The sequence below is a fragment of the Methylobacterium phyllostachyos genome (genome assembly GCF_900103445.1).
Classification (GTDB): Bacteria; Pseudomonadota; Alphaproteobacteria; order Rhizobiales; family Beijerinckiaceae; genus Methylobacterium; species Methylobacterium phyllostachyos.
This window is the reverse complement of the sequence record NZ_FNHS01000016.1, coordinates 56533-112250: the sequence shown is the minus strand read 5'-3', so window position 1 is coordinate 112250 and position 55718 is coordinate 56533. Positions and strand designations below refer to the sequence as shown.

The 55718-nt window shown below is 70.1% G+C and carries 52 protein-coding genes, 1 tRNA gene and 1 pseudogene (2 of these 54 only partly in view); 21 read left to right on the top strand and 33 right to left on the bottom strand.

Annotation, left to right across the window (positions count from 1 at the left end):
• Window positions 1-622, bottom strand: partial view of a methionine--tRNA ligase gene (gene metG, locus BLQ49_RS23455; RefSeq protein ID WP_091720482.1) — the beginning only. 956 nt of this gene lie to the left of the window's left edge; only the first 622 of its 1578 coding nucleotides appear in the window; its start codon is at window positions 620-622; its stop codon lies beyond the left edge, outside the window.
• 837 nt (window positions 623-1459) lie between these two features.
• On the opposite strand from metG, the gene BLQ49_RS23445 reads away from it, so the two are divergent.
• The 3 genes from BLQ49_RS23445 to BLQ49_RS23435 all read left to right on the top strand — a co-directional run bounded on the left by BLQ49_RS23445 (window position 1460) and on the right by BLQ49_RS23435 (window position 4124).
• A complete protein-coding gene (locus BLQ49_RS23445; protein ID WP_091720438.1) occupies window positions 1460-1987 on the top strand; it encodes a P-loop nucleotide/nucleoside kinase family protein in 528 nt (175 codons plus the stop codon).
• A gap of 884 nt (window positions 1988-2871) precedes the next feature.
• Window positions 2872-3423 (top strand): sigma-70 family RNA polymerase sigma factor, encoded by a 552-nt coding sequence (locus BLQ49_RS23440; protein ID WP_091720436.1) that lies wholly within the window; start codon window positions 2872-2874, stop codon window positions 3421-3423.
• Between the two features lie 29 nt (window positions 3424-3452).
• Window positions 3453-4124: an anti-sigma factor gene (locus tag BLQ49_RS23435; protein WP_091720479.1), complete on the top strand. Its 672-nt coding sequence runs from the start codon at window positions 3453-3455 to the stop codon at window positions 4122-4124.
• 58 nt (window positions 4125-4182) lie between these two features.
• On the opposite strand, the gene BLQ49_RS23430 is transcribed toward BLQ49_RS23435, so the two are convergent.
• The 7 genes from BLQ49_RS23430 to BLQ49_RS23400 all read right to left on the bottom strand — a co-directional run bounded on the left by BLQ49_RS23430 (window position 4183) and on the right by BLQ49_RS23400 (window position 11025).
• Window positions 4183-4752, bottom strand: a complete 570-nt coding sequence (locus BLQ49_RS23430; RefSeq protein WP_091720433.1) for a fasciclin domain-containing protein — start codon at window positions 4750-4752, stop codon at window positions 4183-4185.
• A 114-nt stretch (window positions 4753-4866) separates the two neighbouring features.
• Window positions 4867-5919, bottom strand: a complete 1053-nt coding sequence (locus BLQ49_RS23425; RefSeq protein WP_091720431.1) for a DNA polymerase III subunit delta' — start codon at window positions 5917-5919, stop codon at window positions 4867-4869.
• A gap of 93 nt (window positions 5920-6012) precedes the next feature.
• Window positions 6013-6696: a dTMP kinase gene (gene tmk / locus BLQ49_RS23420; protein ID WP_091720428.1), complete on the bottom strand. Its 684-nt coding sequence runs from the start codon at window positions 6694-6696 to the stop codon at window positions 6013-6015.
• Window positions 6697-6733: 37 nt separating this feature from the next.
• Window positions 6734-7966 (bottom strand): D-alanyl-D-alanine carboxypeptidase family protein, encoded by a 1233-nt coding sequence (locus BLQ49_RS23415; protein ID WP_091720426.1) that lies wholly within the window; start codon window positions 7964-7966, stop codon window positions 6734-6736.
• Between the two features lie 148 nt (window positions 7967-8114).
• Window positions 8115-9515, bottom strand: a complete 1401-nt coding sequence (locus BLQ49_RS23410; RefSeq protein WP_091720475.1) for a septal ring lytic transglycosylase RlpA family protein — start codon at window positions 9513-9515, stop codon at window positions 8115-8117.
• 540 nt (window positions 9516-10055) lie between these two features.
• Window positions 10056-10394, bottom strand: a complete 339-nt coding sequence (locus tag BLQ49_RS23405; protein WP_091720423.1) for a ribbon-helix-helix domain-containing protein — start codon at window positions 10392-10394, stop codon at window positions 10056-10058.
• Window positions 10378-11025, bottom strand: coding sequence for a ParA family protein (locus BLQ49_RS23400; protein WP_091720421.1), 648 nt, complete (start codon window positions 11023-11025; stop codon window positions 10378-10380). Before BLQ49_RS23400 ends, BLQ49_RS23405 begins: the two co-directional genes overlap by 17 nt.
• 370 nt (window positions 11026-11395) lie before the next feature.
• Between BLQ49_RS23400 and BLQ49_RS23395 the strand changes: the two genes are divergently transcribed.
• Together BLQ49_RS23395 and BLQ49_RS23390 are read left to right on the top strand one after the other, a co-directional pair.
• Window positions 11396-11956, top strand: a complete 561-nt coding sequence (locus BLQ49_RS23395; protein ID WP_091720418.1) for a PAS domain-containing protein — start codon at window positions 11396-11398, stop codon at window positions 11954-11956.
• A gap of 129 nt (window positions 11957-12085) precedes the next feature.
• Window positions 12086-13723: an acyl-CoA synthetase gene (locus BLQ49_RS23390; protein ID WP_091720415.1), complete on the top strand. Its 1638-nt coding sequence runs from the start codon at window positions 12086-12088 to the stop codon at window positions 13721-13723.
• Between the two features lie 140 nt (window positions 13724-13863).
• On the opposite strand, the gene BLQ49_RS29845 is transcribed toward BLQ49_RS23390, so the two are convergent.
• Window positions 13864-14028 (bottom strand): hypothetical protein, encoded by a 165-nt coding sequence (locus tag BLQ49_RS29845; protein WP_167627768.1) that lies wholly within the window; start codon window positions 14026-14028, stop codon window positions 13864-13866.
• A gap of 253 nt (window positions 14029-14281) precedes the next feature.
• Between BLQ49_RS29845 and BLQ49_RS23385 the strand changes: the two genes are divergently transcribed.
• The 3 genes and pseudogenes from BLQ49_RS23385 to BLQ49_RS29175 all read left to right on the top strand — a co-directional run.
• On the top strand, window positions 14282-15598 hold the full coding sequence (locus tag BLQ49_RS23385) for an alpha/beta hydrolase (protein WP_208859105.1): 1317 nt from the start codon (window positions 14282-14284) through the stop codon (window positions 15596-15598).
• 377 nt (window positions 15599-15975) lie between these two features.
• The gene (locus tag BLQ49_RS23380) at window positions 15976-18270 is read left to right on the top strand and encodes a TonB-dependent siderophore receptor (RefSeq protein ID WP_091720412.1); all 2295 of its coding nucleotides are present in this window, start codon (window positions 15976-15978) and stop codon (window positions 18268-18270) included.
• Window positions 18271-18455: 185 nt separating this feature from the next.
• Window positions 18456-18566 (top strand): annotated as a pseudogene (locus tag BLQ49_RS29175) (transposase); the annotation flags it as partial.
• A gap of 247 nt (window positions 18567-18813) precedes the next feature.
• On the opposite strand, the gene BLQ49_RS23370 reads toward BLQ49_RS29175, so the two are convergent.
• Genes BLQ49_RS23370 through BLQ49_RS23360 form a run of 3 tightly spaced genes read right to left on the bottom strand, consistent with a single transcriptional unit; the run spans window position 18814 to window position 20066 of the window.
• Window positions 18814-19167, bottom strand: coding sequence for an EscF/YscF/HrpA family type III secretion system needle major subunit (locus tag BLQ49_RS23370; protein ID WP_091720406.1), 354 nt, complete (start codon window positions 19165-19167; stop codon window positions 18814-18816).
• Window positions 19168-19200: 33 nt separating this feature from the next.
• Window positions 19201-19434 carry a hypothetical protein gene (locus BLQ49_RS23365; protein ID WP_091720403.1) on the bottom strand — a complete coding sequence of 78 codons (234 nt, stop codon included), beginning with the start codon at window positions 19432-19434 and terminating at the stop codon, window positions 19201-19203.
• Complete coding sequence (locus BLQ49_RS23360) at window positions 19434-20066, bottom strand: Crp/Fnr family transcriptional regulator (RefSeq protein ID WP_280141002.1); 633 nt, start codon at window positions 20064-20066, stop codon at window positions 19434-19436. Before BLQ49_RS23360 ends, BLQ49_RS23365 begins: the two co-directional genes overlap by 1 nt.
• Between BLQ49_RS23360 and BLQ49_RS23355 the strand changes: the two genes are divergently transcribed.
• Window positions 20051-20413, top strand: coding sequence for a type II secretion system protein GspD (locus BLQ49_RS23355; RefSeq protein ID WP_167627767.1), 363 nt, complete (start codon window positions 20051-20053; stop codon window positions 20411-20413). The genes BLQ49_RS23360 and BLQ49_RS23355 overlap by 16 nt on opposite strands.
• A 197-nt stretch (window positions 20414-20610) precedes the next feature.
• Here the strand turns inward: BLQ49_RS23355 and BLQ49_RS23350 are convergent, their stop codons facing one another.
• The 9 genes from BLQ49_RS23350 to BLQ49_RS23310 form a co-directional block, all read right to left on the bottom strand.
• Window positions 20611-22149, bottom strand: coding sequence for a PhnE/PtxC family ABC transporter permease (locus BLQ49_RS23350; RefSeq protein WP_091720395.1), 1539 nt, complete (start codon window positions 22147-22149; stop codon window positions 20611-20613).
• Window positions 22149-22829: an ATP-binding cassette domain-containing protein gene (locus tag BLQ49_RS23345; RefSeq protein WP_244507733.1), complete on the bottom strand. Its 681-nt coding sequence runs from the start codon at window positions 22827-22829 to the stop codon at window positions 22149-22151. The genes BLQ49_RS23350 and BLQ49_RS23345 overlap by 1 nt, the downstream gene beginning before the upstream one ends.
• Window positions 22830-22834: 5 nt before the next feature.
• Window positions 22835-23725 carry a putative selenate ABC transporter substrate-binding protein gene (locus tag BLQ49_RS23340; protein WP_091720466.1) on the bottom strand — a complete coding sequence of 297 codons (891 nt, stop codon included), beginning with the start codon at window positions 23723-23725 and terminating at the stop codon, window positions 22835-22837.
• A gap of 297 nt (window positions 23726-24022) precedes the next feature.
• The gene (locus BLQ49_RS23335) at window positions 24023-24253 is read right to left on the bottom strand and encodes a hypothetical protein (protein ID WP_091720393.1); all 231 of its coding nucleotides are present in this window, start codon (window positions 24251-24253) and stop codon (window positions 24023-24025) included.
• A gap of 93 nt (window positions 24254-24346) precedes the next feature.
• Window positions 24347-25729 carry an adenylate/guanylate cyclase domain-containing protein gene (locus tag BLQ49_RS23330; protein WP_091720390.1) on the bottom strand — a complete coding sequence of 461 codons (1383 nt, stop codon included), beginning with the start codon at window positions 25727-25729 and terminating at the stop codon, window positions 24347-24349.
• A complete protein-coding gene (gene hflX, locus BLQ49_RS23325) occupies window positions 25729-27141 on the bottom strand; it encodes a GTPase HflX (protein WP_091720387.1) in 1413 nt (470 codons plus the stop codon). The genes BLQ49_RS23330 and hflX overlap by 1 nt, the downstream gene beginning before the upstream one ends.
• A 192-nt stretch (window positions 27142-27333) precedes the next feature.
• Complete coding sequence (hfq, locus tag BLQ49_RS23320; RefSeq protein ID WP_007563033.1) at window positions 27334-27585, bottom strand: RNA chaperone Hfq; 252 nt, start codon at window positions 27583-27585, stop codon at window positions 27334-27336.
• Between the two features lie 336 nt (window positions 27586-27921).
• Window positions 27922-29286 (bottom strand): nitrogen assimilation response regulator NtrX, encoded by a 1365-nt coding sequence (gene ntrX, locus BLQ49_RS23315; RefSeq protein ID WP_091720384.1) that lies wholly within the window; start codon window positions 29284-29286, stop codon window positions 27922-27924.
• Window positions 29283-31646 (bottom strand): sensor histidine kinase NtrY-like, encoded by a 2364-nt coding sequence (locus BLQ49_RS23310; RefSeq protein WP_091720382.1) that lies wholly within the window; start codon window positions 31644-31646, stop codon window positions 29283-29285. The genes ntrX and BLQ49_RS23310 overlap by 4 nt, the downstream gene beginning before the upstream one ends.
• A 208-nt stretch (window positions 31647-31854) precedes the next feature.
• Between BLQ49_RS23310 and BLQ49_RS23305 the strand changes: the two genes are divergently transcribed.
• From BLQ49_RS23305 to BLQ49_RS23295, 3 genes are all read left to right on the top strand, one after another.
• Window positions 31855-32919, top strand: coding sequence for an oxidoreductase (locus BLQ49_RS23305; RefSeq protein WP_091720379.1), 1065 nt, complete (start codon window positions 31855-31857; stop codon window positions 32917-32919).
• A 123-nt stretch (window positions 32920-33042) separates the two neighbouring features.
• A tRNA-Sec gene (locus tag BLQ49_RS23300) sits at window positions 33043-33135 on the top strand.
• A 208-nt stretch (window positions 33136-33343) separates the two neighbouring features.
• Entirely contained in the window at window positions 33344-33565 is a 222-nt protein-coding gene (locus tag BLQ49_RS23295; RefSeq protein WP_091720375.1) for a hypothetical protein, read from the top strand.
• A 111-nt stretch (window positions 33566-33676) separates the two neighbouring features.
• Here BLQ49_RS23295 and BLQ49_RS23290 read toward each other — a convergent pair whose 3' ends face one another.
• Complete coding sequence (locus BLQ49_RS23290) at window positions 33677-34066, bottom strand: hypothetical protein (RefSeq protein WP_091720373.1); 390 nt, start codon at window positions 34064-34066, stop codon at window positions 33677-33679.
• Window positions 34067-34235: 169 nt separating this feature from the next.
• Here BLQ49_RS23290 and BLQ49_RS23285 point away from each other — a divergent pair, with 169 nt between their 5' ends.
• The 3 genes from BLQ49_RS23285 to BLQ49_RS23275 all read left to right on the top strand — a co-directional run bounded on the left by BLQ49_RS23285 (window position 34236) and on the right by BLQ49_RS23275 (window position 36707).
• The gene (locus tag BLQ49_RS23285) at window positions 34236-34472 is read left to right on the top strand and encodes a DUF4170 domain-containing protein (protein WP_091720464.1); all 237 of its coding nucleotides are present in this window, start codon (window positions 34236-34238) and stop codon (window positions 34470-34472) included.
• A gap of 176 nt (window positions 34473-34648) precedes the next feature.
• Window positions 34649-35593 carry a ribose-phosphate pyrophosphokinase gene (locus BLQ49_RS23280; protein ID WP_091720370.1) on the top strand — a complete coding sequence of 315 codons (945 nt, stop codon included), beginning with the start codon at window positions 34649-34651 and terminating at the stop codon, window positions 35591-35593.
• Window positions 35594-35819: 226 nt separating this feature from the next.
• Window positions 35820-36707 carry a hypothetical protein gene (locus BLQ49_RS23275; protein ID WP_091720367.1) on the top strand — a complete coding sequence of 296 codons (888 nt, stop codon included), beginning with the start codon at window positions 35820-35822 and terminating at the stop codon, window positions 36705-36707.
• Between the two features lie 69 nt (window positions 36708-36776).
• On the opposite strand, the gene BLQ49_RS23270 is transcribed toward BLQ49_RS23275, so the two are convergent.
• Window positions 36777-38453, bottom strand: a complete 1677-nt coding sequence (locus BLQ49_RS23270; protein WP_091720364.1) for a methyl-accepting chemotaxis protein — start codon at window positions 38451-38453, stop codon at window positions 36777-36779.
• Window positions 38454-38624: 171 nt separating this feature from the next.
• Between BLQ49_RS23270 and BLQ49_RS23265 the strand changes: the two genes are divergently transcribed.
• Complete coding sequence (locus BLQ49_RS23265; protein ID WP_091720361.1) at window positions 38625-39683, top strand: ABC transporter substrate-binding protein; 1059 nt, start codon at window positions 38625-38627, stop codon at window positions 39681-39683.
• A gap of 305 nt (window positions 39684-39988) precedes the next feature.
• Window positions 39989-40981 carry an ABC transporter substrate-binding protein gene (locus BLQ49_RS23260; RefSeq protein ID WP_167627766.1) on the top strand — a complete coding sequence of 331 codons (993 nt, stop codon included), beginning with the start codon at window positions 39989-39991 and terminating at the stop codon, window positions 40979-40981.
• 18 nt (window positions 40982-40999) lie between these two features.
• On the opposite strand, the gene BLQ49_RS23255 is transcribed toward BLQ49_RS23260, so the two are convergent.
• Both BLQ49_RS23255 and BLQ49_RS23250 read right to left on the bottom strand, forming a co-directional pair.
• The gene (locus tag BLQ49_RS23255) at window positions 41000-42574 is read right to left on the bottom strand and encodes a DHA2 family efflux MFS transporter permease subunit (protein ID WP_091720355.1); all 1575 of its coding nucleotides are present in this window, start codon (window positions 42572-42574) and stop codon (window positions 41000-41002) included.
• Window positions 42571-43764: an HlyD family secretion protein gene (locus tag BLQ49_RS23250; RefSeq protein ID WP_091720352.1), complete on the bottom strand. Its 1194-nt coding sequence runs from the start codon at window positions 43762-43764 to the stop codon at window positions 42571-42573. Before BLQ49_RS23250 ends, BLQ49_RS23255 begins: the two co-directional genes overlap by 4 nt.
• A gap of 77 nt (window positions 43765-43841) precedes the next feature.
• On the opposite strand from BLQ49_RS23250, the gene BLQ49_RS23245 reads away from it, so the two are divergent.
• Window positions 43842-44516: a TetR/AcrR family transcriptional regulator gene (locus BLQ49_RS23245; protein WP_091720349.1), complete on the top strand. Its 675-nt coding sequence runs from the start codon at window positions 43842-43844 to the stop codon at window positions 44514-44516.
• 449 nt (window positions 44517-44965) lie between these two features.
• Window positions 44966-45676, top strand: coding sequence for a DUF1013 domain-containing protein (locus BLQ49_RS23240; protein WP_091720346.1), 711 nt, complete (start codon window positions 44966-44968; stop codon window positions 45674-45676).
• A gap of 13 nt (window positions 45677-45689) precedes the next feature.
• On the opposite strand, the gene BLQ49_RS23235 is transcribed toward BLQ49_RS23240, so the two are convergent.
• Both BLQ49_RS23235 and BLQ49_RS23230 read right to left on the bottom strand, forming a co-directional pair.
• Window positions 45690-46715 carry a histone deacetylase family protein gene (locus BLQ49_RS23235; RefSeq protein ID WP_091720343.1) on the bottom strand — a complete coding sequence of 342 codons (1026 nt, stop codon included), beginning with the start codon at window positions 46713-46715 and terminating at the stop codon, window positions 45690-45692.
• Window positions 46716-46798: 83 nt separating this feature from the next.
• Window positions 46799-48265: an HD domain-containing phosphohydrolase gene (locus BLQ49_RS23230; protein WP_244507731.1), complete on the bottom strand. Its 1467-nt coding sequence runs from the start codon at window positions 48263-48265 to the stop codon at window positions 46799-46801.
• A gap of 477 nt (window positions 48266-48742) precedes the next feature.
• Here BLQ49_RS23230 and BLQ49_RS23225 point away from each other — a divergent pair, with 477 nt between their 5' ends.
• Window positions 48743-49627, top strand: coding sequence for a LysR family transcriptional regulator (locus BLQ49_RS23225; RefSeq protein WP_091720458.1), 885 nt, complete (start codon window positions 48743-48745; stop codon window positions 49625-49627).
• Between the two features lie 123 nt (window positions 49628-49750).
• Here BLQ49_RS23225 and BLQ49_RS23220 read toward each other — a convergent pair whose 3' ends face one another.
• Window positions 49751-50788: a fumarylacetoacetate hydrolase family protein gene (locus BLQ49_RS23220; RefSeq protein ID WP_091720340.1), complete on the bottom strand. Its 1038-nt coding sequence runs from the start codon at window positions 50786-50788 to the stop codon at window positions 49751-49753.
• Window positions 50789-51185: 397 nt separating this feature from the next.
• Between BLQ49_RS23220 and BLQ49_RS23215 the strand changes: the two genes are divergently transcribed.
• Window positions 51186-51572 carry a hypothetical protein gene (locus tag BLQ49_RS23215; protein ID WP_091720337.1) on the top strand — a complete coding sequence of 129 codons (387 nt, stop codon included), beginning with the start codon at window positions 51186-51188 and terminating at the stop codon, window positions 51570-51572.
• Between the two features lie 67 nt (window positions 51573-51639).
• Here BLQ49_RS23215 and BLQ49_RS23210 read toward each other — a convergent pair whose 3' ends face one another.
• From BLQ49_RS23210 to urtB, 5 genes are all read right to left on the bottom strand, one after another.
• Complete coding sequence (locus BLQ49_RS23210) at window positions 51640-51843, bottom strand: hypothetical protein (RefSeq protein ID WP_091720334.1); 204 nt, start codon at window positions 51841-51843, stop codon at window positions 51640-51642.
• A 281-nt stretch (window positions 51844-52124) separates the two neighbouring features.
• On the bottom strand, window positions 52125-52820 hold the full coding sequence (gene urtE / locus BLQ49_RS23205) for an urea ABC transporter ATP-binding subunit UrtE (protein ID WP_091720332.1): 696 nt from the start codon (window positions 52818-52820) through the stop codon (window positions 52125-52127).
• A gap of 184 nt (window positions 52821-53004) precedes the next feature.
• On the bottom strand, window positions 53005-53802 hold the full coding sequence (urtD, locus tag BLQ49_RS23200; RefSeq protein ID WP_091720329.1) for an urea ABC transporter ATP-binding protein UrtD: 798 nt from the start codon (window positions 53800-53802) through the stop codon (window positions 53005-53007).
• Window positions 53799-54953, bottom strand: coding sequence for an urea ABC transporter permease subunit UrtC (gene urtC, locus BLQ49_RS23195; protein WP_091720327.1), 1155 nt, complete (start codon window positions 54951-54953; stop codon window positions 53799-53801). Before urtC ends, urtD begins: the two co-directional genes overlap by 4 nt.
• A gap of 163 nt (window positions 54954-55116) precedes the next feature.
• Window positions 55117-55718, bottom strand: the final stretch of a protein-coding gene (gene urtB, locus BLQ49_RS23190) for an urea ABC transporter permease subunit UrtB (protein WP_091720324.1). It continues 970 nt past the right edge of the window; 602 of the gene's 1572 nt are visible here — the last part of the coding sequence; its start codon lies off the right edge, out of view; its stop codon occupies window positions 55117-55119.

Below are 55718 nucleotides of genomic sequence, written 5' to 3'. Positions count from 1 at the left end.
GCACGAAGCTCGCCACCTCGTTCTTCCGGGTTTCCGGCCCGATGAAGCCGGGCTGCTCCTCGTAGAGCTTCAGCAGCCTGTCCTGGTAGGCGGACAAACGAAACAGAAAATTCTCCTCCTCCATCCACACGACCGGCGTGTCGGTGGCGAGGCTGCGGCGGCTGCCGTCCTCCAGGAGGCGGGTCTCGGATTCGTCGTAATAGGCCTCGTCGCGGACCGAGTACCAGCCGGCATATTTGTCGAGGTAGATGTCGCCCTTGGCCTCCATCCGCCGCCAGATCTCCTGGGCGGCTTCGTAATGGCCGGGCTCGGTGGTGCGGATGAAGCGGTCGTAGGCGCAGTCCATCCGGTCGGCCATGGCCTGGAACCGGGCGGCCGTGCCGTCGACGTAAGCGCGCGGCGTGGTGCCGGCCCGGGTCGCGGCCTGCTGGATCTTGAGGCCGTGCTCGTCCGTCCCGGTGGAGAACAGCACGTCGTAGCCGTCGAGCCGGTGGAAGCGCGCGATCGCGTCGGCAGCGATCACCTCGTAGGCGTGGCCGATATGAGGCGCGCCGTTGGGATAGGAGATCGCGGTCGAGAGGCCAAAAGTCTTGTGGGGCTGCGCCGGGGCGTTGGACGTCACGTCTGTGGTGTTCCGGATCATCGCGAAAAGCTGCCCGCGTTGTCGCGCGGCAGCGGCCGGGACGCAACCGGTGCAAGGCCCGCCCGGCACGACCCGGATGCGGCCCCATCCGGACATGCGCGATCGTCCCCGCGCGCCTGTGGCGCCGGGGGCATGGCTGAAGAAACGAACACGCGGGACGCGGGACGCCGCGGGGACCCAGGTGTCGGCCGGATACACGCGGGATCCGATCCCCGCGGCGCCCGCGGCATCGACCGGGCATGGTCCCCGGCCGGTGCCGTCTTTCTCGTCGCGGTGTCTTTGCGACGGCCCGGTCCTGCGACGCGCCGGCAGACGGTCTCGGACGCGGTGCCAAGCACCGCCGGAACCCGCAAAGCGCTGTGGCCTTCCAGCCGTGCCCGCCTCGTAGTGGGCGGGTCCGCAGGTCACGTGGGGTCGGCCCAGAAGCGGGTCGGCGCGGGGGCATTTCCTCAGCCCCGCCGGGTGGTCCCGTTGTTTCTCACGCCCGCATCCGAGGTACGGCCCCGTACCGGTTCCGCCGCCCGGGGCGATGGCGGCTGAAAGCCACCGACGCGGGCACCGCCCCATCCGCAGACCCGACCGGTCAGCCACCGGGCAGGCCCCCGAAGGACGCCGCTGGATCACCCCAAAGGGTCACCCCAGCAGCGCCGCGGACAGGTAGCGGCTAATGAGCACAAAATAGGAACATTGTCAAGGGATGGGAGTGGTCCGGCGGAGTTTACCCCTAAGCTGCCATTCCGCTTCCGACCCCAAGCGGTAGTTCACGACCGAGGCGGCTGCACCTATAAGCGGACGTAGCAGAGCCCTGGAGGCCGCATGCTAGTCGTCCTTGGCGGACTACCCGGCACAGGTAAGACGACCCTGGGGAAGGCCCTCGCGTCCAAGCGTTCCGCTGTCTACGTCCGCGTGGACGAGATCGAGCATGCGCTGACCCGCCATGCGAAGCTTGGCCCCGATATCGGTGCGGCAGGCTACGTAGTTGCCTTTGCCGTGGCCGCATCGAACCTCAGGCTCGGCAGCCTCGTGATCGCCGACAGCGTCAATCCTGTCCCAGAGAGCCGACAGGGTTGGCGGGACGTGGCTCACGGGGAGGCTGTGCCCCTCATGAAGATCGAGATCATCTGTAGCAATGGGACGGAGCATCGACGCCGCGTCGAGGCCAGAACCGCAGACATAGCTGGGTTTAAGCTTCCCTCGTGGTCGTCAGTCACAGAACGCGACTACGTGCCGTGGACCTCGCCCAGGCTGGTGGTGGATACGGCACTTCTCACGCCGGACGAAGCGGTTGCCGCGATCGAGGCTGCGATCAACGGGTTATCCGGAAAAGCGTGCCCGACCTCCTGAGCAGGTGATCCACCTTCCACTTTGATACAGGATGAATGATCAGGCTGAACAGGAGCACGGAAGCGAACGTATGACGCGTCCAACCCTGAAAGCCTTGCTGATCGGTGCCGGAGCGGCAGTCGGCTCGTTATGCATCGGCTGCGGTATGATCATAGGCGGTCTTCACGCGCTTCCGCCTGCCAGCCAGTCGATGGCCGCCTTTATCTTCTGGCCCATCCTCATACCCATCCTCGTCGGCAGCGCTGCGCTAGGTCTGTGCCTCTCGCATCGCTCTTATCGACACGCTGCGTCCGATCGCGGGTGATCGGTTTGCCATTCCCAACAAATGCGACCGCCGGTTTTCTCTCGGGAGCGTTCGCGAACGCGGCGACGTCCGCACTCATGACTTGCCATCCAAAAGCGGATCGGCGGAAATCCACCCAGAGCCGAACATGCCAGTCTGCCGACGCATGACCCCTTTCGGGAACGCCCGGATCAGTTGCACAGGCGGCTTGGGTCGATCCCAACTCGCCCCTACCCCACCTCCGCCAGATCCTCGAACAGCGACAGCACTACCGGCCGCCGGTCGAGGTTGGAGATGGCAGCCTTCCGGGCGGCGCGGCCGAATCGCTTGGCGACCTCAACGGGGTCGCCGAGCGCGCATGCTGTGATCGCATGCGTTCTTCACGCCGCATCAATGCCTGGACGCTGCGCGGGACATCCGGTGCGGATGGTTTCGCAGCGATCCGCTCTACACCGGCAGACCCGTGGCTCGACATTCGAAAATCCGAACCCGCGACGCGAACGGCCCACCAAAAGTCTCGTCACCACGCCGAAGCTTGGTCTAAAGCAGAATCCGGATGGACGTCCGCGCGAAGGCGTCTCAACATCTGTGGGGAGCGACCTTGGCCGACGACGCCACGCTGCGGCGGCTGCTTGCGGGGATCGCCCGCGGAGAGGCGGACCAGCTGGCCGAACTCTATGATCGCACGAGCCCGAAACTCTATGGCCTGATCCTGCGTATTCAGCGGGATCGGGCCTCGGCCGAGGACGTGCTGCAGGACGTCTACATGCGCATCTGGCAGGCGGCGGGCACCTACAGGCCGGAGGCCGGGCCGCCGCTGCCCTGGCTCTGCACCATCGCCCGCAACCGCGCCATCGACAGCGTCCGGCGGGTTGTCGAGCATCAGGGGCCGGACTTGGACAATGGCGAGGATTGGGTGGCGCGGCTGATCGATCCGCATGACGGGGCGGCGGCGTTCATGGACCGGAGCGCCCTCCTGGCCTGCCTCGGCCGGCTCGATCCCCTGCACCGGGATTGCGTGGTGCTGGCCTATTGCGAGGGGCAATCGCGGGAGGACCTCGCCCGGCACTTCGACAGGCCGGTCAACACGATCAAGACTTGGCTGCACCGGTCGCTCGCCGGCCTCAAGACCTGCCTGGAGGCGGTCTCGTGAGCGGCGGCGGCGCGCCCGGCCCGGAGCCGATGCCCGATCCCGAGCTGCGGGCGGCCGAATACGCCCTCGGGACGCTCGACGCCCAGGAGCGGGCGGCCCTGGAGCGCGATGCGACCCGCGATCCCGAGACGGCCGGCCGTATCCGCGCCTGGGAGCGGCGTCTGGCGCCGCTGATGGGGGCCGTGCCGCCCGTGGCGCCGCCGCCGCGGGTCCGCGCTGCGCTGCTGCGCGCGCTGCCCGACGGGGCCGCTGGTGCCGGGGACCAACTCCGCCACCTGCGGCGCCGGTTGCGGCGCTGGCAGGTCGCCGCGGCGGGGTCCGGCCTGCTCGCCGCCGGCCTCGCGCTGTTCGTGGCGATCGGCCCATCCCGGAGCCCGGCGGGCGGGCGCTATCTGGCCGTCGTGCAGGGGGGCGGGGCGGTGCCGGCGCTGATCGTGCGGGTCGACACGCGGACCGGCCTCGCGCAGGTCAGGCCGGTCGGGGCCGATGCGCCCGCGGGGCGGAGCTTGGAACTGTGGTACGTCGGCGCCGAAGGCCCGAAGCCCCTCGGCCTCGTCGGCGGGGCCCCCAGTCAGGTGCGGCTGCCCCAGGGCACGGCCCCGGACGGGGTGATCGCCGTCTCGGTCGAGCCGCCCGGGGGCTCGCCCAGCGGCCAGCCCACGGGTCCGGTGATCTACACCGGCAAACTGATCGCCGAGTGACCGGCCGCGGCGGGCCGGTAGAGGCCCGCAGCCCTCGCGGGCCGCGGGCGTCCGCGCCTTACGGCATCAGCACGGCGTTGATGACGTGGATGACGCCGTTCGACTGCATGACGTTCGGGATGGTCACCGTGGCGGTGTTGCCCTTCACGTCGGTGATGTAGACCTTCTTGCCCTGCACGGAGACGCCGAGCGGCTCACCCTCGACGGTGGTCAGTTGGTTCTGTCCTTGGGGCTTCTTGGCCAGCGCCATCAGCTCCTTGGCGGTGTAGACGCCCGGAACCACGTGGTAGGTCAGGATCTTCGTCAGCGTCGCCTTGTTCTGCGGCTGCACGAGGTTCTCCACCGTGCCCGGCGGCAGCTTGGCGAAGGCCGCGTTGGTGGGCGCGAACACCGTGAACGGGCCCGGGCCGTTCAGCGTGTCGACGAGGCCGGCGGCCTTCACGGCGGCGACCAGGGTGGTGTGATCCTTCGAGTTGACCGCGTTCTCGACGATGGTCTTCTGGGCGTACATCGGCGCGCCGCCGACCATCGGGTTCTTGGCATAGGCCGCGCCGCTCATGCCGAGGCCGAGCGCGAGGGTCAGGGCGAGCGCCTTGGCCGTGCGGCGGCCGGTGTTCTGGGTGGGCATCGTGTGTCCTTCCGTCCGAGCCCCGATCAGCGGGGCAGCGCGCGCCCTTACGGGGCCGACGGAGGGAAAGTTTCGCGGGGCTGATGCCAACCCGCGGGATCGCGACGAACCGCCCTACCCCACTTCCGCCAGCTCCCCGAACAGCGACAGCACCACCGGCCGCCGGTCGAGGTTGTAGATGGCGGCCTCCCGGGCGGCGCGGCCGAACCGCTCGGCGACCTCCACCAGGGCCGCGAGGCGCACGGGCGGCTCGTCGCGGCGCCGGTCGAGCTCGGAGGAGACGAAGCGCAGCACCGCGTCCTGGGCGGCCTCGAACCGCGCCTCCGCGTCCCGGCCCGCCAGGGTCTCGGCGAGCTTGAGCACCCGGCCCCAATCGGGATTGCGCGCCCGCGCCAGTAGGGTCTCCACCTCGGCCACGAGGCCGGCGGTCACCGGATCGAGCATCGCCAGCGCCCGGGCGACCGAGCCCTCGCTCAACGACACCGCCCGGGCGAGCGCCGCGTCGTCCGGCTGCGCGAACGGCTCGGGCAGGGCGCGCACCACCCGGGCGACCGCCTCAGGGCTCAGCGGGCGCAGCATCAGCGCCCGGCAGCGGGAGCGGATCGTCGGGAGCAGCCGGCCGGGCTGGTGCGACAGGATCAGGAACAGCGCCCGGGGCGGCGGCTCCTCCAGCACCTTGAGCAGGGCGTTGGCGGCGTTGGCGTTCAGGTCCTCGGCGCTGTCGAGGATGCAGACCCTCCAGCCGGAATCCGCCGCCGTCGCGGCGAACAGGTCGAGCGCCCGGCGGACCATGTCGACCGAGATCTTGGTCGGCAGCGCCTTGGCGCCCGCGACCCGGTGGCGGCGCAGGGCCACGAGGTTCGGATGCGACAGGCCCGCGACCTTGCCGGTGACGGGATCGTCCGGCGCCACGTCGAGCCCGGCCGGGCCCCCGCCTCCGGGATGGGCGAGCAGGCGGCGGGCGACCCGGTAGGCCAGCGTCGCCTTGCCGATGCCGGGGGCGCCCGCAATCAGCCACGCATGGTGCAGGCGCCCGGCCGCGATCCCGGCCGCGAAAGACTCGGCGGCGGCCTCGTGGCCGACGAGCCCGAGGGTCTCGCGCGGGCGCGGGATGCCCGGCAGGTCGCCGGGCTCGACATCGTCGGCGGCGCGGTCGATGGGCTTCATGGCGCGTCCCGAAATCTCGTTCCGGCGGGCTCTAGCCCCTCCGTGCTCCCCTGGCGACCCTGCCGGCACACGGGGAGAGGCGGCGCCCGTCCCTCACGCCGCGTCGCCCCGGCTCCCCTCGGCCGGCAGCAGGTCCGGCCGGCGGGCCGCCACCACGTCGCGGATCGCGGCCTCGACCGTATCGGGGTCGCGGCCGGCCTCGATCACCGCGCAACGCTCCGGCTCCGCCCGGGCGATCGCCAGAAAAGCCTCCCGGAGCCGGATGTGGAAGTCGAGGGCCTCGGCCTCGAACCGGTCGGCCCCCTGCCCCGTCCCGGCGCCCCGCCCGGCTGCCCGGGCCAGGCCGGCCGCGGGGTCGAGGTCGAGGATCAGGGTCAGGTCCGGCCGGGTCGGGCCGACGACCACCCGCTCCAGGGCGGCGACGGTCCCCGGATCGAGGCCGCCCGCGGCGCCCTGGTAGGCCCGCGTCGAGTCGATGAACCGGTCGCACAGCACGATCTCGCCCCGGCGGAGCGCCGGGCGGATCAGCCGGTCGAGGTGGTCGAGCCGGGCGGCGCTGAACAGCAGGGCCTCCGCGAACGGACCGTAGGGCTTGGCGGCGCCGTCGAGCAGGGCCGCCCGGATCTCCTCCGCCCGGGGCGAGCCGCCGGGCTCGCGGGTCACGCACACGTCCCGGCCCGAGCGCGCCCGCAGGGTCGCGGCGAGGCGGGCGACCTGGGTCGACTTGCCGACGCCCTCCCCGCCCTCAAAGGTGATGAAGGCGCTGCGCACCTCCATGGAATCCTCAAAGCGTGGCACGATCACGGGTACGCGGTCACGACGGGTTGGCGGCCCGGTCGCCCCCCTTGTCGCTGCCCTTGTCGGCCGCCTTGCCGGCCCGGTCCAGGGCCTTGCGCACGAGGCCGGTGCCGAATTCCAGCGCCGCATCCATGGCCCGCTGCGGCAGCGTGCCGGGCTCCACCGCGGCGCCGGCATAGAGCGGCTGGTCGAGGGCCACCGTGTCGCCGCGCTGGACGCGCAGGACGCCGACCCGCTGGCCCTCCTCAACGGGGGCGACGAGCGGCCCGGTATAGATCGCCTTGGCGCTCACCCGGTCGCCGGAGCCGCGGGGCAGCAGCACCCGCACGGCCTTCTTGGTCACCAGCGGCACCGAGCCCGACTGCCCGCCGAACACGGAGGCCTCGGCGACGGTCTCGCCGGGCGTGAAGATCTGCCGCGGCTCGAACGCGCGAAACCCCCATTCCATCAGCTTGCGCGACTCGGAGGCCCGATCGCGGGCGGTCTTGAGACCCGAGACCACCAGCACCAGCCGCTGGCCGTTCTGCACCGCCGAGCCCGTCAGCGCGTATCCGGATTCCTCCAGGAAGCCGGTCTTCAGCCCGTCCGCGCCGATATCGAGGGCGAGCAAGGGGTTGCGGTTCTGCTGGCGGATCTTGTTCCAGGTGAACTCCTTCTCGGAGAAGATCTTGTAATAGTCCGGGTAGGTCTCGATGATGTGCAGCGCGAGCTTGGCCATGTCGCGCGCCGTGACCTTCTGGTCGGGCGCCGAATAGCCGGTGGCGTTGCGGAAGGTCGAGTTCGTGAGCCCAATCTCCTTGGCGCGCTGGTTCATCAGCCCGGCGAAGGCCTCCTCGGAGCCGGCCATGTTCTCCGCGATGGTGATGGCCGCGTCGTTGCCCGACTGCACGATCAGCCCGCGCAGCAGATCCGCCATCTTGATGCGGCTGTTGACCTGCGCGAACATCGACGAGCCGCCCCCCCCGGCCCCGCCGCGCTTCCACGCGTCCTCGGTGACGGTGAACTCCGTGTCCATGGACAGGCGGCCGGATTTCAGCGCCTCGAACACGATGTCGGTGGTCATCAGCTTGGCCATGCTGGCCGGGGAGAACCGCTCGTCGGCGGCCTTCTCGAACAGGACCGAGCCGGAATCGGCGTCGATCAGGATCGCGTGCGGCGCCGCGGTCTGGAAACTCTGCGCGGCGGCGCCGGCGAGGCCGGCACCGAGGGCACAGGCGGCCGCGAGAAGGGTGAGAAGGGTCCTGCGCATCGCCGTTCCGTCCCGCTCGCGTTGCCCGGCCGGCGGCAATCCGGCCGTATCCCAATAACAAGCGTGACCATATTACGGTTTCGGCGCCGGATCGAATGCGAAATGCCGCATCGGCAACCGCGGCCCCGGGGGCGGACCGGCCCGGGGGTCAGTAGATCCCGGCCATGCGGGACGGCCGTGCCTTGGCGGCGGTCTGGGTTGTCACCCCCTTGGCCGGCGCTGTCTTGGCCGGCGCAGTCTTGAGGGAGGCGACCTGAGCGGACGCCGTCTTGACGGGGCCGGCCTTGACGGTGGCGGTCTTGGCCGGGCCGGCCTGCGGCGCGGCCGCGTGCATCGACGCCGCGCGCGGGGCCGCCGCCACCTTGAACGGCATGGTCGTGGCAGCCGCACCCTTGGCCGGCGCCGCGGAGGCGAGGCGAGCCATGGCCAGCTTGGCCGGTGCCGGCATCGCCGCCGGTCCGCCCTGGGCGATCCGGGACGGCCCCGGGGCGCCGGCCCGTCCGGAGGCCGGACCCGGGTGGTGAGCGACCTCCGCCAGGGCGGCGCGGCCGGAGGGGGCGGGCTTCGCCGGGCCCCCGTGCCCGGCCGAAGGCGGGGCGAGGGCGGCCGGGTTGAGGCCCGCGACCTTCAGGTTCGCGCCCCGGGCCGCGACCGGCATCGGGCGGAACTCCCGCACCCGCGGGGCGGTGGGCTGAACCGCCGCCGGGACCGTGACGGCCGCCGAGGCCAGCATGATCGGCGCGCGGACCGGCGCGGGCCGCGGCGCGGGGGTGAGTTCCTCGCGGGCCTGCGCGGGCTCCTGCCCGGATTCTGGCAGGCGCTCCTGTGCGGGCTTGAAGGCGAGCGGCGCGGGGGCGGAGCGCTCGTAGCGCTCGGTCTCCTCCGAGGGGCCGAGATCGGCCACCATCACGGCCGAGCGTCCGGCCGGGCGGCCGTCGGTGCGCAGGCTGGCGAGCAGCTTGCGGTCGTCGCTGCCGGCGACCGAGGCCTTGCCGACATACTCGACGCGCACATGCGCGGTGCCCTGGCGGTGGAAGCCCAGGGCGCCGGCCGCCTCCTCGGAGACGTCCATCACCCGGCCGGCATGGTAGGGGCCGCGGTCGTTGACGCGCACCACCATCGAGTAGCCGTTGTCGAGGTTGGTCACCCGGGCGTAGCTCGGCAGCGGCAGGGTCGGATGGGCGGCCGCGATCGAGTGGCGGTCGAACACCTCGCCGTTGGCGGTCATGCGGCCGTGGAAGGCGGAGCCGTACCAGGAGGCGAGGCCCTCCCGCACGTAGCCCCGCGGATCCTCCTTGGGCACGTAGGTCTGGCCGGCGACCACGTAGGGCTTGCCGGTGTAGCGGCGCCCGCCGCCCTTCGGGATGACGTCGCCCTCGTTGTAGAGGCGCGGGCTCGCCTTGACCCCGTATTTCGGATCGATGCCGTTGCCGCTGGCGAGCTTCTGCTGGGGCTGGGTGGCACAATTGGCCGTGGCCAGGGCCACGCCCGAGACGGCCAGGAGCCGCAGGGCGAGGCGCGCAGGCCGGGGAAGCGTCGTGCGCACCATCGTGGGGATCACCAAACTCTACGCGTGACCGGGGTCCGGCGGCGGACCGGATCCGGCCGTGCGAAGGGGCACCGGCCGGGTCCACCCACACTTGTATCGGTTGCGTAAAGGAAGCCTGAACGCTGCTGGCGGCCAGGGTTCAGGGGCCGGGCGCGGCAGTGAAGGGCGGTTCGCGGGTTGTCTCAACCAAAACGGATAAGCGTTTCCGCGATAACGGAAAATACTCTGTTTGAAACGCGCATCCGTTCCCGCACGTCCCTCCCCCTCTGCGACCGACGATGTTCACGCATCGTAGGCCGACACGCTCTCTCCTCCCCCTTGTCGGAAGGAGTTGGCGGTGGGGGTGGTGCAGGATCGTGCGCAACGGTGCCGTCTGCACCACCCCCACCCCCTGTCCCTTCCCCGCCAGGGGAAGGCGCCCTTTTTTCAAAGCCCTGGTGCCCAACCGAGACGTATGAGTCCCGTAGCCTCTGCGGGGGAGGGCGAGATGCGGATGCGATCGCGGCCTTGCCGCGGAGCCCTCCCGGCCCTCAGCAGCCCTCAGCGGCCCTGCGTCTCGGTCAGCTGCGCGATCGAGCGGGCGCCGCGCTGCTTGAACAGCAGGTCCAGCCCCTCCAGCATCAGGGCGTGCATCTTGGTCCGCTCGGCGAAGGCGAGGTCGCGGAGCTGGTCGTAGACCGGCGGCTCCAGATAGACCGACATCTGCCGGGCGCGCTGCTTGAGCGTGGCCGCCGGCTTCGGCGCCGGGGGCGCCAGGGTCAGCGGGACGATCTCGGCGCCCTGCGGCCGGGGCGCCGGAGCGGATCGGGCGAGGGGCTTCACCTGCGGGCTCGCCGAGGCGACGATCGCCGCGAGGCTGAGCTTAGGCGGCTTGGACATGCTGGCCCGTCCTCAGGGACTGCGTGCGGCGCTCGATCCAGGACCAGAGGCGGCGGACTTCCCCGGCGGCCTGACCCTTGGGGTTGAACTCGGTGACGCCCTGGCCGAGGCCGATCGCGTCCTGGTGGTCGGTGCGGGCCACGATGTTCACGTCGGGCAGGATGCCGAGCACGGCGAGCCCGTCCGAGGCGTCGCGGACCCGGTAGGAGCGCGGCGGCGTCTGGTTCAGCACGAAGGCGAACTTCTTCTCCAGCCGGTAGACGGCGGCGAGCGTCGGCTTGAACGCCCGCAGGTCCGCGGGGGTCGGCCGGCACGGGATGATGCAGAGATCGGCCGCGCGAATCGCCGAGAGCGTGCCGGTGGAATCGACGCCGGGCGTATCGATGAACACGTAGTCGTAGGCGGATTCCCGCAGGCGCTCCATCACGGCGTCGATCTGCGTGGCGTCGATCTGCGCCACCTCCGGACCATCGACGGTCCGGTGGTCGAGCCAGTCGGAGATCGTCGCCTGACGGTCCATCTCCAGGATGCAGACCGAGTGGCCCGCCTCCCGGGCGGCCACCGCCAGGGAGATGCACAGCGTGCTCTTGCCGCTGCCGCCCTTCTGCGTGACGAAGGTGATCGCTTTCATCCTGGGCGTCCTCCAGAAGGCCCCGCGCATCCGTCCGGGCGTCCGCGACTCGCGGTCGCTGCGCCGAGGGGGGCAACCTCAGGTGACTGATTCGCGCCATTCTGCGAGTCTGGGACCCGAGGAAGCCCCAACGCACGGTGCGGCCGACATGGTTAACAGGTCGTTAAGGCCATCCTTGGCCGCCCTGTGCGGGCCAGTTCGGGAGCCCTGAGAATAACCTAAACTTCAGGTTAAGATTTTCGGCCTGAAATGGGTTAACAGACTTCCCTCGGTCGCGGTGATCCTCTAGCCTGCGGGCAGTCGAAATGGGAGCTTGCCGAGGTTGAAAACCTCAAGTTTGAAGCCGTCGGATGCCCGCGCAAGGAATGGCATGGCCCAAGCTCCGATCCCGCAATCCGTCCTCGATGCGTCCGGCGTGGTCGGCACATGGGTCCACGATTACTGGGCCGGGCAGCTCGCGCTCTCGGCCTCCTTCGCGGACCTGCTGGGCCTCGATCCGGAGGCCGCGGCGAGTGGCGTCTCCCTCGAAACCTTCCTCGATCGCACGCATCCCGAGGATCGCGTCCGGATCGAGAGCTACCTGCATGCGGCCGCGGCAATCGGCGGCTCCGTGGAGGCGGAATTCCGGACCCGCGACACCCGCGCGGGCATCCGCACATTGCTGATGCACGGCCGGATCGAGCGCGATCCGGACGGCCGGGCCATGCAGGGGCGCGGCATCGCCATCGACCGGACGGAGGAGCAGGCGGCCAACCTCGTGCAGAGCGAGCGTGTGGTGAACCGGATGGCGGAGCATGTCATCGCCCTGCGCGAACTCGCCCGCGCCCTGCACCGGCCGGGGCTCACCGACCGGATCGAGCACCTGATGATCGAGATCGGCTTCGAGCTCGCCCGCTTCCTGCCCGAGCCCGAGGAGGAATCGCGGCATTAGAGCCGCGTTTCCAAAGGGCTTGACCGTTCGAAATCCTGAATTGATCCGTGGGCACCGAGTCGGCTTCCGATTGATCGCGCGGCCGCCGGCAAGCTACTGTCCCGGCAACACTTTGCCGGGGAGGACGGGATGGCCCGCGACACGATCTACGACCGCGACCTCGACCGCGGGCCGGCCAATTACCAGCCCCTGACCCCCCTGCTCTACCTCGACCGGGCCGCGCGGGTGTTCCCCAACCACGTCGCGGTGATCCACGGCGCCCTGCGGCGGCCCTACCGGGAGCTCTACGCCCGGGCCCGCCGCCTCGCTTCGGCTCTGGCGGCCCGGGGGATCGGCCGCGGCGACACGGTGGCGGCCCTGCTGGCCAACACCCCCGAGATGATCGAGTGCCACTACGGCGTGCCGATGACCGGGGCCGTGCTCAACACCCTCAACACGCGCCTCGACGCCGCCGCGATCCGCTTCTGCCTGGAGCACGGCGAGGCCCAGGTGCTGATCACCGACCGGGAGTTCTCCCGCACCGCCGCCGCGGCACTCGAGGGATTGGCGACCAAGCCGTTCGTGATCGATGTCGACGACCCGGTCTATGACGGCCCCGGCGACCGGCTCGGCGCGACCGATTACGAGACGTTCCTCGCCGGCGGCGACCCGGAGCACGACTGGCCCCTGCCCGAGGACGAGTGGGACGCGATCACGCTGAACTACACCTCGGGCACCACGGGCGACCCGAAGGGCGTGGTCTACCACCACCGCGGCGCGGCTTTGCTGGCGCTCGGCAACGTGGTCACGGGCGGGCTCGGGCAGCACCCGGTCTATCTGTGGACCCTGCCGATGTTCCACTGCAACGGCTGGTGCTTCCCCTGGACCCTGTCGATCGTGGCCGGCACCCATGTCTGCCTGCGGCAGGTGCGGGCCGACGCGATGTACCGGCTGATGGCCGAGCACGGGGTCACGCATCTCTGCGGCGCGCCGATCGTGATGCAGATGCTGATCAACGCCTCCGATGCCGAGCGCCGGGAGCTGAGCCGGCGCGTCGCCTTCTTCACGGCGGCCGCCCCGCCCCCCGAGGCGGTGCTCGCCGGCATGTCGGAGGCCGGGTTCGACGTGACCCACCTCTACGGGCTGACCGAGAGCTACGGCCCGGCGGTGGTGAACGCGTGGCACGCCGACTGGGACGCACTGGCGGCCGACCAGCGGGCGGCCAAGAAGGCCCGCCAGGGCGTGCGCTATCCGGTGCTGGAGGCCCTCGACGTGCGCGATCCCGACACGCTGGAGCCGGTGCCCGCCGACGGGCGCACGATCGGCGAGGTGATGATGCGCGGCAACGTGGTGATGCGCGGCTACCTCAAGAACCCGTCTGCCACGCAGGCGGCCTTCAAGGGCGGCTGGTTCCGCACCGGCGACCTCGGGGTGAAGCACCCGGACGGCTACGTGCAGCTCAAGGACCGCTCGAAGGACATCATCATCTCAGGGGGCGAGAACATCTCGTCGATCGAGGTCGAGGATGCCCTGTTCAAGCACCCGGCGGTGGCGGGCGCCGCCGTGGTGGCCAAGCCCGACGCCAAGTGGGGTGAGACGCCCTGCGCCTTCGTGGAGCTGAAGCCGGGCGCCTCGCCCAGCGCCGACGAGCTGATCCAATGGTGCCGGGGCCGCCTCGCCTCCTACAAGCTGCCGCGCCACGTGGTGTTCGGCGAGCTGCCGAAAACCTCAACCGGCAAGGTGCAGAAGTTCATCCTGCGCGAGCGGGCCCGTCAGGACGAGGCTTGATCCGACGCGCGGGTAAGGTCCCGGTTTCGAAAGGGCGAGCCCTTTCGCGGGTCCAGGGCGGAGCCCTGGTGCCGAACGGTGTCCGGTGTCGGGCTGCGCCCTGACACCCACCCAAAGGCTGCCGAGCCCTCTGGAAACCCCTAGACCTGCGGCGGATCCCGGCGGTCGGTGCGCACGGGAACCCGCACGGCTCGCAGATCGGCCGCGATCTGGGCGAAGAACGCCTGGAACGACACGAGGCTGAACACGGCGATGGAGGCGACCAGGACGGCGGAGACCAGGGTCTTGGCGGTTGCGGGATCCACGGTGGAAGTCCTTGATAAGTCGCGCCCAAAAAGAGCCGGGCGCGGGCCGGCGAGCACGGCGTCGGTACCACCCGAAGGTGGGCGTCCCGACGCCGCAGCGCCAGCGCCGCCGAGGTCGTGTCTGGCATGCGCCTGGGTTCGGGCTGGTTAAGGCTGGTACAACCGGCCCGTGTGCAGCTTTCTGCGGTGGCCGAGCGTTGCGTTTCCCGCAATAAGCGCCCGCGCGGAGCAGGGTGCATCCGGGAGAGACGGCATGGCCGGCAACGGCATCGCGAACGGCGCCCTCGCAGCGCTGCTCGCCGTTCAGGTATCGGCCGTGGCCCCGGGAGCCGCCCGCGCACAGGGGACGGTGCCGACCGAGGTGCCGGTGCCGCGCGCGACACAGGGGCCGGCCCAGGGGACGGTCTCTTCGCCCCCCGGCCCGGCTCGGGCCGGGCCGGTGACCCGGGCGGGTTATTTCTACATCGGCGGCCGCTACCAGAAGCTCGGCGACAAGACCGTGATGGTCGGCCAGATGTTCGTGCAGTCGCGGACCCCGGCCCGGGTCACGCAGCCCTACCCCGTGGTGATGGTGCACGGGCTCGCCCAGACGGGCGTGAATTACCTCGCCACCGCGGACGGGCGCCCGGGCTGGGTGCAGCGCTTCGTCGAGAAGGGGTTTCAGGTCTACGTGGTCGATCAGGTCGGGCGCGGGCGCTCGGGCACCAACCCCGAGGTCTACGGCCCCTATGACCGCCTCGGGACCCGCAGCCTGGAGCGGACCTACACGGCCCCGGAGGTCTACGACCTCTACCCGCAGGCCAAGCTCCACACCCGCTGGCCGGAGGGGCCCGGCGTGCAGGGCAACGCCGCCTTCGACCAGTTCTTCGCCAGCCAGGTGCCGTTCCTGGCCAACAGCCAGCAGACTGAGGAATGGGTCGACCCCGCTTTGGTCGCGCTCCTCGAGAAGATCGGGCCGGCGATCCTGCTCACCCACGGCCAGGCGGCCCTGTTCGGCTGGGCGGCCTCGGATGCCCGGCCCGACCTCGTGAAGGCGCATGTGGCGGTCGAGCCGAGCGGGCCGCCGTTCTTCGATGTGCAGTTCCGCGGCGGCAAGGATTTCTGGGAGAAGAACGGCGACGGGCGCGCCCGCGCCTACGGGCTGACCCGCATGCCGCTGACCTTCGCGCCGCCCGTCAAGGCGCCCGAGGATCTGGTGGTGGTGCAGGAGGCCAAGGGGACCGAGGCCAAGGGGTCGGACGCCAAGGGGTCGGACGCCAAGGGGGCTGATGCGAAGGGGGCGGATGCCAAAGCGGATGGGCGCATCCGCTGCTGGCTCCAGGGCGAGCCCGCCCGGACCCTGCCGAACCTCGCCAAGGTTCCGACCGTGCTGGTGACCGCGGAGGCCTCGTTCCACGCGACCTACGATGCCTGCACGGCCGCCTTCCTGACCCAGGCCGGCGCCAAGCCCGACGTGATCCAGCTCGCCGACCGGGGCCTGCGCGGCAACGGCCACATGATGATGCTGGAGACCAACAGCGACGCCGTGGCGGACGTGCTGGCCGACTGGCTCGCGGGGCGGGTGAAGTAGGCGGCGGGCCTCCCCTCCTATCCTGCGATGTCCACAGCGCGATCAGAGACCTGGCTATCAGGCTGATCCGGGTCGAGGGCCGCCGCGCCCTCCCTCCCCCCTCTGCGGGGGAGGGAGACCCGCGCCCGCGCGTCAGACCGATCCGGCGACGATCCGCCTCTCCGCAGGCTCACCACCCAGGCGTGTCGCCGCGGCAACAGCTGTCGCCAGACGCGCGAGGATGGCTTGCGGCCAAGCATGGCCGCGCGTACTCCGGGCATAAGAAAACACAATCCAAACAGTAGTTTAGCACAATTCTAAACAGCCCGACAGCAACGCTGGGACCCTGCCCGGCGAACGCGGTCGGCTGCCCGTTCCGCCCGACACGGCCAGGTTCCATGCGCGTTGCTTACCCCCATCCAAAGACCCGCGGCGGCGCCCTGAGCGCCCTCACCCTGCGCGCCCTCACCCTGCGCGCCCTCCTGGCCGGCGCCTCGCTCGCCGTCCTGGCCCAGGCCGCGAGCCCGGCGCTCGCGCAGGACGCGACACCGCCGCGCCGCGGGGCGGGCAACAACCCCCCGGCCGGGGGCAGCGTCCAGCTCGAGGAGCTGAGCGTCGAGAGCCAAGGCGCCGGCCCTGTGGTGGCCCGGGCCGGCGCGGGCGCGCGGGCGGTGGAGAGCCCGACCGGCCCGATCGACGGCTTCGTGGCGAAGCGCTCGGCCACCGCCACCAAGACCAACACGCCGCTGATCGAGACGCCGCAATCGATCACCGTGGTCGGCCGCCAGCAGCTCGACACCCAGAACGCCCAGACCCTGACCCAGGCGACCCAGTACGTCGCCGGCACCTATGCGGGCACCTTCGGCGCCGACACGCGCCTCGACTTCTTCCAGCTGCGCGGCTTCGTGGTCAGCGATTACGGCCTCTACCTCAACGGCCTGCAGCTCCTGAATTACGGCTTCGCCTACAGCCGGGTGGACACGTTCGGGCTGGAGCGGATCGAGGTGCTGCGCGGCCCCTCGGCGGTGCTGTTCGGCGCCGGCAATCCCGGCGGCCTGATCAACCAGATCAGCAAGCGCCCGACCGAGAACCCGTTCGGCTACATCGAGGTCGGCGGCGGCTCGTTCGACCAGCGCTACGCTGCCTTCGACGTCGGCGGCCCGGCCGACCGGGAGGGGCACTGGTTCACCCGGCTCACCGGCTATGCCCGCAACGGCGGCACGCAGGTCCAGGGCGCGCCGGACGACAGCTACTACATCGCCCCGGCCTTCACCTATAAGCCGGACGGATCGACCAAGTTCACGGTGCTGTCGAGCTTCCAGCACGACAACACGGCGGTGACGGCGAACTTCCTGCCCTATTACGGCACGGTGCGGCCGACCGTGCTCGGCCTGCGCATCCCGCGCTCGCTCAACGTGGGCGATGCCGGCTTCAACACCTACCAGCGCGACCAGGCCTTCATCGGCTACGAGTTCGAGCACGTCTTCGACGACACCTGGGCGGTGCGCCAGAACGCCCGCTACGCCTACACGCAGAGCTACCAGAACTCGTATATCGGCCAGCTCGGCTACAGCGACCCGCTGCAGACCCAGCTCGGCCGCTACCTGTTCCGGGACAACGCCAAGATCGCGCAGCTCGACGTCGACACCCAGGCCGAGGCCAAGTTCTCGGACGGCTTCTTCCGCCACGACTTCCTGATGGGCGTGGAGTACCGGAACTTCCAGATCCACGACAACCAGGCCTCGGGCTTCCCGGGCCCCGACCTCAACATCCTCGCGCCGTCTTACGGCCCGCAGGCGGTCTCGGCCTCGCCCTACCTGATCAACGCCGACTCGTTCCAGCAGGTCGGCCTCTACTTCCAGGACCAGATCAAGCTCACCCCGGAGCTGACCCTGATCCTCGGCGGCCGGCAGGATTTCGTCCAGAACACCGTCTACGACCGCCTGACGCCGTCGAACACCAACGGTCGCAACGACAGCGCCTTCACCTATCGCGCGGCGGCGATCTACAATTTCGACTTCGGCCTCGCGCCCTACATCATGTACGCGACCTCGTTCCAGCCCGAGATCGGCGTGGACATCAACAACCGGGCCTTCAAGCCCGATACGGGCGATCAAGTCGAGGGCGGCGTGAAGTTCGAGCCGCCCGGCCAGGGCTATTTCCTGACGCTGGCGGGCTTCGACATCCACCGCAACAACGTGCTCACCCCCAACCCGGTGAACACGATCTTCCAGACGCAGGTCGGCGAGGTGCGCTCCACCGGCTTCGAGGCGCAGCTGGTGGCCAACATTGCCGACGGGCTCAACCTCGTGGCCGCCTTCACCAAGTTCGACTTCAGCACCATTCGGGACGCCGATCCGGCGCGGGTCGGCAAGACGCCGGTCAACATCCCGCAGACGCTCGCCTCGCTGTTTGCCGACTACACCATCCCGGTCGGGCCGTGGCGCGGCTTCGGCTTCGGCGGCGGCGTGCGCTATGTCGGCAGCTCGTTCGCGGACGTGGCCAACACCCTGCGGGTGCCCGACTACGTGCTGTTCGACGCGCAGGTGCACTACGATGTCGAGAACTGGCGCTTCCAGGTGAACGCCTCGAATATCGGCGACCGGCGCTACGTCGCCTCCTGCCAGTCGAACGTGTCGTGCTTCTACGGCGACGCCCGGCGGGTGCTGGCGAAGGTCAGCTACAAGTGGTGAGTTCGCGGTCGGAGTGATCCGGGTTGGAGGCCGCCCCGCGCGTCTCCCTCCCCTCCCTGCGGGGCAGCGTGGCCTTCGAAGGGGGGCGGGAGGGGGCCGCGACGGTCCGGGGTGTTGACCGAAAAGGCGTCGCGAGCGCTGGAATTTTATGGTTCAGGGGCACCGTTTGCGAAACACGGGCTGCGCTGGCGGACCTGTTGGGGCTCTCGGACGCGCCGTGGGCGGTGATCGCCCCCTTCCCACCGCGGGATCAGCCCGGGCCGGAGCGCAAGGATGACCGGCGGGTCATCCCCGGCCGGCAACGTGCCGCGCGGCACCCGGGGATGGCGAGAGAACGGGTCATGCCACCCATGATGGGGATGGCGGGCCAATCCATCATGGGCTCGCGGCGATCCACCGCCGTCCCGGCGACGTGAGCAAGAGCCCGCGTTCGGGCAATCCCGATCCTGCACCCGGACATGCGGCCTTTCGGGCTGTGCCATCCGCCGCCATTCGGGTCCCGATCCGTCGCCGGAACGGCGTCCCGCGCGGGCGACGGATGTCTCAGGCCACGTTACGCGCTATGGATTTCAACGTATCAGACACCGACTTGAGCATGTTGGTTCGCAGATTGCTGATCGCCGACCATGAATTCATGGCCATCTGCATGGAAAACATCTTCTCTGTATCGGACAAGTTCGAATTTTTCTCGATGCTTCGGATATCGTTCTCGATGTTTTTCATCTGCCCCTGAAGATAGTTCTGCCTCCAGATCAGATCGAAACCATCATACGTCTCGTATGGTGTTGTAGAATAGTCCGAGTTTCGCGGATTATTCAAATGCTCGGGCGTCCAGAATGAATAAGTCCCGAACGGGTTTACGGTTGTTGCTCCCGTGCCCGATGTGCCCCCTGACATGTCAAATCTCCTTCTCGCTCTCCACGAAGGTCTCTACCGGTCTGCCAAGACGGCGCGGGCGGTATCCAGGGCCTGTCGGACCGCCCGCGCCTGAGTCATCCGCTGCGGATCGAGCCCGGCCAGCAGCCGGTCGTCGAGGCGCGCCAACGATGTGTCGAGGTGCGCCAGGGCCTCCCGGCGGGCCGTCTCGCCATCCGGGCCCAGGAGGACCTCCTGCAGGTCCGTCATGCCGAAGGGCCAGATCGATCGGGTGGGCTCGCCTGCCATCAGCAATCCTCCACCGCCAGGGCCTCCAGCCGGCCCTGATCCAGGATGAGGATGCAGCGATCGACGAGGGCGATCCATCCGGCGCGTTCCCACGTCTTGAGGACGCGGTTGACGTTGCCGCGCGAGCCGCGCGCCATGAGCCCGAGATCGCTCTGTGTCACGAGGCTGGCGATCGCCCGCACGGGCCGGCCCTGGAAGGGCGTGCGCGTCCCGAGCTGGCCGGCGAGCCGGAGCACCGCCTGCGCCAGACGCGCCGCGAGTGTCTTCAGGCTCAGATCCCGGGTCAGCATGACGTAGCCCCGGTAGCGCCGGGCGACCGCCCGGGCCAGCGCATCCCGGACCTCCGGGTGGCGCTCGCCGAGGGTCCGCAGGATCGGGATCGATATCGCGGCGATGACGGAGGGGCCGATTGCGGTCGCCATGTCGCAATACGTCGATTCCTCGAAGACGCCCAATTCGCCGAAGCTCTCTCCCGAGGGCAGGATGGCGTGCAGCACAGCCGTTCCATCCTCCAAGAGCGACGAGATCCGCACATATCCGGAGACGACGAAGTAGAGATGCGTGGCCGCGTCGTCCTGCAGGTAGATGAAGCCATTGTGGCCGTATCGCCGTCTCTGTGCGGCACGCTCCAGCTTCGGTCGAACTCAAGATCAACCAATCGGTAAGCACCCCTTCGCAATCGGCGCAGGCGGGGAATTTGACGCCGATCATCGCGACGCGGAGCGTGGAGTCAGACATCCTGCTGCAATCCGGACGCACCGTGCTGCTGGCGGGCCTTATTCAGGATCATCTGGAGCAGCAGGAGAACGGCGTGCCGGTGTTGCGGACTGTCCCGGTCGTCGGTGACCTGTTCAAGCAGAAGGCTGACAAAGTTCGGCGCGTGGAATTGATCCTGATGCTGACGCCCCGGGTCACCCGCAATGCGACTCAGATCGAGGAGCTCGTCCGATTGTTGCAGGATCAGACCCACGCCCGTTAGAGCGGCTTCCGTCCGTGCAGGGAGGGCCATGTCGTCCTCCCGTCGTGCGGCGGCACGGTCGATTCGTCTATCGTTTCGGCAGGCTCGCGCGGCACCGCCGTCCGGCAGCGTCATCCGCCGGGAGTCAGGCCGTAGCGGCGGGCCATCGTCGTGCGGGTGGTGGTCGTGTCGGAGAAGGCCAACCGGTCCGGTTCCCCTCACCCGCCCTCCCCGCCGGTGATCGGCTGCGGCCCGGAGAGCCGGGTCGGCAGGGTGTCGATCCGCAGGGACCGGCGGAGCGCCCGCGAGAACGCATCGACCGCCACCGTCAGCAGCGCGGTGGCGGCGATCAGCACCACGACCACGTCGAGGCGCAATTCCGAGATCGCGGCGTCGACGTAGAAGCCGAGCGTCGTGACACCCAGGATGCCGAAGATCGCGCTCTCCCGCAGGATCAGCTCCCAGCGGTAGAGCAGATAGGCCAGGAACTGCCCGTAGAGGCGCGGCACGGTCTCGTAGGCGTAGAGGTCGAGGCCCCGGGGGGCGTCGGCCCGGTAGGGGATCGCGTCGGCGTGCCGGCCCATCAGGTAGGCGACGATGCCGGCATTGTGCAGCGCAAGCGCCAGGATCGCCGGCAGCATCGAGGGGCCGAGCAACTGCAGGCCGATATAGGCCAGCATGTATTCCGGCGTGGAGCGCACCACCACGAGGAGCACCCGCCCCACCGGCCGCCCGAGGGGGCCGGCGAAGCGCTGAGCCGTCCAGGGGAACAGGACCAGCGCGCCGAGCGCCGTGGCCGCGAGCGCGATCTGCGCCAGGATCAGGGTCTGGGCGGTGCCGGGCAGGACCTGCTCGGTCAGGATCGGGCGCAGCCAGACCCAGAGCCGCGCCCAGGTGCCGGGCTCGGCGAGGGAAGCACCGCGCAGCGGCGCGGGCACGAGGTCGTGGCCGAGGAAGCGCGCGAGGCTCGGGCCGATCGCGGTGCTGCCGACCGTCGGGGGCAGCGCCAGCACCGCGCCGACGAGCAGGAACGGCAGGGTCCGGGCCCGGACCCAGAGCCGGCGGCTGCCGATCAGCGCGTAGAAGATCAGGAGCAGCGCCCCGGCCTCCGCGTAGCGGCCCTGGCGGAAGGCGGATTCGAAGGCGAAGCCCATGGTCGGCAGGCCGATGAAGCCGAGCACGAGGCTGGAGCGCAGGCCGCATTCCAAACGATAGAGCGTGTAGTCGCGCATCCGCCCGGCGACCTCGGGGAGCCGCGCGTACAGGAAGGCCGAGAGCGCGCCGGTGCCCGCGGGCAGAACCCGAAGCGCGGCGAGGTCGGCCTCCTCGATCAGCTCGGCATAGACCTTGGCGCAGATCCCCGCATAGGGCAGCGCGATGGCGAGCACCCCGGTGGTCGCCGAGAGCCCGAACACCTGCATCAGCAGCAGCGCCCAGAACAGCTCGTGGACGGCCCGCAGGACTGCGCAACCGAGCCGCACCACCCGCGAGCGGGCGAAGGGGATCGCGAGCAGCAGCCCCGTCCCGGCCCCGAGCCCGACGCCGAGCATCGCGAAGGCCACCGTGGTGACGACGCTCCAACCTTCCACGGCGGGAAAGTCGGGGCGGATCAGGCCGCCGAAGAGCCGAGCGAGGTCGGCGAAGGGATGGAGCGTCGTAACCTGCAGGTCGGCCACCAGCAGGCCGGCCAGCGCCGCCGCCAGGAACCAGCGGCTGACCGCCGCGTAACCGGGCCGGGGCAGGAAGCCGGCACGCATTACGCGGCCTCGTAGAACGGCTTGAGCCGCGCCGGATCGAGATCCTTCGTCGGCGCATCGAGGACGATGCGGCCCCCGTCCAGCACCACGATCCGGTCGGTTTGGGCGAGCGCCAGGGCGACGTCGTGGAGCGCCAGGATCAGGGTCTCGTGGCTCCGGGCCAGCTCGGCGAGGATCCGGCCGCCCTGCTGGCGGTCGAGCGCCGAGACCGGCTCGTCGCCGACCAGGATCGGCCGGCCGTTGTAGAGGGCGCGGGCCACCGAGACGCGCTGCTGCTGGCCGCCCGATAATTCCCCGGCCTTCGCCCACAGCTTGTCGGCGAGCCCGACCCGGGCAAGGATGTTTTCGACCGCGGCGATGTCGGCGCGCGCCGGGCGGACGAGCGTGCGCAGGTTGTGCAGGGTCGAGCGTCGGTCGAGGCGGCCCATATAGACGTTGTGGAACACCGAGAGCGGTCGCACCAGGGCGGCGGCCTGGGGCACCAGGGCCACCCGCTCCGGGGCCTGCCCGTGGATCAGGCCGATCAGGGTCGACTTGCCGGCGCCCGAGCGGCCCATCAGGGCGACGCGCTCGCCCCTCCGCACGGTCAGGTCGATGCCGGACAGAACCGGGCGGCCGTCATAGGCCGCAGAGGCGTTCTCAAGGACGATGGACGCCCCTTCCTCCACGGCGCCCGCCACGCGCGTCAGTCCAGCAGGCCGGTGGACCGGCCGACCTCGACCAGGGGTTCGTAGGCGGCGTTGGTCACGGGGATGAACTTCGAGCGCCCGAACGGCTCCAGGATCGCCGGATCGGTGATGCCGGTGAGCGCCGCCCGCAGCTTGTCGGTGAAGCCTGGCCCGTAGGTCTGATCCACGTCGCCCCGGACGGTCCATTGGTAGTCGGGGAAGGGCGGGCTCTCCCAGATCACCGAGACCGCCTTGGGATCGACCTTGCCGGCCTTGGTGTCGAGGTCCCAGACCGAGTAGTCGACGGCGCCGACCGCGAAGGCGCCGGACTGGACCAGCTGGATGGTGCGGCTGTGGTCGCCCGAGAAGCCGACGCGGGAAAAAACCTGCTCGGGGCTTTTCCCCGGAAACGCCTGCCGGATGAAGTATTCCGGCATCAGGCGGCCCGAGGTCGAGGCGCGGGCGCCGAACGTGAAGGTCTTTTCCGCGATCGCCTTCGGAAACGCCGTCTCCGGCTTCAACCCAGTGGCGGAATTGGCGATGAGGTAGGTCTTGAACGCCGCGTCCTCGGCGCCCTGCGCGATCGCCTGGGCGCCCGGCACGGCCTTGCGGGCCTGGACCCCGGTGAAGCCGCCGAACCACGCGAGCTGCACCTGCCCGTTGGTGAAGGCGGTGACCGCCGCCGGGTAGCTCTTCACCGGGAGGTAGCGCACCGGCACGCCGAGCTTGGACTCAAGGTAGCTGGCGACCTTGCCGAAGCGCTCGACGAGGCGGCTCTCGTCCTGATCGGGGATGCCGGTGAAGACGAGGGGCGGGACCGGCTTGGTCTGGGCCTGCGCGGGGGCGATGGCGGCGAGCGCCGCGAGGCATCCCAGGGCGAACCGCCCCAACCGTCCCGATCCTAGCATCCAATCCTCGCGGTGCGGCACCCGCTCCGGCGGGGGCTTGAGCCCGAGGGCGTAGCAGAAGCTGCGCCGGCCGGCACCCGCATTGACGGAAGCGCACTGGGTCGGGCGGACGGTCTGAGTTCTGGTTTCGAAAGGTCGAGACCTTTCGCGGGTCCAGGGCAGAGCCCTGGAGACCGTCTCAGAGCCAGAAATTTCAGGGCTCCACCCTAGGAACCCGCCAAAGGGCGTAAGCCTTTGAAATTCCAAGATCCCCGGTCCGAACGGGCTTTGAGCCCGTTCGGACCGGGGATGCGACGCTCAGCGCATATGACGGCGCATCATGTGATGGCGGTGGTGGTGCCGGTGCATCATGCGGTGGCGCATCATGCGCGACTGCATCCGGGCATTGCGGTGCATGCCGCCCATATTGCTGTTGCCCGTGGCGGCGGCGTTGCGGCTGAGGCCGTCGCCGGGGGCTGCCAGGGTCGGGCTGGCGGCGCCGAGGACGAGGCCGAGCGCGAGCGTCGCGCCGAGGATGAGCTTGTTCATGGGAATCCCGTTCTTCGCGACCCTGCGCCGCGACGACCGAACGGATTCAAATCCTCTTGGGTTCCGGTGCCGGGCGTCGTCCTGTGGCGCGCCTCAGGCCGCGGCGCTGGCAGCCGGCGTCGCCGCGCCCGCGAAGACGGAGCCGGCCAGATCGGGATTCCGATCCGCCACGGCGAACAGGGTGAGCCCCGCGGGTAGCACGGCCCCCGGCACCGGCACCGCCCCGATGCCATCCGGCAGCGACCCGCCGAGCAGCTCCAAAAAATCCCCCGAGGCGGCGAGCTCGATCTCGGCCGCCTTGGCCTGGGCCTCGATCCGCGACAGGGCGTTCATGGCCGGGCCGAGCACCGTGTATTCGGCCCGCACCCCGTCGTCGAACACCCCGACCAGCAGGTCGCCCGCGTGCAGGGCGACCACGACCCGCAGGGTGAACAGCCCCTCGGCCGCCCGCGCCGCGTTGAGGGCGGCGATCCGGCGGCGGAGCGACAGGGCGCAGGCGAGCGCCGCCCGCGCCTGCGCGTCCGGCCGGTCGACCACGAACTGCACCAGAACCGCGTCGCCGATATACTTGTCCACGAGGCCGCCTGCCTCGTCCACCGCCGCCTGCGCGGTCGCCCGCACGGCGAGCAAGGCCATCACCATGGCCTCCGGCGGGTGCTCACCCGAGAGCCGGGAGAAGCCGCGGATGTCGAGGATCATCAGGCAGGCATGGCGCCGGTGGATTCCGAGGGCCGAATCGCCGTCCTCGGCCGAGAGGTCGAGGGCGACCGCGTCGGGCACGAAGCGGGCCAGCAGGGTCCGCTCGTGCTCCATGCGCAGGGCCCGCGCCACCGCTCCGCGCAGGCGGATCACCCCGTCCACCACCAGCAGCCCCGCCGCCGCGAAGGTGGCGAGCCCCGTGAGCTGGGCGGTCGGGAACGTGTCCTCGTTCGGGAACAGCTCCGGATGCAGCAGCCCGATCCCGAAGGTCGCGCTCCAGCATGCGAGGACGAGGCCGCAGAACACCACGGTCTGGGCCACCCGCATGCTCAGGCCGGTCTGGAGCAGGAGCAGGAAGGCCGGCAGGCGGCTCACCGCGTCGGCCCCGAGGCCCGCCCCGCCGCCGGCCAGCATGTGCTCGATCAGCACGTAGACGGCGAGCCCGGCATTGAGCCCGGTGCCGGCCCAGCTATAGGCCGAAGCCGCCGGCCCGCCGCCCCGCTCACGCAGCCCGAACCAGACCGTGCCCAGCCCGTAGAGGATCAGGATGAACCAGTGGCTCAGGGCGTGCAGGGAGCCGTCATAGGCTTGGGCCGCCATCAGCAGCACCAGCACGATGACGATGCGCAGGCCGAGCAGGCGTAAGCCCCCACCCGCCTGCATGGCGCGCAGCACCGCATCCTCGTCCTGATCCGGCGGCACCGCGCGGTGCTCCACCGGCGCGCGCGCCGTCCGCAGGCCGGGGAGCGGCGGGTTGCCGGCGCGGCCTGAGGCCATCAGCCGCCCCGGCCGAGGCGCCGGGCCGCCGTGAACCGGTTGAGGAAGCGCGGCTCCTTCTCGGGGGCGATCCGCACCGCCAGATGCAGGGTGCCGTCGGCCTCCGACCGGCGATCCAAGATCTCGGCGTTCTCGTAGAGCCAGTTGAGCGCCGCCCCGTCCTCCGGCGGCAGCGCCACCGCGAAGCTCGCGCGGTTGCGCCCGATCCGCGCCTCGATCCGGCTGGTGAGGGCGGCGAGCCCCTCCCCGGTCAGGGCCGAGACCAGGACCGGCGCGGCGCTGTCGCGGTCGTTGCGGGTCTTGGCCTGGCCGCTGAGGTTGAGGAGGCGGGTGCGCTCGTCGTCGTCCAGCAGGTCGGCCTTGTTCCAGACCTCGATGATCCGGTCGGCGCTGGTCTCGATGCCGAGTTCGCGCAGGACCTCGCCGACATCCTCGGCCTGCGCCTCGGAATCGACGTGGGAGACATCGCGCACGTGGAGCAGCACGTCGGCCTCGATCGCGTCCTCCAGGGTCGCCCGGAAGGCAGCGATCAGCGGGGTCGGCAGGTCGGAGATGAAGCCCACCGTGTCGGACAGGATCACGGTCTCGCCGTGGGGCAGCTTGGTCGCCCGGGCGGTGGGATCGAGGGTCGCGAACAGCATGTCCTTGGCGGTGACCTCGGCCCGGGTCAGCGTGTTGAACAGGCTCGACTTTCCGGCGTTCGTGTAGCCCACCAGCGCGACGATCGGATAGGGCACCCGCGCCCGGCTCTGCCGGTGCAGGCCGCGGGTGCGCACCACGGCGTCGAGATCGCGCTCGATCCGGGTCATGCGCTCCTGGATCATGCGCCGGTCGGCCTCGATCTGGGTCTCGCCGGGGCCGCCCAGGAAGCCGAAGCCGCCGCGCTGCCGCTCCAGGTGGGTCCAGGAGCGGACGAGCCGGGATTTCTGGTAGGCGAGGTGGGCGTGCTCGACCTGGAGCGTGCCCTCGCGGGTCGAGGCGCGGCGCCCGAAGATCTCGAGGATCAGGCCGGTGCGGTCGATCACCTTGGCGCCCCAGGCCTTCTCGAGGTTGCGCTGCTGCACCGGCGAGAGGGCGCAGTCCATCACCACGAGCCCGATCTCCCGGGCGCGGATCAGGCCGGCGATCTCGTCCACCCGGCCCTTGCCGAGATAGGTCGAGGGGCGGATCCGCGGCAGGCTGATCGCGAGGCTCTCGACCACGTCGAGCTCGATCGCGGCGGCGAGGCCGGTGGCCTCGTCGAGGCGGGCCTCCACGGAGCGGGTGGGCACGGCCTGTCCCGGCCCGGCCCCGTAGGCGTTGCGCGCCAGATAGGGGCCGATCACCAGGGTGTGGGTCGCCGCGGCGATCTCCCCCTCGGGGGCGGCCTGCGCCTGGAGGCGGGCTTCGCCGGACGTCAGCGTTTCGGTCATACGGCCTTTATAGCGCCGACGGGGCCGGCGGCTTCGTTCGAGAGGTCGGAATCGTCAGAATGGGGATGCGGGCGGGCCGGGCCAAGATGCAGGGCGGGGACGGCCGCAGATATCCGCACCGCGCAAGCGGCTCCCCTCCCCCGTACAGGGGGAGATGCTCCGACCGAGCCTACCCTAACCCCATCGAAACGATCACGCCTTCTCGGCGGTCTCGTCCGGCTCGAACAGCTGCACCGGGTGCCCTGGCATGATCGTCGAGATCGCGTGCTTGTAGACCAGCTGCGAATGGCCATCGCGGCGCAGCAGCACGCAGAAGTTGTCGAACCAGGTCACCACGCCCTGGAGCTTGACGCCGTTGACCAGGAAGATCGTCAGCGGGATCTTATTTTTGCGGACATGATTAAGAAAAGTGTCCTGAAGGTTCTGTGCGCGTTCGCCCGCCATCTTCTTGGCCTTCTTGTTGTCCCGGCACGCTGGGCCCGGGATGGGTATGCCGCGGGCCGGATCGTCCGATCACCCCGCCCACGGCCGTGTATACAACATGACGTCGTCAAAGCGTGGGTGCAAGCAACCCCCGTACCCGGGCGATCCGTAACGGATCGGTGCCGCCCTCAACGCGTCCTTTTGCCCTAAGGCATTGCCCTGGGCATTGGAATTGCCACGCTGCTTCAGGTCACAGGTTGTCCATCGCCGCATCCTGGGGGCCGGCGATTTTCGTTCGGGCGAAGGCCCTGAGCCCCGGTCCGACGCCGTGGACGCCGGACCGGGGCCCGCTCCGGCCTACGGGCCGATGCCGAGGGACTTCAGCTTGCGGTGCAGGGCCGAGCGCTCCATGCCGATGAACTCGGCCGTGCGCGAGATGTTGCCCGAGAACCGGGCGATCTGCGCCACGAGGTACTCGCGCTCGAAGATCTCGCGGGCCTCCCGCAGGGCGAGGCTCATCAGCTTCTCGCCGCCCGCGCCGCCGGGCGTCGTCGGCACCAGGGCGCCGATCTCGGAGGGCAGCATCTCCGAGGTGACTTCCTGCTCCGGATCGGCCTGGGTCAGGATCATCAGCCGCTCGACGTTGTTCTTGAGCTGGCGGACGTTGCCCGGCCAGTTGTGCGACTGCAGCACCGCCATCGCGTCCTCGGCGATCCGGCGCTTGGGCAGGCCGGTCTGGGACGAGATGTTGTCCATGAAGAACTGGATCAGCTCGGGCACGTCCTCCCGGCGCTCGGCGAGCGAGGGCACCCGGATCGGCACCACCGAGAGGCGGTGGAACAGGTCCTCGCGGAACCGGCCGGCGGCGATTTCTTCCTGGAGATCCCGGGAGGACGAGGAGATGATCCGGACATCGACGTGGACCCGGGTGGTGCCGCCGACCCGCTGGAAATTCTGATCGACCAGGACGCGCAGGATCCGGTTCTGGGTCTCCCGCGGCATGTCGGCGACCTCGTCGAGGTAGAGGGTGCCGCCATGGGCCTCCTCCAGGGCGCCGACCCGGCGGCCGCTCTCGCCCTCGACGCCGAACAGTTCGGCCTCCATGGTCTCGGGCAGGATCGCGGCGGCGTTGAGCAGCACGAACGGGCCGTTCGACCGCGCCGAGGCCTTGTGCAGGCTGCGGGCCGCGAGTTCCTTGCCGGAGCCCAGTGCGCCCGTGATCATCACCCGGGCATTGGTCGGCGCCACCCGGTCGAGGGTCTGGCGCAGCTGGTTGATAGCCAGCGACGTGCCGACGATGCGGTTGGTGGCGCCGGAGCGCGCCGTCAGGTCGCGAACCTCGCGCCGGAGCCGGGAGGCTTCCAGCGCCCGCTCGGCCACCAGGATCAGCCGGTCGGCCTTGAACGGCTTCTCGATGAAGTCGTAGGCGCCCGCTTTGATGGCCGAGACCGCGGTCTCGATGTTGCCGTGGCCCGAGATCATCACCACCGGCAAGTCGGGGTTCGCGGCCTTGATCAGGTCGAGCACCTGCAGGCCGTCGAGCCGGGAGCCCTGCAGCCAGATGTCGAGGAAGACGAGGTGCGGCCGGCGCGCCTCGATGGCGGCGAGCGCCTCGTCCGAGCCGCCGGCCGTGCGGCAGCGGTGGCCCTCGTCGTCCAGGATCCCGGCCACGAGGTCGCGGATGTCGGCCTCGTCGTCGACGATCAGGATATCGGCGCTCATGCGTGCATCTCCGCGATCCGGGGGGCCGTCGGTGCGGCGCCCTTCTCCTCTGTCGTGACGGGTAGGGTTCCAGACGGCGCCGCGGCCGGTTCGGGCCCGTGCTCGCGCGGGACCCGCATCCGGACCTGGCCGCCGCGGCCGGCGGGATTGTCGTTCAGCTCGATCCCGCCGCCGTGCTCCTCAAGCACCTTGCTGACGATAGCAAGCCCCAGCCCGGTACCACCCTCGCGTGTCGTCATGTAGGGCTCCAGCAGCCGCTGGCGTCCCTCGGGGGGGAAACCCTTGCCGTTGTCGGTGACGGCGATCACCGCGAACCCGTCCTCGACGGCGAGGCTCAAGGAGATCTTGCCCTTGCCGAGTTCGGCCTCCGGCACCTCGGCCACCGCCTCGACGGCGTTCTTGAGGATGTTGGTGATCACCTGGCTGAGCAGCCGGATATCGAAGGCCGCCACGATCTTTTCCGCACTGCCCGCGCCGCCCTGGGCCGAGAACGCGAAGTCGATGTCGGGGTGCGCCACACGCATCATGAACAGGTTCTGCTTGGCGATCTCGGTGAGGTCGTTCGGGGCGATCGCGGGCTTGGGCATCCGCGCGAAGGCCGAGAATTCGTCGACCATGCGCTTGATCTCGTCCACCTGCCGCACGATCGTGGCGGTGCACTGGTCGAACACCTCCTTGTCGGTGGTGATGACCTTCCCGTATTTGCGCCGGATCCGCTCGGCCGAGAGCTGGATCGGCGTCAGCGGGTTCTTGATCTCGTGAGCGATCCGGCGCGCCACGTCGCCCCAGGCGGAGCTGCGCTGGGCCTGGACGAGGTCGGTGATGTCGTCGAGCGTCACCACCCAGCCCCGGGACGCGCCCTGCGCCTGCTCGCTCGTCACCCGCACCGTGATGGTGCGCTCGCCGCGCGACCGGGTGAGCTGGATCTGCTGCTGCTGCAGGCTGCGCGGGCGGGCCTCGCTCTCGGCGAGCACGGGGGCGAGTTCCGGCACCGCCTGGGCCAGCGGCTGGCCCACCAGGGCGTCGCTCGCCAGGTCGAGCATGCGTTCCGCGGCCGGGTTGGCGATGGTGACGAAGCCCGCCGCGTCGAGGCCGATTACCCCGGGCGACACGCCTGAGAGCACGGCTTCCGTGAAGCGGCGGCGGGTGTCGATCAGGTCGCTGGCCGCGATGAGGCCCGCATGCTGGCGGCGCAGCTCCTGGGTCATCTTGTTGAAACTCTCGCCGAGATGGGCGAGGTCGCCGCTGGTCTTCTTGGTCGGCACCTGGGCGTAGAAATTGCCCGAGGCGACCTGGTCGGCGGCGTTGATCAGCCGGCGGATCGGCGCCACGAACCGGTTGGCGAAGTTCATGCCGAACCACACCGCCGAGAGTAGCGCGATCAGGGCGATCAGCAGGAACACCGACGCGAAGGTGATCTGGATCGAGCGGCGCAGCGAATCGTAGGTGAGGTACTCGGCCGCCGCCGCCCGGGACACGCCCGGGAAGTCGATGGCGAGCTGGCTCACCTCCCGCTGCACCATCAGCACGGCGTCGTCGTAGGCGGGCATCCGCATCAGGGCGGCGAAGACCCGCCCCTCGGTGGGCAGCAGGCAGATCGGATCCGCGGAGGACGCCGCATCCTCGAAGGCCGCCGCCGAGGGCAGTCGGTTGGTCTTCAGCACGTCGATCTTGGCCCGGGCCACCACCTCGGTGGGCCCGCGCATGATCTGGGCGACCGGCAGGCCGAGATTGCTCGCCCGGGTCGTCAGGAAGTTCTGGAACCAGTCGCGGTTCACGTCGAAATTCGGCCGGGCGCGGGTGAGGTCGTCGGCCAGGATGCGGATCTCCCGGGCCAGGCTCTGGCACTGGTTCTCCTGGTAGGCGTCGGCCACCTCCACGGATTTCAGAACCACGTCGCGCACCCGGTCGGTGAAGCCCAGCGACAGGCCCCGGTCGATGGTCACGGAGGCCACCACGGCGAGCAGGATGGTGGGCAGGATCGCAATCAGGCTGAACAGGCCGACGATGCGGGTGTGCAGCCGCGCCACCGCGGCGTTGGCCTTGCGGGCGTGCAGGAAGACCCGCGCCTCCCAGGCGATGATGAAGGCAAGGCCGAGCACCAGGGCGGCGTTGATGGCGAGCAGCGTCACGCCGTAGGCGGGCGTGGGCGTCACCCGGATCACGCCGGCCAGGATCAGGAAGGTCGCGAGCGCCGAGACCAGGGCGGTGACCACCACGGCGGCACCGATCCAGCCCGGGCCGCGGGGGCCCGGACGCAGCGACTCCGCGAGGGCCGCGTCGGGGCCGAGCCCCTCGCCCGACCCTTCCGGGCTCGGCGCTGGGCCTTCCTCTGTCGGTGAGCGCTGCAGGAACGGCATGGGTGGTGCAGGGCCACAACAGTGTGGCGGAATTAATACGAATCACCCTGCTGTTGACGCGCACAGGTTGAATTCGTTGTGGGTCCGACACCGCACGAAAAGCAGCCCCGCCAGGACGTTTCCGGTGGCGACTCGGCCGGCCCCGCGGGTATTCCCCGCCGGTATTCCGGGGCGCGACCGGATGGCGGGGCTGAGGGAGGATCGGGTCATGACGGGCGTTTCCCCGGCCGCACCGATCCGGGTCGGCCTGATTGGATACGGCTATGCCGGCCGAACCTTCCACGCCCCCCTGATCGGTGCCGTCGCCGGGCTCGACCTGCGGCTGGTCGGCTCGCGCGATCCCGCCCGGGTCGCGGCCGACCTTCCCGGCGTGACGGTCGTCGCCGACCCCGTTGCGGTCGCGACCTCGGACGCCGTCGATCTCGTGGTGATCGCCACCCCCAACGACACCCACGCCCCCCTGGCGCAGGCCGCCCTGGCGGCGGGCAAGCACGTCGTTGTCGACAAGCCCCTGACCCTTGATCTCGCGGAGGCCCGCGCCCTGCGAGCGGCGGCGCAGAGCCGGGGCCGGCTGCTCGCCGTGTTCCACAACCGGCGCTGGGACAGCGACTTCCTAACCGTCCGCGCGGCCATCGCCGAGGGCGTCATCGGCCCGGTGCGGCATTGCGAATCGCATTTCGATAGGTTCCGACCCCAGCTCCGCGCGCGGTGGCGCGAAGGGGGCGGCCCCGGCAGCGGGATCTGGTACGATCTCGGGCCCCACCTCGTGGACCAGGCGCTCCAGCTCTTCGGCCTGCCGGACAGGGTCACGGCCAACCTGGCACGGCTCCGGCCCGGCGCGCGCGCCGACGACTGGGCCCATGTGGTGCTGGATTATCCGGGCCTGCGGGTGGTGCTGCATGCCAGCATGCTGGTCGCCGGGGGATCGCCCCGCTTCGTGGTGCACGGTGAGGCCGGCAGCCTGATCAAGCGCAGCCCCGACCCACAGGAGCAGCAATTGCAGGCCGGCCTGTCGCCCGGGGTGTCGGGATGGGGCGTGGACCCGGACGGGCTCGAGATCCATGATGGGTCCGGGCGGGTCGCGCACAGGCCGGCCGTGCCCGGGGATCAGCGCCAATTCTACCAGGGTGTGGCCGGCGCGATCGCCCGGGGCACGGTCGACGGCACGGCCGCGCGGGATGCTGTTCGCGTGATGGCCTGTCTCGAAGCGGCCTTCACCGCGGCCCGGACGGGGACGTCGGTCGGCCTGCCGCTCGCACCGGACGAGCGGTGAGTCCGAGGAAGGGCCGCCGGCCGCGACCTTTGCGCGCGTCCTGGCTGCTGCGCCTCGACGCCGTGCCACAGCACCTTGGACGAACCCTTGACCCTGCTGGCGGCGGCCCGTAACTCCGACGATGGAGGCGAACGGGGTCTGGTGGCCCTCCTGGTCTTCAAAACCAGCGGTACGCCAACAGCGTACGGTGGGTTCGATTCCCATCCGCTTCCGCCAAAATCTGCGAAATTCCGCCCGATACCCAAGTGTTGATCGGTCTTGAGGCGACAAGCGCATCAAAATCGGCGATCCTTACCACTCGGAAGGGCTTCACGCGTGCCGTTTCGGCGATGGATCGATCCCGCGCTGGTGCTCCCGTGAGGAACGGGGCTGCCTGCTTCGTCCAGACCCTGCCGGCCCTGGGCCGCACATCCTGAGACCGGTCATGCTGGACACCCTCATCGCGCTCTGTCCGCCCGGTCTCCGCGCGGTGCTGCGCGCCTGGGTGGCACGGCCCCAGGCCGAACCGGTCCTCCTGCCGGGCCTCGACGCGAGGCCCGCGCCGATGAAGCCGCTGTTGCCGCCGGCCGCCACGAACGACAACCCGCTCCTGGCCGTCCAGGAAGCCGTAGAACGGGATCTGCGCGCCAGCGGCCACCTGCGCTGAAACCCGTCCGCCGACGCGGGAAGCCGGTTCTGGGTAGGGCCGCGGGCATCAGGAGCGGGGCCGGCGGCCATACGGTCGGATCCGGTTCCGCGGGCCTGGTTCCTGGCGCCGTCAGCGCCCGGCCGGACCGGAGCGGTCGGCCGCCCCGGCCTCGATCCAGTGGCAGGCCGTGGTCGCCCGCAGGCCGGCGCAATCGTAGCTCTGGCCGCCCAGGGAAACCCGATCCACGATGCCGGTGATGTCCGCCCGCGATAGGGCGGCGCAGCCGAGATGATCCGCCTTCGGATCGGCCAGTTGCGCGGCCGCGGCCTGCGCACCGTTGTGCATCAGCATCCGGTAATTGGCGAGCGACAGGCAGCCGATCACCGGCGGCCCGCTCCGGCGGTCGGCGGTCTTGTCCGGACCGGTCCGGGCCGGCGCCCGGTTGGCCGTCTGGCCCGAGGCCGGCAGCACCGACAAGCCGAGCGCCACGACGGCGATGCGGAGTGAGACGCGTGTCATGATGCGTTGATAGCACGCCGCGCGGCCGATCTCGCAGCCGCCGCAGGTCGCAGGATGCCGGGGGCTGCGGCGGAGGCAGGGCTCGGATGCGGCGTTTCAGGCTTGACCGGAGCCGCGCCATTTGCGAGCGCCGCAGGTGAGCATGAAGGTCGAGTGCGGAGGAGCGATCATGACGACGGCGATCGACAGTGACCAGAAGCTGCACTTGGTCTTCGGCGGTGAATTGCAGGATCTCGACGGCATCCGGTTCCGCGACATCGCGAACCTCGACATCGTCGGCATCTTCCCGGACTACGCCTCCGCGCAGGCCGCTTGGCGGGCCAAGGCGCAGGCCACGGTGGACAGCGCCCAGACGCGCTACTTCGTGGTCCACCTGCACCGGCTGCTGGAGCCCCCGGCCCCGTGAGCGGGGTGCGGGCCGAGCGGCGCGCCCGGATGGACTGCGGGAAGGCATTGTGACACTTCCGGCCCGCTGCTAAGAGCCTCGACCGTCATCGAATTGTTCGGTCCGTCGCGGACCGGTCATCGGAGCGCGGCGGGCAGCCCGGCCGCGCGTGAGCGGCCGCCCATGAAGTCCTTCTCATGAAATCCTCGATCAAGATCGTCGCCGGGAATGCCAGCCGGCCCCTGGCCGAGGCGATCGCGGCCTATCTCGAACTGCCGCTGGCCAAGTGCATGGTCCGGCGCTTCGCCGACATGGAGATCTTCGTCGAGCTCCAGGAGAACGTGCGCGGCGAGGACGTGTTCATCGTCCAGTCGACCTCGTTCCCGGCGAACGACCACCTGATGGAGCTGCTGATCATGATCGACGCGGCGCGCCGGTCCTCGGCGCGGCGCATCACGGCAGTGATCCCGTATTTCGGCTACGCCCGGCAGGACCGGCGCACCTCGGGCCGCACGCCCATCTCCGCCAAGCTGGTGGCGAACCTGATCACCGAGGCGGGGGCCGACCGCGTCCTGACCCTCGACCTCCATGCCGGCCAGATCCAGGGCTTCTTCGACATCCCGACCGACAACCTGTTCGCCGCCCCCGTGATGGTGCGCGACATCAAGGAGCGTCTGCCGAGCGCGGACCGGATGGTGGTCTCCCCCGATGTCGGCGGCGTGGTGCGCGCCCGGGCCATCGCCAAGCGGATCGACTGCCCGCTCGCCATCGTCGACAAGCGCCGGGAGCGCCCGGGCGAGTCCGAGGTGATGAACATCATCGGCGAGGTCGAGGGCCGTTCCTGCATCCTCGTCGACGACATCGTCGACTCGGGCGGCACCCTGGTCAACGCCGCCGAGGCGCTGCTCAATGCCGGCGCCAAGGACGTCTCGGCCTACATCACCCACGGGGTGCTGTCGGGCGGCGCGGTCTCGCGCATCGCCGCCTCGCGGATGAAGGAGCTGGTGATCACCGATTCGATCCAGCCGACGCAGGCCGTCAAGCTCGCCCGCAACATCCGGGTGGCCACCATCGCGCCGCTGCTCGGCGAGGCGATCGGGCGCACGGCGACGGAATCCAGCGTCTCCAGCCTGTTCGACTGAGCCCCGGAAGCCACGTCGGAAGATGTGGTTTCGAAAGGTCGCGACCTGTCGCGGCACCAGGGCAGAGCCCTGGTGCCGGACGTTGTCCGGTGGCGGCTCCGCCCGCGCCGGTCAGGGCCTTGCCCTGACCGGCCCACCAAGGGGCTAAGCCCTTTGGAAGCCCGGGAAACTAGGCCGCAGTACCACCTGCGCGCGAAGGCCCTATCTTGCTCAGCCGACAGGGGCGTTGGTCTGGGAGCGGACACTGGGTCGGGCGCGCATCATCGGCATCCACGGGCTCGCCAACAAGCCGCCGCGCGACGAGAAGTCGGCCTGGTGGCAGGCCGCGATCTGCGAGGGGCTCGCCCGCAACCGCGGGATGCGGGTGCCGAAGGGCGGCCTGCCCTTCACCTTCGTCTACTGGGCGGATCTCCGTTATCCGCAGCCGCTCTCCGGCGACCGCAACCGCGAGCCCTACAGCCCGGATCTCGGCCTCGGCCCGTTCCCCTCGCCTGCGGGGCAGCCCGAGAAAGCCGAGCCGACGCTGACCGACCGGATCTACCGCGGCCTGTCCTACCTGGAGGAGGCCGCCGGGCTGACCCCAGTGGACGACCTGATCCTCGAATACCGCCTCGACGACCTCTGGGGCTACTACGCAGATGCGGGGTTCCGGGCTGCCGCGCGGGAGCGCCTGCGCGCCGTGCTGGCCGAGGCGGCCAACGATGACGTGCTGATCGCCGCGCACTCGATGGGCGGCCTGATCGCCTACGACGTCCTGCGCGCCGCCGAGGCGGACGGGACCCCCCTGCCCCGCTGCGCCCTGGTCACCCTCGGCTCGCCCCTGGCGTTGGCCGAGCTGAAGCTGAAGCTCGCCGACGAGCACGGTGCCTTGCTTGTGCCGGCGGCGCTCACCGCCTGGACGAACCTCATGGACCGCCAGGACATCGCCACGGTGGGCGACGACCTCGCGGAGATCTACGCGCCGAACGCCGCCGGCGTGCCGGTCCGGGACGTGCCGGTGGTCAACGCCTACCGGAGGCCGGACGGGACCGAGAACCGGCACAAGTCCTACGGCTACCTGCGCACGCCGGAATTCTCAAAGGTCGTGGCGGGTTTCCTGAACGATCGCCCCTGAGATCGTGGTGACCAGGGCGCTGCCCTGGACCCGCGAAAGGTCCCGCCCTTTCGAAACCGGGACGGGCGCTCAGGCCGCCTTCACCTCCGCGAGGAACGTCCGGACCGTCTGGTCCAGCGCCTCCGAATCCCGGGCGAGGCCCCGCGCCGCGGTGAGCACCTCGTCCGAGGCGGCCCCGGTGTCGTCGGCGCCCTGGCGCAGGCCGGCGACGTTCGCGCTGACGCCCTGCGCCCCCGAGGCGGCGCTCGACACCCCGCGGACGATCTCCTGGATCGCCGCGTTCTGCTCCTCCATGGCGGCCGCGACCCCGACCGCGATGCCGCGCATCGCCTCGATGGTCCGCCAGACCTCGCCGATCGCCGCCACCGCGTCGCGGGTCTCGCCCTGAATCTGTCCGATCTGCTGGCTGATCTCCCCGGTGGCCTTGGCGGTCTGCTCGGCGAGCGCCTTGACCTCCGCGGCGACCACCGCGAAGCCGCGGCCCGCGGTACCGGCGCGGGCGGCCTCGATCGTGGCGTTGAGTGCGAGCAGGTTCGTCTGCCCTGCGATCGACGAAATCAGCCCGACCACGTCGCCGATCCGCTCGGTGCCTGCGGCCAGTGCCCGAACCGTCGCCTCGCCCTGCCGGGCGCTGGCGGCGGCCTGGCCGGCCATCTCCGAGGTGCGCCGCACCTGCCCGGCGATCTCTTGGACCGAGGCCGACATCTCCTCGGTGGCAGCCGCGGCCGTCTGGATGTTGGCCGAGGTGCCGGCCGCCTGCGCCGTGACCGCGCCGGAGCGCTCGGTGGTGCGGGCCGCGGTGGCGGTCAGCGTCCGCGCCGTGGTCTCGAGTTCCGCGGCGGCGCCGGCGAGCCCGCGGCTGAGATCGCCGGCCTGCGCCTCGAAGGACCGGGTCAGGCGGTCGAGGGCCTGCGCCCGGCGCGCGCTGCCCGCGGCCTCGGCGGCGGCGCGGGCCTCCGCCGCGGCCTTGGCGATCAGCGCGTCCTTGAACACCTGCACGGCGCCCGCCATGGCACCGATCTCGTCGGTCCGGTCCCGGGCCGGAACCGGGGCGTCTGTCTCCCCGGCGGCGAGGCGGTGCATGGCCTGGTGAAGTGCGAGCAGCGGGCGCGTCACCTGCCGGCCGATCAGGGCCGCCAGCAGGCCGATCAGCGCCACCACCACCAGCATCCCGGCCGCGGCCTTCGAGGCGGCCGCCCACAGGATCGCCGCGGTGTCGTCGGCGTAGATGCCGGTGCCGATCACCCAGCCCCAGGGCGTGAAGCCGCGCACGTAGGAGAGTTTCGGCACCGGCGCGTCCGCCCCGGGCTTCGGCCAAAGATAGTCGACGAAGCCCTGGCCCTGCTGCGTCACCAGCGTGACGCAGTCCACGAACAGGCGCTTGCCGGTGGGATCCTGAACGGTGGAGAGATCCTTCCCCTCCAACTCGGGCTTGATCGGATGGGCCACCATCCGGGGCTGCATGTCGTTGACCCAGAAATATTCCTGGCCGTCATAACGCAGGCCCTTGAGGGCCTTGATCGCGGCCCCCTGGGCCTCGGCCTGCGACAGGTGCCCGGCCCGCGCCTCGCCCTCGAAATAGGCCGCAACCCCGTAGGCCGTGTCCACGAGGTTGCGAATCTTGACCATGCGGTCCTGCTCGACCTGCGTCTTCAGGCTGACGAGCCCGATTCCCGAGACCGCGACGATGCCGACCAGCGCGGCGGCCGTGATGGTGTGGAGCTTCGCCCCGATGCCGATCCTCACCCTTCGCCCCCGCGATGGTTGTTCAGGTTATTGAGGATGACGCTTCAGCTTCAGCGGAGCGTCAAGGCTTATCGGGGGCCTTGCGCTCGACGCCGCGAGCCTATCCACTCATGTCAAATCACAAGCTCGGCACAGACACGAAGAAGCCGCCGGGCCACAGGGAGAAGCGTTATGGTGCGTACGGGCTCGTTGCGGCTGGGCCGCCTCCTCCGGGCGGGACCGGCCGCCCGCGTGCTGGCCGGGCTGGCACTCGTCGCCCCCGTCCTCCTCGCCCCCGTTTTCCTCGCCCCGGCCCGGGCCGACGACGCCAAGGTCCGGATCAGCCGGCAGCCGGGCTTCGTCTACCTCCCGGCCGTGCTCGCCGAGCAGCACAAGCTGATCGAGAAGCACGCCAAGGCGGCGGGCCTCGGGGACGTGACGGTGGAGTGGGTCAACCTGACGAGCGGCGCCGCCGGCAACGACGCGCTGCTTTCGGGCAACATCGACATCGTCGACAGCGGCTCGACCAACATGCTGCTGCTCAACGACCGGACGCGCGGCGACGTGAAGGGCCTGTGCGGGGTCGGCACCACGCCGATGCTGCTGCTCACCCGCAACCCGGACGTGAAGGAACTCAAGGACTTCTCGTCCAAGGACAAGATCGCCCTGCCCTCCGTGAAGGTCTCGTCCCAGGCGGTGCTGCTCCAGATCGCCGCCCAGAAGGCGTTCGGGCCCGGGAACGCGACCAAGCTCGATCCGCTCACCGTCCAGCTCGGCCACCCGGATGCGGTGGCGGCGCTGGCGAGCCCCCACAACGAGGTCAACAGCCACTTCTCGCTGCCGCCGTTCCAGCAGCGCGAATTGCAGGATCCGGCGATCCACGCGGTGCTGAACTCCTACGAGCTGGTCGGCGAGCCGGTGAGCAACGCGATCTTCTACGCCCGGACCGGCTGGTACACCCGCAACCCCAAGCTCGCCGCCGCGATCGTCGCTGCCATCGACGAGGCCAATGCCGAGATCGCCAAGGATCCGCTCCAGGCCGCCAAGGACTACGTGACGGCCACCAACGAGAAGACCCCGCCCGAGACGCTGGTGGCGATCATGAAGGAGCCCGGGACCAACTTCTCGACCACGCCCTACGGCATCATGCTCCAGGCCCGGCACTTCCACGCGATGAAGACCATCAAGGCCGAGCCCAAGGACTGGAAGGATACGTTCTTCCCGATCGTCCACGGCCTGCCGGGCCGGTGAGGCTGCGGAGCGGCTGGAGCGCCCTCCGCCGGAGGGGGTATCGGTGCGCCGACGGCCTTGTCGGACGCGCGGGGGCCTCGCCCGCCACGTTGAGGCTCCAGCTGCAAAGCGTCGTGTGACGCTGCAAGCCCCACCGGCGGAGGGATACGCGCTCGGATCCGTTCGGGGTTCGCGGGGCGTTCCAGGTCGCTGCGGCCCTGCGGGGCCGCATGTTGCAATCGAGCCTGAACCGTTTCACATCATCCAACCTTGGCGGCAAGCGTGCTGCAAGTAGGCGGCAAGTCGCTGGCAAGCAGGGGCGATGCATGCGGCGGCGGAACATCCTCGGACTGGTCGCAGCTCTCGTCCTGACCGCGGATCGGAACCCCGCCCTCGCCTCTCCGGATCGGACCCGCCATGTCGTCGTGCTGTTTCCCGTCGCGAAAAATGATCCGCAATTCGCTGAGAACGTACATCTTCTGAAGGATGCCCTGCACAAATACGGGTGGGAGGAGGGAAAGAACCTGACGCTGACCTTCGCTTCCGTCGGCAGCGACCCGTCCCAGATCGAGACGCTGCTGTCCGAGATCCTGACGCCGGAGCCCGACGTCATCGTCAGCCGCTCGACCGCGATCGCCCTGGCCCTGCGCCGCCGTCCGCAGCGGACGGCGGTGGTCTTCACGCTGGTCAGCGACCCCGTCGGTCTGGGCATCGTCGCGACGATGCAGAGGCCCGGGGGCAACATGACCGGCTTCACCGTGCTTGATCCATCCCTGGGCGCGAAATGGGTGGCTTTGCTCCGGGAGATCGCCCCGGACCTGAAGCGATTCGCCATGCTGATGCACCAGGCGAGCAGCCCGAGCTCCGGGGCGCTGGCGGACGCGATCAAGCAGGCCAGCCAAGCCCTCGGGCTGGAGGCCATGCTCATACCGCTGCACCAGCGTGCCGATCTGGAGCCGGCCTTCGAGCGCCTGGCCGCCCTGGATCATGTCGGGCTTCTGGTCGCGCCGGGGGCCTTCACCCTTGAGAATCGCGGGCTGATCACGTCCCTGGCGGCGCGCCGGCGGATCCCGGCGCTCTACCCGTTCCGCTACTTCGTGACGGCCGGCGGACTGGCCTCCTACGGATCCGAGGAGACCACCGGGTTTCAGCAGGCGGGCGATTACGTCGATCGCATCCTGCGCGGCGCCAAGCCCGGCGACCTCCCGGTTCAGGGGCCCAATCGGGTGAGCCTCATCCTGAACGCGAAGACCGCGGCGGATCTCGGCATCGTCTTCACGCCTGCGCTCGTCGCCCAGGCCGACGAGATCATCGAATAGCGTTTCCTTCCGGCCCGGTCAGTGCGCCTCCACGGGCCCGGCGGCGCGCTGGGGCTTCTTCAGGATCGCCACCACGGCGAGGCTCGCGACGAGGCTCACCCCCACCAGCCAGAATCCGTCCGCATAGGCCATGACGGTGGCCTCCCGGCGCACCTGGGCGGCCAGCATCCCGAGGGCCGCGCCCTTGGCGGCGAGCGGGTCGGCGATGTGGGCGTGCATCCCGGCGGCGAGCGCCGCGAGCCGATCCTGCGTGCGCGTGGCGTTGACGGTGATCGCCTCGGCCAGCACCGAGAAGTGGAAGTGCTCGCGCCGGTCAATCATGGTCGAGAGCAGCGCGATGCCGATCGAGCCGCCGAGGTTGCGCATCATGTTGGACAAAGCCGAGGCGTCGGCTGTGTCGCGCGGGTTGAGACCCACGGTGGAGAGCTGCGACAGCGGGATCGTGAACAGCGGCTGGCCGATCGCCCGCATGATCTGCGGCAGGATCAGCTGGTCGGCGCCGACATCGTGGGTGAGGCCGACATTGATCCAGCAACTCGCGATGAAGAACAGCGTGCCGGTGACCACGAGCAGCCGCGCATCCACGGCGCGCATGATGAACGGCATCATCGGGAACAGCAGCAGCTGCGGCAGGCCCGACCACATCACCACGGTGCCGATCTGCTCGGCGTTGTAGCCCTGGATCTGCGCGCAATAGACCGGGATGATGTAGATCGACCCGTACGAGACCGCACCCAGCACCGTCATCAGCACGCAGGCGCCGCCGACCGAGCGGTTGGCCAGCACCCGCAGGTTGATGAAGGGCTTGGCTGCCGTCAGCTCGCGGATGATGAACCCGGCGATGCCGGCCGCCGCGATCCAGCTCGCCTCGACGATCACCGGCGAGCCGAACCAGTCCTTGCGCTGCCCCTCCTCCAGCACGAAGGTGAGCGCCGGCAGGCCGGTCGCCATCAGGCCGATGCCGATCCAGTCGCCCTTGAGCAGCTCGCCCCAGCGCGCGGGGGCCTTCTCGAAGGCGCCGAGCTGGATCGCCGCCGCGATCGGACCGAAGATCAGGTTCAGGTAGAAGATATAGTGCCAGGACAGGTTGTCGGTGAGCCAGCCGCCGACCGTGGGTCCGATCGCCGGCGCGAAGGTCGCGGTGAGCCCGAACAGCGCGATGCCGACCGGCTGCTGGCTCTTCGGCAGCCGCGTGCGCACGATCACGATGGCGGTGGGGATCAGCACACCGCCGGTAAAACCCTGGCCGGCCCGGAACAGGATCATCTGGCTCAAGGTGGTCGAGAGCGCGCAGGCGAGCGAGAAGGCGGTGAACAGCATCGTGTTCACCGCGAGGTAGCGGCGCAGGCCGATCACCGAGGCGAGCCAGCCGGTGAGCGGGATCACGATGATCTCGGCCATCAGATAGGCGGTGGAGATCCAGCTCCCCTCCTCCGTGGAGGCGCCGAGCGCCCCCTGGATGTCGGCGAGCGAGGCGTTGGTGATCTGGATGTCGAGGATCGCCGTGAAGGCGCCGAGGATCGCGCCGAATACGGCGAGCCAGTCCCGGGCGCTCGCCTTTGCGGGCACGGGCACGGCCGGCACGGGGCTCATCGGGGCAGTGCCTCGCTGACGAGGGCGGGCTTCGGCCGGGCGGAGCGCACCAGCTCCACCGGATCCTGGGTGTGGACGGTCGCCTCGACCGACAGGCCGGGGCGCAGGCGCGCGACCAGCGGATCGGACGCGTCCAGGGCAACGCGCACGGGCACGCGCTGCACCACCTTGGTGAAGTTACCGGTGGCATTCTCCGGCGGCAGCAGGGCGAATTGCGAGCCGGTGCCCGGCGAGAAACTCTCGATCCGGCCCTGGAATGCGTGGTCACCGAAGGCGTCCACCGTGAAGGTCACGTGCTGGCCCTCGACCATGTGGCCGGTCTGGGTCTCCTTGAAGTTCGCCACTAGGTAGATATCGCGGCCCATCGGCACGAGGGTCAGGAGCCCGGTGCCGGGGGAGACCACCTGGCCGACCCGCAGTGCCCGGTCGCCCGCCACGCCGTCGATCGGCGCCTGGATGGTGGTGTAGCTGAGATCGAGCTTCACGCCCTCAAGCTTGGCCTCCGCACCCGCGAGGCTCGCCCGGGTGCTGGCCTCGAGCGCCTTCAGGCTGTCGATCTGCTTCTGCGCGGCGTCGAGCGAGGCTGCGGACTTGTCGCGGGCGGCGTGGCGCTGGCGCAGGTCGGCATCCGCCTGCTGCTGGCGCTGGACTGTGCCCGAGCCGGTCTGAAGCAGGTTCTGGTAGCGGGTGTATTCCTGCTGCGCGAAGGTCAACGCGGCCTCGGCATTGGCGAGGTCGGCCCGCGCGGAGGCGACCTGCGCCTGCTGCTGGATGATCGCGGCGGCGACGCCCAGGATCTGCGCCTTGTCCTTGTCGACCTCGGCCTCGGCCTGCTTGAGCTGGACGCGGTAGGACCGGTCGTCGAGGCGGGCGATCACGTCGCCCGCCTTCACCGGCTGGTTGTCGCCAACCATCACCTCCGCGACGATGCCGGCGATGCGCGGCGCCACCGTGACCTTGTCGGACTGGAGATAGGCGTCGTCGGTCACCTCGAGGAAGCGACCGATGGTCCACCAGTGCCAGCCATAGGTCCCGGCCCCGCCGAGCGCGAGAAGCCCGACGAGCGGCAGGACGACCCGGGCCCGGCCGCGGCGCGGCTTCGCCACCGGGACCGGCGGTGCGGCAGAGGGGGCCGAAGCACCCGCGATCGGCTCGGCGCTCTTGAAGCTGTCGCTGCGACGTGCGTCCATCGGGTCTGGCCAGAATCAAAACGGTACGGTATCGTTTTGATAATCCGATCGGCGGTTTTGGGCAAGGAGGATCGCGCGTGGCGGTCACGGAGATCGATCCGGCGGAGGCCGGGCCGCGGCGCGGCGGCCGGCCGACCCGCGCCGAGGCGGCCCGGCGCGAGGCGCACCTGATCGCCGTCGCGACGAGCCTGTTTATGGAGCGCGGCTTCGACGCCACCTCCATCGACGCGGTGGCCGAGGCCGCCGGGATGAGCAAGCCGACGGTCTATGCCCGCTACCGCGACAAGCGGGCGCTGTTCGAGGCGGTTCTGCGCGAGCGGATCGCCGCGTGGCTGGCCCCGCTTTCGGCCGCTGCCGAGGCGCAGGCCGCGCAGGCCGGCAGCGACGATGTCGAGGCGACCCTGCACGACCTGAGCCGCACCCTGCTGGCCCACGGCCAGTCGCCGGGGGCGGCGATGCTCAAGCGCAACCTCGTGGCCCAGGCGCTGCAATTCCCGGAGCTGGCCCGCCTCGCCCACGAGGAAGGCTGGCTGCGGGGCGTGCGCGCCGTGGCGCAACTGCTCGATGCGCTGGCCCGGCGCGGGCGGATCACGGTGGCCGATCCCGAGATCGCGGCCGACCTGTTCCTCAGCCTCGTCCTCGGCCGGTCGTCCCAGGCGAGCCTCTACGGCATCGCCACCGACGCGGAGGCGCAGGAGCGGCGGCGGCAGGCGGCGGTGCGGCTGTTCCTGGATGGCGTGCGCCCGCGCTGAGGAGGGCGGTCGGGATTGTTGTTGCGGCGCCCGGGTCACGCTATATTCGAGAGTGGGATCGGCGGCGGCAACCGCCGATCCCTGGCAATTACCCGTTAGGGTTTAGCCAACTCAAGAACACTGGGTGAATGGCGAGTCGGAGGTGTATTCTCCACTCGCCATTTCCGTTTCTTGAGACTGCCAGAGAGAAGACCATCTCTCCACACTCCCGGCCGCGTGCGGCCTTCGCGGGTGAGTCGGTCAGGCTCACGGCGTGAAGCTTAGCCGCATCCCCGAGACTTGAAGAATCCGCGTCCGACGCCGCGAACCCGCGATTGCGCCCCTCCCGGCCCCGGCCTATATACGGACATCCCCCATTCAACAGCGTGAGACGGGACATCCGGATCGTCCATCCGGAGCCCGCGGCCCGATGCCCGGCCCCCGTCCCGCTAGGCCGGAGCACGAAAAGCATGTCCCAGGGTCCGCTGATGCCCAAGGCGACCGCCGTCTGGCTGGTCGAGAACACCTCGCTCGCCTTCGAGCAGATCGCCGATTTCTGCAAGCTGCACCCGCTGGAGGTGAAGGGCATCGCCGACGGTGAGGTCGCGGCCGGCATCAAGGGGCTCGATCCGGTCTCCACCGGCCAGCTCACCCGCGACGAGATCGAGAAGGCCCAGAAGGCGCCGCACTACAAGCTGAAGCCCGCCGTCTCCAAGGTGAAGCTGCCGGAGGTGAAGCGCACCACCAAGGGCCCGCGCTACACCCCCCTCTCCCGCCGCCAGGATCGGCCGAACGCCATCCTGTGGCTGCTGCGCAACCACCCGGAGCTGAAGGATTCGCAGATCATCCGGCTCGTCGGCACCACCAAGTCGACGATCCAGCAGATCCGCGAGCGCACCCACTGGAATTCGGGCTCGCTCCAGCCGATGGACCCGGTGACCCTGGGGCTGACCACCCAGATCAACCTCGACTTCGAAGTCCAGCGCGCGGCGGCCGACCGTCCGGCCGCGATCGCGGCCGAATCCGGTGCCTCGCTGCTCCCGGCCGAGATCTCCACGGCCCGCGATGCGGACGAGGGCGGGCACGAGGAGGAGCATGGCGGCCGCGAGGAGCGGCTCGACGCCGATTCCGTCTTCGCCAAGCTCAAGGGCCGGCACCAGGACGAGGACGACGAGGACTGATCCGGCGCCCGGCCTACCGCGCCGCGTCGAAGGCGGCCAGGAACGCCGTCAGGTTCTCCGGCAGGGCGGCGCAGAGGTAGCCGCCCTCCTGGACGAGGGCGGTGGGCAGCCCGGCCCGGGCGATCCGCTCCGCCGCGCCGGCGAAGCCCGCCGCAGTGACCTTGAGGGCACCGATCGGATCGTCCGCCGAGGCGTCGAGGCCCAACGCCACCACCAGCCCCCGCGGCCGATGCGCGGCGATCGCCGCCAGCCCCGCCTCCACGGCTTCGAGCCAGGGGGCGTCGCCCGAGCCCGGCGGCAGCGGCAGGTTGCGGTTGAAGCCGAGCCCCTCCCCCGTGCCGGTCTCGTCGGCATAGCCTGCGTAGAACGGAAAGTAGTCCGACGGATCGGCATGGACCGAGACGGTCAGGACGTCCGCGCGCCCGTAGAAGATTCCCTGCGTGCCGTTGCCATGGTGGACGTCGATGTCGAGGATCGCCACCGGGCCGCCGGTGGCGGCCCGCATCCGGGCGGCCGCGATCGCGCTGTTGTTGAGGAAGCAGAAGCCGCCGGCGGAATCCGCGTAGGCGTGGTGGCCGGGCGGCCGGCACAGGGCGTAGGCGTGGCCCTCAGCCAGCGCCGCGTCGGCGGCCGCGACGGCGCATTGCGCCGCGCCGTAGATGGCAGGCCAGGTCCCGGCGCGGATCGGCGTCGAGGTGTCGGCCATGTAGAGGCCGGCGAGCCCGAGGAGGCCCGCAGGCCTCCGGTGCATGTGCGGCCGGGCGAAGACACCGCTGAGGATCTCGTCGCCGATGCCCGGCATCTCCTCCCGGCGCGCCCAGGCCTCGGCCAGGAACGCCAGGTAGGCCCGGTCGTGCACCGCCCGGATCGGGTCCAGGCCGTGATCGCCAGGCTCCGCGAGGGCATGGCCGCCCGTCACGGCCGCATCGCGCAGGATCGCGTAGCGGGCGGCCTGCTCGGGATGGGGGATCGGCGTGCCGCGCCGCCAGTACTGCTCGGGATCGTGCCGGGGCGCGGCGGGGCTGTGGAAGACACGCATCCGCGCAGGTTAGGGCACGCCGCGGCACGGGGAAATCCGGTCCCCCACGATCGTCAGGCAATCATGGGGATACCGGCACCTTCTCAGGACAGAGGAATTGGGACGGTACCCTGCAGCCGTCCGGGATGGCCTTCGTCCAGCCGGCTCGGTGTCAGATGAAGTAGACCGTTCCGTCCGTGCGGAACACCTTGGGGCAGTCCGTCGCGTCCATCAGGCGCTGCGCCGCGTCCAGGGAGATGTGGCGGGCCTGGGCAATCTCCAGCAGGGTCATCCATCGCGCGTTCATGCCGAGTCTCCACCCGTGATCCGTGAATGTCCCGGATCAACGGCGGAACCGGCGGCGGGTTCATCGTCCCCGCATCCTGGACCCCGTCTTTGAATACGTCTTGGGCCACATCCTGGGCGATGAGGGTGTGCGGGTTGCCGACGAGCCAGCCGGACGGACCGGGGGGCTTTGCGTCGATCTCACGGAGCAGGGTGGGAACCCGCGCCCAGGGCTCGATGACCGGTTGGATCGCGGTCCGCTCCTGCCCGCCGGCGACACGGATGTCGGCCCAGCGGGCACAGAAGGCGGCGACGCAATCCGGGTCGAAATGGCGGCCGCTCTCGGCGTTCAGGCTCTCCAGGGCCGCCTCGAACGACAGCGCCGCCTTGTAGGGGCGCTGCGTGGTCAGGGCGTCGAACACGTCCGCCACCGCGACGATCCGGGCGGCGAGGGGAATCGCGGTCCCGGCGAGCCCGTTCGGATAGCCGTTGCCGTCCCACCGCTCGTGATGGGCCTCGGCGATCTCGGCGGCGAGGCGGATCAGGTCGGACGCACTCCCGCCGAGGATCTGCTTGCCGATGGTGGTATGCCCCTTGATCACGGCGAACTCGTCCGGATCGAGGCGCCCCGGCTTCAGCAGGATACCGTCCGGGATTCCGACCTTGCCGACATCGTGAAGCGGCGCCGCCAGATAGAGGCTGCGGCAGAAATCCGGAGCGAGCCCCAACGCCTCGGCCACGATCTGGCTATAGCGCGCGACCCGCCAGGTGTGGTCCCCCGTGTCGTTGTCGCGATACTCAACGGCGAGGGCCAGGCGGAAGATGATTTCCTCCTCGCGCTCGCGCATGTGGCGCAGGGCCGCCTCCACCGCGCCGTCGAGCCAGGAGGCCTGCTCGGCCAACCGCCGCACGGCCTTGGCGAGGCGGATCGCGTTGCGCAGCCGCAGGGTGAACTCGACGCTCGACACGGCGCTGTGGATGATGTCGGACGCCCCCGCCTCCAGGGCGGCGAGACGTACCGCGTCGGAGCCGTCGTCGGTGATGATCACCATGGGCACCTGGGCGTAGTGCGGGATGGTCCGCATGCACCGGATGAAGGCGATCCCGTCCCCGGCGGGCCCGTGGCAATCGACCAGCACGAGGTCGAAGGCCCGGATCTGCGCCTCAACCAGCGCCGCCCCGGGGTCCGCGCAGGCGGTCACGCTCACCTCTGGCTTGGCTTCGAGGAGCCGGCGCAGCCGCCGGCCCATCGTCACGCTATCGTCAATCAGGAGTGCGTCCATCATGGGCTTGGCCAACAGGGATTTGGCCTATTCGTCGTCCGAGCCCCTGATCCAGGTCTGGACTGGTGTGTGCGTATCGTGCTCAGTCGTACGACAGGCGGACGTGAGAGATTTATCATACGCGCGACCGATCCGCAGATTGTCGGACAGATTTGAATTGTATCCCGTTAAGGGAGCGTGAATAAAAAATCCGCGGACCCTGACATTTATACCGAGATATTCGATAGACATGGTTTAGTATCTGGGGACTGGATCCTGATTTTGAATGCAATGCACTTCAAATCAGAAGATGTGATGTGTCGATAAGTAGACACTTCATAGTCTCTCGGGAACATGATGGCGGTGTGCAGCGATGGCCCCGCGGTCGAGGCGCCGGCGATGGGGCATCCGCGGACGCTGACACGGGACAGGACCGAGGCTACCGTCGGCCGCCACCGGGGGACCGCGCATCCGGCGGAGCGGCGGGGAGACGCCAGGACGATGATGCGGTTCGATCTCACCGATCTCGGCCTGTTTCGGCACGTGGTCGAGGCCGGCTCGATCACCCACGGCGCGGGGCGGGCAAACCTTGCCCTGGCGGCAGCCTCCACGCGGATCCGCCTGATGGAGGAATCCCTCGGGGCCGCCCTCCTTACCCGGGGGCGGCAGGGCGTCAGCCCGACTCCGGCCGGGCGGGCGCTCCTCGTGCATGCCCGGGAGGTGCTGGCTGCGGTCGAGCGCCTGCGCGAGGAGATGTCGGCTTTCTCCGGGGGCGCCTTCGGTCAGATCCGGGTGCTGGCCAACACCAACGCGCTCACCGAGTTCCTGCCGGAGGCGCTCTCGGCCTTCCTGGCCGACCATCCGGGGATCGGCGTCGAGGTCGAGGAGCGCACCTCCGAGGAGATCGTCGGGCTGGTGGCCGAGGGGGCGGCCGATCTCGGCATCCTGTCGGGCACGGTCGATACCGGCTCGCTGCAGACCTTCCCGTTCCGGGAGGACCGGTTCGTGCTGGTCGCCGCCCGGGATCATCCCCTGGCGGGGCGCGGGGCGATCCCCTTCGCGGAGGTGCTCGGCCACGACCTCGTGGGCCTCGACCGGCGCAGCGCCATCAGCCGGTTCCTGGTCGCCCAGGCGGCGCGGGAGGGGCGGCCGATGCGCCTGCGGGTGCAGCTGCGTGGGTTCGACGCTGTCTGCCGGCTGGTCGAGGCCCGGGTCGGCTTGGCGATCCTGCCCGAGAGCGCGGCCGCCCGGGCCGCGCAGGGCCTCGCCCTGGCGGTGGTGCCGCTAGCCGATGCGTGGGCGCGGCGCGACCTCACCCTGTGCCTGCGCGACCTCGACGGCCTGCCGCCGTTCATCCGGGCCTTCGTGGCGCAGCTCCGGGCCTGACCGGGGCATTCGGGGTGGCCCAAGGGCGAGCCCTCGGGCGGGGTTCGGGGGCGGAGCCCCTGAGCGACCCGGGCTCCGCCCGGGACCCGCGAAAGGGCTCGCCCTTTCGAAACCCGGTACGCCCTAGCTCGGCACGGCCTGGATGACGTTGCGCAGGGTGCCGATGCCGGCGACCTCCGTTTCCATCACGTCGCCGGGCTTGAGGAATTCCGGCGGCTTGCGCGCGTTGCCGATGCCCGGCGGCGTGCCGGTGGCGATGATGTCCCCCGGGACCAGAGTGAGCCCGTGCGACAGCTCGGCGATGATGCGCGCGACCTTGAAGTACATCTGCTGCGTCGAGGCCTCCTGCTTGACCACGCCGTTGACCCGGGTCTGGAGCCGCAGGTCGCCCGGGTCGAGATCCGCCGCCGGGACGATCCAGGGGCCGATCGGGCCGTGACCGTCGAGGCTCTTGCCCTTGAACCACTGCCCGCCGTGGAGCTTGATCTGCAGGTCGCGGGCGGTGGTGTCGTTGATCACGCTGTAGCCGAAGACGTGGTCCATCGCCTCGGATTCCGCGATGTTGCGTCCGCCTTTCCCGATGATCACAGCGAGTTCCACCTCCCAGTCGATCGCGGTCGAGACCGCGGGATCGTAAGGGATCGGATCGTAGGGCCCGTTCACGGTGTTGACGCCCTTGGTGAAGAACACCGGGTGGGCCGGGTACTCGGCGTGGGTGCCGCGCACGGCCTGCCCCTCGGCGAAGTGCTCCAGGTAGTTCCAGCCGACCGCATAGACGTTCCGGGTCGGCGCCGGGATCGGCGCAAGGAGCCGCACGGTCTCGACGGACGGCCCGTCACCGGAGGCGGCGGCCTGCCGGACGCGCTCCAGCGCTGCCGGGCCGGCCTCGATCAGGGAGACCATCCGCGCGGGATCGAAACCCGGATTCGCGATCCGTGACAGGTCGATGATGCGGCCGTCCGGGCGCACCGCGCCGAGGCGCGGCGGGCTGCCGCCCTCCGGGACGAAGGTGGCAAGGCGCAGCATGGTCTGGCTCCCGCCCGCGGGCGGGATCGGCCGGCCCGGGCTGGAGGCGGGGGCCTGCGCGGCGGCCGGCGCCGCCAGGACACCGGCCGCCGTCGCGGCCGCCGAGAGGTGCAGGAAGTCGCGTCGGGTGCTCATGGTCGTCCTCCGGTGACGTCGTGCGTCGCCATGGGCGGCGTTACGTATCTGGCGCGTGTCTGACACCGCCGCGGCGCAGGATTGAGCGGCCGAAGGCGGGTGGGGGCCACCCGCGCGAAGGTCCCGTCCGCGGCCCAACCGTCCCGCATCCGCAGGCCGGCTGGAAGGCAACACCCCGGACCGGGCGTCCTCGCGGCCAGGGCCGGGCGGTGTCGATCATTGGACACTGCCGACATGCTCCTGTATCACGAGGAACAAGCTTGGCCAGAACGGCTGAGTATTGCTTTCGGGTGGCAATATGGTGTCGCGGATCGCGGTTATAGGGCTCATTCTGCTGTCGGCAAGTGCCTGTTCACGGCTGCCGAACGTGCCCACCGCGTACAGCTCCCTGCCATCCATGACGGCGCACGATGCCGCCCTGAAGGAGGTCGCGAGCCCGGCGGCGCCGGCCGTTCCGGCGGCGGCCTTGCCGGCCATCGGCATCCCGGGCACGGCCCGCGTCCACGAGGCCGAGGTTCCTGGGCAACGGGTGAACCCGACAGATGTTCTGGCGGCCTCGACACGCGCGCGGCTGGCCTGGCGGACCCTGCACCCGGCGGAGCTGACACGGCCGTCCTTCGTGGTGAACAGGAACGCTTTCGCGGGCGTGACCGAAACGGGGGCGATCGAGGCCGGCAAGCCCGTCGCGAAGATCGAGGCGCGATCCTACGACCGGGAGGCGATGATGACGCGCCTGGAGAAGGAAGGCCGTAGCGCCGCCAAGCCGATCTGCTCCGGCTGCTGAGATACGTGAACTGGACCGCTCGCCGGTCCTTGGCCCCCGAACCCGACCCGAGCGGCTGCGTGCCGCCTCAGGCCCGATCCGGAGGCTCGCGATCCGCGGCCTGCCGGCGCGCCGCCTGGGCCAGGGCGATCAGGTCGGCGGCGGCGGTCGGCTCGCTGTTCGGGGCCGGCCCTCCCCCGATCAGCACCAGGCCCGGCGGGACCGTTCGGACCCGAAGCTGCCCGGCTCGCGCCTTCCGGCGGCGCGTCCCTGGATCGATCGCGTTCGTCATGAGCCCGGAGCGTCTCAGCGGGGGCCGGGCTGCGGCCGCGGACGCGGCACCGGGATGGTGACCAGCTCACCGGTGATGGGATCGAGGATCGTCATGGGCGCTCCTGCGGTGAGGCGCCATGGCAGGCCCCAATTGTGGTATAAACTTGGCGCTCGGGGGTTAATTAACAGTTTTCGCGGATGAATTATAGGATTTATACCGGTGATTTCTGAATAGACGTCCAGACTTTGGCGGCTCTCGGTGTCCTAGCGGACCGAGGCCTATCCCGCCCCAGGCCTGCCCTACACCGACATCCACCGGAGTACGTCGGCCTCGACCATCCCGCCCCGGGGGCCTGCCAGCACCACCTGCCCGCGATCCATCACCGCGTAGGAATCGCAGAGGTCGCGGGCCCATTCGAAATACTGCTCCACCAGCACGATTCCCATCTCGCCCTTGCCGCGGAGATAGGTGATCGCCCGGCCGATATCCTTGATGATCGAGGGCTGGATGCCCTCGGTGGGCTCGTCGAGCACGAGGAGCTTGGGCCGCGTCACCAGCGCCCGGGCGATGGCGAGCTGCTGCTGCTGGCCGCCCGAGAGATCGCCGCCGCGCCGGTGCAGCATGTCCTTGAGCACGGGGAACAGGTCGTAGATCTCCCCGGGAATGTGGCGGTCCCGGCGCTTCAGCGGGGCGAAGCCGGTCTCCAGGTTCTCCTTGACGGTGAGCAGCGGGAAGATCTCGCGGCCCTGGGGCACGAAGGCGATCCCGGCGCGCGCCCGGTCGTAGGGGGCGAAGTCCTGGATCGGGCGCCCGTCGAGACGGATCGCGCCGGAGCGCACGGGCTGCTGGCCGACGATCGCCCGCAGCAGCGAGGTCTTGCCGACGCCGTTGCGGCCCAGAACCGTCGTGACCTGCCCGGCTTCGGCCCTCAGCGAGACGCCGCGGAGCGCCTGCGCGGCGCCGTAATAGAGGTCGATCCCCTCGACGCTCAGCATGGGGCTTCACCATCGGATTGCGCGCGCAAACACAGGGATTCCAAGGGGCTCAGCCCTTTGGTGGGGTGTCGGGGTGAAACCCCGGCATACGGATCTGGACCCCCGGAAGGGGGTCCAGATCCGTACAGCAGGGCTCTGCCCTGCACCCGCAAAAGGTCTCGACCTTTTGAAACCATGATTGTGGTCATCGGCCGAGATACACCTCGACCACCCGCGGATCGGCCGAGACCGCGTCGATCGAGCCCTCGGCCAGCACCGCGCCCTCGTGCAGGCAGGTGACCCGGCAGCCGAGGTCGCGGACAAAGTGCATGTCGTGCTCCACCACGAGGACGGCGTGCTCGCCGGCGATGCGCCGGAGCAGGCGGGCGGTCTCGGCGGTCTCGGCGTCGGTCATGCCGGCCACGGGCTCGTCGACCAGCAGGAGCTTCGGGTCCTGCGCGAGCAGCATGCCGATCTCCAGCCACTGCTTCTGGCCGTGGCTCAGATCGGCCGCCGGACGGTTCCGGTGGGCCAGCAGGCCGACGGTCTCCAAGAGGGTGTCGATCCGCGCGGCCTCCACCCGGTTGCGCCAGCCGAACAGGGACGCGAAGGCGGCCCGCGGACCTTTGAGCGCCAGCAGGATGTTGTCGGCCACCGTGTGGCTCTCGAACACGGTCGGCTTCTGGAACTTGCGGCCGATGCCGAGGTCGGCGATCGCCGGCTCGTCGCTCCTGAGCAGATCGTGGCTGCCGTCGAACAGGGCGATGCCGCTGTCCGGCCGGGTCTTGCCGGTGATGCAATCCATCATGGTGGTCTTGCCGGCGCCGTTCGGGCCGATGATCGCCCGCAACTCGCCGCGCTCAAGGGTCAGCGACAGGCCGCGCAGGGCCTTGTAGCCGTCGAAGGTCACCCGCAGGTCGTCGAGATAGAGCAGCGCGTCGGTCTCGCGCTTCCGGTTGGCGGGGCCGCGAGCATCTGGGCGTTCGAGGAGGTCGGTGCTCACGAGCCCTGCCCTTCTTCCACGAGTTTCGGGGCGATCTCGGGCTCCGGCGGCAGCTTGGCGGCCGCGCGCCGGCCGCCGAACCGCTCGATCGCGGTGCCGACGAGACCGCGCGGCAGGAACAGCGTCACGACCACGAACAGGGCGCCCAGCGCGAACAGCCAGGCGTCGGGCATCGCGCCGGTGAGCACGGTCTTGGCGTAGTTGACCAGCACAGCGCCCAGAGCCGCGCCGACCAGCGTGCCGCGGCCGCCCACCGCCACCCAGATCACCGTCTCGATGGAGTTGGTCGGGGCGAATTCCCCCGGGTTGATGATGCCGACCTGCGGCACGTAGAGGGCGCCGGCGACGCCGGCCATCATGGCCGAGACCGTGAAGGCCAGCGTTTTGAAGTGCTCCGGCCGGTAGCCGAGGAAGCGGGTGCGGCTCTCGGCGTCGCGCACGGCGATGAGGATCTTTCCGTAGGCCGAGACCGTCATCACCCGGGCGATCAGGTAGCCCAGCGCCAGCGCCACGCCGGTGGCCACGAAGATGCCCGCACGGAAATTCTGGGACTGAACCGAGAGTCCCAAAAAATCCTTGAAGTCGGTGAGGCCGTTGTTGCCGCCGAGCCCCATGTCGTTGCGGAAGAAGGCGAGCATCAGCGCGTAGGTCAGCGCCTGGGTGATGATCGACAGGTAGACGCCGGTCACCCGCGACCGGAAGGCGAGCCAGCCGAACACGAAGGCCAGGAGGCCCGGCACCAGCAGCACCATCAGGGCCGCGAAGGCGAAGTGGTCGAACCCGTACCAGTACCAGGGCAGGGCCTTGTAGTTCAGGAACACCATGAAGTCGGGCAGGACCGGATTGCCGTAGACGCCCCGGGATCCGATCTGGCGCATCAGATACATGCCCATCGCGTAGCCGCCGAGGGCGAAGAACGCCCCGTGGCCGAGCGAGAGGATGCCGCAATAGCCCCAGACGAGGTCGAGGCTGACCGCGAGCAGCGCGTAGGCGAGGTATTTTCCGAAGAGCGAGACGAGGTAGGTCGGCACGTGCAGGCCGGAGCCCTCCGGCACCGCGAGGTTCAGCACCGGCACAGCGAGGCAGAAGGCCGCCAGGACGGCGAGGAAGATCCAGCCCTTCCGGTCGATGAGGGGGGTGCGGGGGGTCATGCCGGAATTCCGAGCAGGGCGGCGCCCACTTCCCTCCCCCTTGTGGGGAGGGATCGAGGGTGGGGGTGGTTCAGGATCGAGCGGTGCGGTGCCTTCTGCACCACCCCCACCCCTGCCCCTCCCCACAAGGGGGAGGGGATGGCGGCGTGACGCGTCGGCCCGCTCACGATTCCACCGCCCGCCCCTTGAGCGCGAACAGGCCGCGCGGGCGCTTCTGGATGAACAGGATGATGAAGATGAGGAGGCCGATCTTGGCCAGAACCGCGCCGATATACGGCTCGGCCAGCTTGTTCACGACGCCGAGCGTCAGGGCCGCCACCAGCGTCCCCCAGAGGTTGCCGACGCCGCCGAACACCACCACGAGGAACGAGTCGATGATGTAGCCCTGGCCGAGGTTCGGCGAGACGTTGTCGATCTGCGACAGCGCCACCCCGGCGATCCCCGCGATGCCGGAGCCGAGCCCGAAGGTCAGCGCATCGACATAGGGCGTGCGGATGCCCATCGCGGCGGCCATGCGGCGGTTCTGGGTGACCGCCCGGGTCTTCAGGCCGAACGACGTCTTTCGCAGCACGAACAGAAGGCCCAGGAACACGGCCAGCGCGAACACGATGATCCACATCCGGCCCCAGGTGATCGAGAGGCCGTAGAAATCGAAGGCGCCGCTCATGAAGGCGGGGGCGCCGACCTCGCGGTTGGTCGGGCCGAAGAGCGAGCGTACGCCCTGCTGCAGCACGAGGCTGACCCCGAAGGTGGCGAGCAGCGTCT

Bases quoted from the DNA above. Each gene is read 5' to 3' on its own strand.
- BLQ49_RS23415 (WP_091720426.1), bottom strand. From the start codon at position 7,966: ATGCGCAGGACCCTTCTCACCCTTCTCGCGGCCGCCTGTGCCCTCGGT.
- urtC (WP_091720327.1), bottom strand. From the start codon at position 54,953: ATGACCCCCCGCACCCCCCTCATCGACCGGAAGGGCTGGATCTTCCTC.
- BLQ49_RS23220 (WP_091720340.1), bottom strand. From the start codon at position 50,788: ATGAGCACCCGACGCGACTTCCTGCACCTCTCGGCGGCCGCGACGGCG.
- BLQ49_RS23395 (WP_091720418.1), top strand. From the start codon at position 11,396: ATGGCCCAAGCTCCGATCCCGCAATCCGTCCTCGATGCGTCCGGCGTG.
- BLQ49_RS23330 (WP_091720390.1), bottom strand. From the start codon at position 25,729: ATGGCCTCAGGCCGCGCCGGCAACCCGCCGCTCCCCGGCCTGCGGACG.
- BLQ49_RS23285 (WP_091720464.1), top strand. From the start codon at position 34,236: ATGACGACGGCGATCGACAGTGACCAGAAGCTGCACTTGGTCTTCGGC.
- ntrX (WP_091720384.1), bottom strand. From the start codon at position 29,286: ATGAGCGCCGATATCCTGATCGTCGACGACGAGGCCGACATCCGCGAC.
- BLQ49_RS23295 (WP_091720375.1), top strand. From the start codon at position 33,344: ATGCTGGACACCCTCATCGCGCTCTGTCCGCCCGGTCTCCGCGCGGTG.
- BLQ49_RS23210 (WP_091720334.1), bottom strand. From the start codon at position 51,843: ATGACGAACGCGATCGATCCAGGGACGCGCCGCCGGAAGGCGCGAGCC.
- hflX (WP_091720387.1), bottom strand. From the start codon at position 27,141: ATGACCGAAACGCTGACGTCCGGCGAAGCCCGCCTCCAGGCGCAGGCC.
- BLQ49_RS23225 (WP_091720458.1), top strand. From the start codon at position 48,743: ATGATGCGGTTCGATCTCACCGATCTCGGCCTGTTTCGGCACGTGGTC.
- BLQ49_RS23365 (WP_091720403.1), bottom strand. From the start codon at position 19,434: ATGGCAGGCGAGCCCACCCGATCGATCTGGCCCTTCGGCATGACGGAC.
- BLQ49_RS23305 (WP_091720379.1), top strand. From the start codon at position 31,855: ATGACGGGCGTTTCCCCGGCCGCACCGATCCGGGTCGGCCTGATTGGA.
- BLQ49_RS23235 (WP_091720343.1), bottom strand. From the start codon at position 46,715: ATGCGTGTCTTCCACAGCCCCGCCGCGCCCCGGCACGATCCCGAGCAG.
- BLQ49_RS23390 (WP_091720415.1), top strand. From the start codon at position 12,086: ATGGCCCGCGACACGATCTACGACCGCGACCTCGACCGCGGGCCGGCC.
- BLQ49_RS23280 (WP_091720370.1), top strand. From the start codon at position 34,649: ATGAAATCCTCGATCAAGATCGTCGCCGGGAATGCCAGCCGGCCCCTG.
- BLQ49_RS23435 (WP_091720479.1), top strand. From the start codon at position 3,453: ATGCCCGATCCCGAGCTGCGGGCGGCCGAATACGCCCTCGGGACGCTC.
- BLQ49_RS23255 (WP_091720355.1), bottom strand. From the start codon at position 42,574: ATGAGCCCCGTGCCGGCCGTGCCCGTGCCCGCAAAGGCGAGCGCCCGG.
- BLQ49_RS23445 (WP_091720438.1), top strand. From the start codon at position 1,460: ATGCTAGTCGTCCTTGGCGGACTACCCGGCACAGGTAAGACGACCCTG.
- hfq (WP_007563033.1), bottom strand. From the start codon at position 27,585: ATGGCGGGCGAACGCGCACAGAACCTTCAGGACACTTTTCTTAATCAT.
- BLQ49_RS23350 (WP_091720395.1), bottom strand. From the start codon at position 22,149: ATGCGTGCCGGCTTCCTGCCCCGGCCCGGTTACGCGGCGGTCAGCCGC.
- BLQ49_RS23385 (WP_208859105.1), top strand. From the start codon at position 14,282: ATGGCCGGCAACGGCATCGCGAACGGCGCCCTCGCAGCGCTGCTCGCC.
- BLQ49_RS23250 (WP_091720352.1), bottom strand. From the start codon at position 43,764: ATGGACGCACGTCGCAGCGACAGCTTCAAGAGCGCCGAGCCGATCGCG.
- BLQ49_RS23265 (WP_091720361.1), top strand. From the start codon at position 38,625: ATGGTGCGTACGGGCTCGTTGCGGCTGGGCCGCCTCCTCCGGGCGGGA.
- BLQ49_RS23260 (WP_167627766.1), top strand. From the start codon at position 39,989: ATGCGGCGGCGGAACATCCTCGGACTGGTCGCAGCTCTCGTCCTGACC.
- BLQ49_RS23335 (WP_091720393.1), bottom strand. From the start codon at position 24,253: ATGAACAAGCTCATCCTCGGCGCGACGCTCGCGCTCGGCCTCGTCCTC.
- BLQ49_RS23230 (WP_244507731.1), bottom strand. From the start codon at position 48,265: ATGATGGACGCACTCCTGATTGACGATAGCGTGACGATGGGCCGGCGG.
- BLQ49_RS23310 (WP_091720382.1), bottom strand. From the start codon at position 31,646: ATGCCGTTCCTGCAGCGCTCACCGACAGAGGAAGGCCCAGCGCCGAGC.
- BLQ49_RS23340 (WP_091720466.1), bottom strand. From the start codon at position 23,725: ATGCTAGGATCGGGACGGTTGGGGCGGTTCGCCCTGGGATGCCTCGCG.
- BLQ49_RS23290 (WP_091720373.1), bottom strand. From the start codon at position 34,066: ATGACACGCGTCTCACTCCGCATCGCCGTCGTGGCGCTCGGCTTGTCG.
- BLQ49_RS23240 (WP_091720346.1), top strand. From the start codon at position 44,966: ATGTCCCAGGGTCCGCTGATGCCCAAGGCGACCGCCGTCTGGCTGGTC.
- BLQ49_RS23430 (WP_091720433.1), bottom strand. From the start codon at position 4,752: ATGCCCACCCAGAACACCGGCCGCCGCACGGCCAAGGCGCTCGCCCTG.
- BLQ49_RS23410 (WP_091720475.1), bottom strand. From the start codon at position 9,515: ATGGTGCGCACGACGCTTCCCCGGCCTGCGCGCCTCGCCCTGCGGCTC.
- urtE (WP_091720332.1), bottom strand. From the start codon at position 52,820: ATGCTGAGCGTCGAGGGGATCGACCTCTATTACGGCGCCGCGCAGGCG.
- BLQ49_RS23425 (WP_091720431.1), bottom strand. From the start codon at position 5,919: ATGAAGCCCATCGACCGCGCCGCCGACGATGTCGAGCCCGGCGACCTG.
- BLQ49_RS23405 (WP_091720423.1), bottom strand. From the start codon at position 10,394: ATGTCCAAGCCGCCTAAGCTCAGCCTCGCGGCGATCGTCGCCTCGGCG.
- BLQ49_RS23400 (WP_091720421.1), bottom strand. From the start codon at position 11,025: ATGAAAGCGATCACCTTCGTCACGCAGAAGGGCGGCAGCGGCAAGAGC.
- BLQ49_RS23370 (WP_091720406.1), bottom strand. From the start codon at position 19,167: ATGTCAGGGGGCACATCGGGCACGGGAGCAACAACCGTAAACCCGTTC.
- tmk (WP_091720428.1), bottom strand. From the start codon at position 6,696: ATGGAGGTGCGCAGCGCCTTCATCACCTTTGAGGGCGGGGAGGGCGTC.
- BLQ49_RS23215 (WP_091720337.1), top strand. From the start codon at position 51,186: ATGACGGCGCACGATGCCGCCCTGAAGGAGGTCGCGAGCCCGGCGGCG.
- BLQ49_RS23380 (WP_091720412.1), top strand. From the start codon at position 15,976: ATGCGCGTTGCTTACCCCCATCCAAAGACCCGCGGCGGCGCCCTGAGC.